This window comes from Nocardioides pacificus (assembly GCF_054775955.1).
In genome coordinates this window covers 372946-416842 of record NZ_BAAHCI010000011.1, presented here as the reverse complement: position 1 = coordinate 416842, position 43897 = coordinate 372946, and the positions used below count along the sequence as shown (strand labels likewise).

The 43897-nt window shown below is 72.3% G+C and carries 43 protein-coding genes and 1 riboswitch; of the genes, 19 read left to right on the top strand and 24 right to left on the bottom strand.

Going from position 1 to position 43897, the window contains the following annotated elements:
- Positions 1 to 48: 48 nt before the first annotated feature.
- Together ACYU7L_RS15615 and ACYU7L_RS15610 are read left to right on the top strand one after the other, a co-directional pair.
- Positions 49 to 1539: an HNH endonuclease signature motif containing protein gene (locus ACYU7L_RS15615; RefSeq protein ID WP_460798382.1), complete on the top strand. Its 1491-nt coding sequence runs from the start codon at positions 49 to 51 to the stop codon at positions 1537 to 1539.
- A 346-nt stretch (positions 1540 to 1885) separates the two neighbouring features.
- On the top strand, positions 1886 to 3481 hold the full coding sequence (locus ACYU7L_RS15610; RefSeq protein ID WP_460798379.1) for a methyl-accepting chemotaxis protein: 1596 nt from the start codon (positions 1886 to 1888) through the stop codon (positions 3479 to 3481).
- A gap of 7 nt (positions 3482 to 3488) precedes the next feature.
- Here ACYU7L_RS15610 and ACYU7L_RS15605 read toward each other — a convergent pair whose 3' ends face one another.
- The 4 genes from ACYU7L_RS15605 to ACYU7L_RS15590 form a co-directional block, all read right to left on the bottom strand.
- A complete protein-coding gene (locus ACYU7L_RS15605; protein WP_460798377.1) occupies positions 3489 to 3989 on the bottom strand; it encodes a GNAT family N-acetyltransferase in 501 nt (166 codons plus the stop codon).
- The gene (locus ACYU7L_RS15600; protein WP_460798374.1) at positions 3986 to 4999 is read right to left on the bottom strand and encodes a threonine aldolase family protein; all 1014 of its coding nucleotides are present in this window, start codon (positions 4997 to 4999) and stop codon (positions 3986 to 3988) included. Before ACYU7L_RS15600 ends, ACYU7L_RS15605 begins: the two co-directional genes overlap by 4 nt.
- A gap of 11 nt (positions 5000 to 5010) precedes the next feature.
- Positions 5011 to 6363 (bottom strand): class II 3-deoxy-7-phosphoheptulonate synthase, encoded by a 1353-nt coding sequence (locus tag ACYU7L_RS15595; protein ID WP_460798834.1) that lies wholly within the window; start codon positions 6361 to 6363, stop codon positions 5011 to 5013.
- Positions 6364 to 6435: 72 nt separating this feature from the next.
- Complete coding sequence (locus ACYU7L_RS15590) at positions 6436 to 7908, bottom strand: APC family permease (RefSeq protein ID WP_460798371.1); 1473 nt, start codon at positions 7906 to 7908, stop codon at positions 6436 to 6438.
- Positions 7909 to 8009: 101 nt separating this feature from the next.
- On the opposite strand from ACYU7L_RS15590, the gene ACYU7L_RS15585 reads away from it, so the two are divergent.
- Both ACYU7L_RS15585 and murD read left to right on the top strand, forming a co-directional pair.
- Positions 8010 to 9365 (top strand): hypothetical protein, encoded by a 1356-nt coding sequence (locus ACYU7L_RS15585; protein WP_460798369.1) that lies wholly within the window; start codon positions 8010 to 8012, stop codon positions 9363 to 9365.
- Positions 9352 to 10707, top strand: coding sequence for a UDP-N-acetylmuramoyl-L-alanine--D-glutamate ligase (gene murD, locus ACYU7L_RS15580; RefSeq protein WP_460798367.1), 1356 nt, complete (start codon positions 9352 to 9354; stop codon positions 10705 to 10707). Before ACYU7L_RS15585 ends, murD begins: the two co-directional genes overlap by 14 nt.
- Before the next feature lie 57 nt (positions 10708 to 10764).
- On the opposite strand, the gene ACYU7L_RS15575 is transcribed toward murD, so the two are convergent.
- Both ACYU7L_RS15575 and ACYU7L_RS15570 read right to left on the bottom strand, forming a co-directional pair.
- Positions 10765 to 11790 carry a 6-phosphofructokinase gene (locus ACYU7L_RS15575; RefSeq protein ID WP_460798365.1) on the bottom strand — a complete coding sequence of 342 codons (1026 nt, stop codon included), beginning with the start codon at positions 11788 to 11790 and terminating at the stop codon, positions 10765 to 10767.
- Positions 11791 to 11877: 87 nt separating this feature from the next.
- Positions 11878 to 12537 (bottom strand): hypothetical protein, encoded by a 660-nt coding sequence (locus ACYU7L_RS15570; RefSeq protein ID WP_460798363.1) that lies wholly within the window; start codon positions 12535 to 12537, stop codon positions 11878 to 11880.
- 70 nt (positions 12538 to 12607) lie between these two features.
- Here ACYU7L_RS15570 and ACYU7L_RS15565 point away from each other — a divergent pair, with 70 nt between their 5' ends.
- Positions 12608 to 13462, top strand: a complete 855-nt coding sequence (locus ACYU7L_RS15565) for a DUF1028 domain-containing protein (protein ID WP_460798361.1) — start codon at positions 12608 to 12610, stop codon at positions 13460 to 13462.
- Entirely contained in the window at positions 13459 to 14322 is an 864-nt protein-coding gene (locus tag ACYU7L_RS15560) for an FGGY family carbohydrate kinase (RefSeq protein WP_460798359.1), read from the top strand. Before ACYU7L_RS15565 ends, ACYU7L_RS15560 begins: the two co-directional genes overlap by 4 nt.
- 10 nt (positions 14323 to 14332) lie before the next feature.
- Here ACYU7L_RS15560 and ACYU7L_RS15555 read toward each other — a convergent pair whose 3' ends face one another.
- A complete protein-coding gene (locus ACYU7L_RS15555; protein ID WP_460798357.1) occupies positions 14333 to 15256 on the bottom strand; it encodes a hypothetical protein in 924 nt (307 codons plus the stop codon).
- A gap of 111 nt (positions 15257 to 15367) precedes the next feature.
- Between ACYU7L_RS15555 and ACYU7L_RS15550 the strand changes: the two genes are divergently transcribed.
- A complete protein-coding gene (locus ACYU7L_RS15550) occupies positions 15368 to 16591 on the top strand; it encodes an oxygenase MpaB family protein (protein ID WP_460798353.1) in 1224 nt (407 codons plus the stop codon).
- 56 nt (positions 16592 to 16647) lie between these two features.
- On the opposite strand, the gene ACYU7L_RS15545 is transcribed toward ACYU7L_RS15550, so the two are convergent.
- The 6 genes from ACYU7L_RS15545 to ACYU7L_RS15520 are packed head-to-tail and all read right to left on the bottom strand — an operon-like array spanning position 16648 to position 20689.
- On the bottom strand, positions 16648 to 17151 hold the full coding sequence (locus ACYU7L_RS15545; protein WP_460798350.1) for a GNAT family N-acetyltransferase: 504 nt from the start codon (positions 17149 to 17151) through the stop codon (positions 16648 to 16650).
- Positions 17148 to 17834: a response regulator gene (locus ACYU7L_RS15540; RefSeq protein WP_460798348.1), complete on the bottom strand. Its 687-nt coding sequence runs from the start codon at positions 17832 to 17834 to the stop codon at positions 17148 to 17150. Before ACYU7L_RS15540 ends, ACYU7L_RS15545 begins: the two co-directional genes overlap by 4 nt.
- Entirely contained in the window at positions 17834 to 18406 is a 573-nt protein-coding gene (locus ACYU7L_RS15535; RefSeq protein ID WP_460798346.1) for a flavin reductase family protein, read from the bottom strand. Before ACYU7L_RS15535 ends, ACYU7L_RS15540 begins: the two co-directional genes overlap by 1 nt.
- Positions 18403 to 18786 carry a DUF4190 domain-containing protein gene (locus ACYU7L_RS15530; RefSeq protein ID WP_460798344.1) on the bottom strand — a complete coding sequence of 128 codons (384 nt, stop codon included), beginning with the start codon at positions 18784 to 18786 and terminating at the stop codon, positions 18403 to 18405. Before ACYU7L_RS15530 ends, ACYU7L_RS15535 begins: the two co-directional genes overlap by 4 nt.
- Positions 18783 to 19934, bottom strand: coding sequence for a MacS family sensor histidine kinase (gene macS, locus ACYU7L_RS15525; RefSeq protein WP_460798341.1), 1152 nt, complete (start codon positions 19932 to 19934; stop codon positions 18783 to 18785). Before macS ends, ACYU7L_RS15530 begins: the two co-directional genes overlap by 4 nt.
- Before the next feature lie 26 nt (positions 19935 to 19960).
- On the bottom strand, positions 19961 to 20689 hold the full coding sequence (locus ACYU7L_RS15520) for a lysophospholipid acyltransferase family protein (RefSeq protein WP_460798339.1): 729 nt from the start codon (positions 20687 to 20689) through the stop codon (positions 19961 to 19963).
- Positions 20690 to 20785: 96 nt separating this feature from the next.
- On the opposite strand from ACYU7L_RS15520, the gene ACYU7L_RS15515 reads away from it, so the two are divergent.
- Both ACYU7L_RS15515 and ACYU7L_RS15510 read left to right on the top strand, forming a co-directional pair.
- Positions 20786 to 21553, top strand: coding sequence for an alpha/beta hydrolase (locus ACYU7L_RS15515; RefSeq protein ID WP_460798336.1), 768 nt, complete (start codon positions 20786 to 20788; stop codon positions 21551 to 21553).
- 68 nt (positions 21554 to 21621) lie between these two features.
- Positions 21622 to 22104, top strand: coding sequence for a hypothetical protein (locus ACYU7L_RS15510; protein ID WP_460798333.1), 483 nt, complete (start codon positions 21622 to 21624; stop codon positions 22102 to 22104).
- 1 nt (position 22105) lies between these two features.
- Here ACYU7L_RS15510 and ACYU7L_RS15505 read toward each other — a convergent pair whose 3' ends face one another.
- The 5 genes from ACYU7L_RS15505 to ACYU7L_RS15485 are packed head-to-tail and all read right to left on the bottom strand — an operon-like array spanning position 22106 to position 26271.
- Positions 22106 to 23116, bottom strand: coding sequence for an ROK family glucokinase (locus ACYU7L_RS15505; RefSeq protein WP_460798330.1), 1011 nt, complete (start codon positions 23114 to 23116; stop codon positions 22106 to 22108).
- On the bottom strand, positions 23113 to 24057 hold the full coding sequence (locus ACYU7L_RS15500) for an ROK family glucokinase (protein ID WP_460798327.1): 945 nt from the start codon (positions 24055 to 24057) through the stop codon (positions 23113 to 23115). The genes ACYU7L_RS15505 and ACYU7L_RS15500 overlap by 4 nt, the downstream gene beginning before the upstream one ends.
- Positions 24057 to 24641 carry a hypothetical protein gene (locus ACYU7L_RS15495; RefSeq protein ID WP_460798324.1) on the bottom strand — a complete coding sequence of 195 codons (585 nt, stop codon included), beginning with the start codon at positions 24639 to 24641 and terminating at the stop codon, positions 24057 to 24059. The genes ACYU7L_RS15500 and ACYU7L_RS15495 overlap by 1 nt, the downstream gene beginning before the upstream one ends.
- Positions 24638 to 25807, bottom strand: coding sequence for an ArsA family ATPase (locus ACYU7L_RS15490; protein ID WP_460798321.1), 1170 nt, complete (start codon positions 25805 to 25807; stop codon positions 24638 to 24640). The genes ACYU7L_RS15495 and ACYU7L_RS15490 overlap by 4 nt, the downstream gene beginning before the upstream one ends.
- Before the next feature lie 23 nt (positions 25808 to 25830).
- The gene (locus ACYU7L_RS15485; protein WP_460798319.1) at positions 25831 to 26271 is read right to left on the bottom strand and encodes an SRPBCC family protein; all 441 of its coding nucleotides are present in this window, start codon (positions 26269 to 26271) and stop codon (positions 25831 to 25833) included.
- A 192-nt stretch (positions 26272 to 26463) separates the two neighbouring features.
- Between ACYU7L_RS15485 and ACYU7L_RS15480 the strand changes: the two genes are divergently transcribed.
- The 9 genes from ACYU7L_RS15480 to ACYU7L_RS15440 all read left to right on the top strand — a co-directional run bounded on the left by ACYU7L_RS15480 (position 26464) and on the right by ACYU7L_RS15440 (position 36550).
- Positions 26464 to 28254, top strand: a complete 1791-nt coding sequence (locus ACYU7L_RS15480; RefSeq protein WP_460798316.1) for an AMP-dependent synthetase/ligase — start codon at positions 26464 to 26466, stop codon at positions 28252 to 28254.
- Between the two features lie 247 nt (positions 28255 to 28501).
- Positions 28502 to 29254 carry a Flp pilus assembly protein CpaB gene (gene cpaB / locus ACYU7L_RS15475; RefSeq protein WP_460798314.1) on the top strand — a complete coding sequence of 251 codons (753 nt, stop codon included), beginning with the start codon at positions 28502 to 28504 and terminating at the stop codon, positions 29252 to 29254.
- A 1-nt stretch (position 29255) separates the two neighbouring features.
- The gene (locus ACYU7L_RS15470; protein ID WP_460798312.1) at positions 29256 to 30461 is read left to right on the top strand and encodes an AAA family ATPase; all 1206 of its coding nucleotides are present in this window, start codon (positions 29256 to 29258) and stop codon (positions 30459 to 30461) included.
- Positions 30462 to 30463: 2 nt separating this feature from the next.
- Positions 30464 to 32050, top strand: coding sequence for a CpaF family protein (locus ACYU7L_RS15465; protein WP_460798310.1), 1587 nt, complete (start codon positions 30464 to 30466; stop codon positions 32048 to 32050).
- Positions 32050 to 33045, top strand: coding sequence for a type II secretion system F family protein (locus tag ACYU7L_RS15460; RefSeq protein WP_460798306.1), 996 nt, complete (start codon positions 32050 to 32052; stop codon positions 33043 to 33045). The genes ACYU7L_RS15465 and ACYU7L_RS15460 overlap by 1 nt, the downstream gene beginning before the upstream one ends.
- 4 nt (positions 33046 to 33049) lie before the next feature.
- Positions 33050 to 33970 (top strand): type II secretion system F family protein, encoded by a 921-nt coding sequence (locus ACYU7L_RS15455; RefSeq protein ID WP_460798304.1) that lies wholly within the window; start codon positions 33050 to 33052, stop codon positions 33968 to 33970.
- Positions 33967 to 35553, top strand: a complete 1587-nt coding sequence (locus tag ACYU7L_RS15450; protein WP_460798301.1) for a sensor histidine kinase — start codon at positions 33967 to 33969, stop codon at positions 35551 to 35553. The genes ACYU7L_RS15455 and ACYU7L_RS15450 overlap by 4 nt, the downstream gene beginning before the upstream one ends.
- Positions 35550 to 36194, top strand: a complete 645-nt coding sequence (locus ACYU7L_RS15445; RefSeq protein WP_460798298.1) for a response regulator transcription factor — start codon at positions 35550 to 35552, stop codon at positions 36192 to 36194. Before ACYU7L_RS15450 ends, ACYU7L_RS15445 begins: the two co-directional genes overlap by 4 nt.
- Before the next feature lie 140 nt (positions 36195 to 36334).
- A complete protein-coding gene (locus ACYU7L_RS15440; RefSeq protein ID WP_460798296.1) occupies positions 36335 to 36550 on the top strand; it encodes a Flp family type IVb pilin in 216 nt (71 codons plus the stop codon).
- Here the strand turns inward: ACYU7L_RS15440 and ACYU7L_RS15435 are convergent.
- The 6 genes from ACYU7L_RS15435 to ACYU7L_RS15410 form a co-directional block, all read right to left on the bottom strand.
- Positions 36547 to 37797, bottom strand: coding sequence for a M48 family metalloprotease (locus ACYU7L_RS15435; RefSeq protein WP_460798294.1), 1251 nt, complete (start codon positions 37795 to 37797; stop codon positions 36547 to 36549). The genes ACYU7L_RS15440 and ACYU7L_RS15435 overlap by 4 nt on opposite strands.
- Positions 37794 to 39011, bottom strand: a complete 1218-nt coding sequence (locus ACYU7L_RS15430) for a hypothetical protein (protein WP_460798291.1) — start codon at positions 39009 to 39011, stop codon at positions 37794 to 37796. Before ACYU7L_RS15430 ends, ACYU7L_RS15435 begins: the two co-directional genes overlap by 4 nt.
- A 61-nt stretch (positions 39012 to 39072) precedes the next feature.
- Entirely contained in the window at positions 39073 to 40122 is a 1050-nt protein-coding gene (locus ACYU7L_RS15425) for a C40 family peptidase (RefSeq protein ID WP_460798287.1), read from the bottom strand.
- Positions 40089 to 40224, bottom strand: a riboswitch (cyclic di-AMP (ydaO/yuaA leader). Its footprint overlaps the gene before it by 34 nt.
- Before the next feature lie 159 nt (positions 40225 to 40383).
- Positions 40384 to 40590: a hypothetical protein gene (locus ACYU7L_RS15420; RefSeq protein WP_460798285.1), complete on the bottom strand. Its 207-nt coding sequence runs from the start codon at positions 40588 to 40590 to the stop codon at positions 40384 to 40386.
- Positions 40591 to 40657: 67 nt separating this feature from the next.
- Positions 40658 to 41980 (bottom strand): NYN domain-containing protein, encoded by a 1323-nt coding sequence (locus ACYU7L_RS15415; RefSeq protein ID WP_460798282.1) that lies wholly within the window; start codon positions 41978 to 41980, stop codon positions 40658 to 40660.
- A gap of 11 nt (positions 41981 to 41991) precedes the next feature.
- Complete coding sequence (locus ACYU7L_RS15410) at positions 41992 to 42246, bottom strand: hypothetical protein (RefSeq protein WP_460798279.1); 255 nt, start codon at positions 42244 to 42246, stop codon at positions 41992 to 41994.
- Between the two features lie 142 nt (positions 42247 to 42388).
- Between ACYU7L_RS15410 and ACYU7L_RS15405 the strand changes: the two genes are divergently transcribed.
- Positions 42389 to 43897: DEDD exonuclease domain-containing protein (locus ACYU7L_RS15405; protein WP_460798277.1), on the top strand; the 1509-nt coding region annotated here is incomplete at its 3' end.

Sequence of the window (43897 nt, the reverse complement as noted above, 5' to 3'; positions counted from 1 at the left end):
AGGTCAAACCGGGGTGCATTGTCGGTGGCACCTGTTTGAGTGATCTGCATGGCGACGACCCCGAACGGCCCCGACGACACCGACTCCGGTGCCATCGGTGGCGCCGTCGGGATGGTCGGTCTGGCCGACCGTGCCCTGACCGGGCTGGACTCCGTGCTGTGGGCGACCCGCCCGTGCGATGACCTCCTCGAAGGCGTCGCCGCGTTGGAGGCGCTGCGCGCCCACGTGGCTGCCCTCGAGGCCGAGTTGTTGGCCGAGGTCCATGCACGCGCCGCGGCGAAGACCGAACTGGCGTGGGCCTCAACCGGGGACTGGTTCACCCACCTCGCCGGCCTCCGCCGCGCCCAAGGCAAACGGGCGGTAGACCACGCCGGCCTGTTGCGCGGTGAGCGCCGCGCCACCCTCGAAGCGCTACGTCGTGGGGACGTGTCGCCCGAGCAGGCTGCGGTGATCGTGGATGCGATCGAGCAGCTCCCCACCAACCCCCAGCTCCGCGCCGAAGCCGAGGCTCTGTTGTTGGTCGAGGCTGGGGTGCTGGATGCCTCCGAGCTCGCCAAAGCAGCCCGCCACCTGATCCACGTCATCGACCCCGACCGCACCGAACGCGACCTCGAGAAGGCCCTGGACCGCGAGGAACGCGCCGCCCACCTCGACCGGTTCCTGTCCATCATCGACGACGGCGCCGGCGGCGTCCGCCTCAAAGGACGCGGATCAGTCGAGGACGCCGCCATCCTCAAAGCAGCGCTCCTGCCACTCACCAAGCCCCAACCCGCGCTCGACACCGGCGAAGAGAACAGCTCCGGCACCGGCGATGAGGGGTGTAGCGGTGAGGTGATCGATCCCCGCGACCACGGCGCCCGACTCTGGGACGCACTCATCCAGAACGCACAACACGGCCTGGACACCGACCAGGCCCCCGAGTGCCATGGCGCAAGGCCCCGGGTCACCGTCACCATCGACTACCGGGCATTGACCGGCCACCTCGACCGGCACGCACCCGTCACCCTGGAGGGTGGGATCGACTGGCCGCTGCTCGGACTCGACCAAACCGCACACTCCACCGGGCTCGCCGCGGACCTCGCTGCCGGACTCGGGGTCACCGACGAAGGACTCACGATGTCCGCGGCCACCGCACGCAGGCTGGCCTGTGATGCCGACATCATCCCGATCGCCCTCGGGGGTCCGAGCGAACAGCTCGACGTCGGCCGGACCCACCGCCTGGTCACCCCCGCCCTGTGGCGAGCCCTCGTCGTACGCGACCACCACTGCGCGTTCCCCGCCTGCACCCGGCCCCCGGTGATGTGCCACGCCCACCACATCACCCACTGGACCGACGGCGGCCCCACATCGCTGGACAACATGGTGCTGCTGTGCGGACACCACCACCGCACCATCCACCACACACCGTGGGAAGTCAGGCTCAACCCCAGCGACGGGCTGCCCGAGTTCCAGGCGCCGCCGCGACGGCGACCCCGAGACCCCGACCGACCACCGGCCCAGCCACCTGACTGGGTTCGGCACCGACCACGCCGCGAATAGCGTCAGTGCGGGGATCTCGACGTCGGGCGCTAGCGCGCCCTGCTCGATCAACGAGTGCCGCGCGCGCCCTGCTCGATCAACGAGTGCCGCGCGCGCCCTGCTCGATCAACGAGTGCCGCGCGCGCCCTGGCCGGGCGGGTCTCGACGTCGGTTGCTGCGCAACCTGCTCGACCACCGATGGCGACGGGCGCAACCTGCTCGACCACCGAAGGCGACGGGCGTGCCCTGGGCGATCAGCAGGGGACTGGTACGGACCGGCAGGTCGTTGTCCTCAGATCACCCTCTCGCTGTCCGATAGGGGCGGCCCAGGCCCGGCATCGACGCCGGACCTCCACGAGGGAGTCCCATGGCGTACGACTCGGCGAACCCGTCGACCACCCGTCCCCAGATCGAGGCGGCCACCCTGCCGGAGATCGGCGCAGGAAGCAGTGCGTACGTCGTACCGCTGCTCACCGTCAACCTGCTCCTGCAAGCCGCTGTGGGTGTGTTCTTCGCCAGCGGAGCCGGCGCTTGGGCACTGCTCGGACTGTCCGTGGGGGCGACCGCGTTCGCGGCGTGGACGGTGCACCAGCGGATCATGGGGCCGCTGGCCAGCATCTCCACGGTCGTCGCCGGCATGGCTCGCGGCGACCTCACCCTCCCGGCCGGTCCGGAGCACCCGATCGGCACCGCCTTGGCTGCCGCCGGTGCCCGCACCCGCGAGGCCATGCGCGACGTGGTCGACTCCTCAGCCTCGCTCAACGGCACCGCCGAGGCCGTGGCGGCCGCGACCGAGAGCATGGGCACCACCTTCGCCGACACCTCGACCCGGGCCGCGGCGGTCAGCTCCGCGGCGGACGCCGTCTCCCACAGCGTCACCGTGGTCTCGACCGGCGCCGGCGAGCTCCGCGACTCGGTGACTGAGATCGCCCGCAACGTCCACGACTCCGTTGCGGTCGCCCAGGAGGCGGTCGCCATGGTCGCCGAGACCTCCGACGTCATGGGCGAGCTGGGCGCGGCCAGCGAGGAGATCGGCAACGTCGTCCGGCTGATCACCACGATCGCCGAGCAGACCAACCTGCTGGCGCTCAACGCGACCATCGAGGCAGCGCGCGCCGGGGAGTCCGGCAAGGGCTTCGCCGTCGTCGCGACCGAGGTCAAGCAGCTGGCCCAGGAGACGGCGCGCGCCACCGAGGACATCACCGAGCGCGTGCAGGTGCTGCAGACCGGCAGCCGCAGTGCCGTGGCTGCCATCGAGCGGACCCGTCAGGTGATCGAGCGCTTCGCCGACTACCAGACCACGATCTCCAGCGCTGTCGAGGAGCAGACGGCGACCACCTCGGAGATGAGCCGCAGCCTCGCGGAGGCAGCGGCCGGGTCCCTCGACATCGCGACCACCGTGGGCGCGGTCGCCACGTCCACCGCCGACGCCCTCGAGCAGCTCTCCCACGCGCGCGACGCCGCTCGCGAGCTGAGCGGGCTCTCCAGCGACCTCGGGGCCATCGCCGGCCGGTTCCGGCTGCCCGCCCGCGAGGTCGTGACCCACGAGACCGGCCCGCGCGGCGGTGTCGCCCTGGAGGTGGAGGGCGCCGTCAGCGTCACCCACGTCGCCGATCTGAACGCGGTCGTGGTGCGCTGGCTCCGCTACGACGACTCGGCAGTGAAGCCCGCGCTGGGCAAGCAGCTCGAGCTCATCCAGAAGCACTCGCTGCACACCGTCATCGTCGACTCGCAGGAGGCGGTGGGGGCCTACTCGGCGGAGATGAACCGCTGGATCGGGCAGGAGTTCGTCCCGAAGATGGAGCGCACCGCCGTGCGCGGCTTCGTCACGGTCGTCCCCCGCAGCGCTGTCGCCGACCTCGCCAACAAGGGCTGGCAGGACAACAGCGAGACCCGCGGCTTCCAGATGGTCGAGGTGGGCTCGATGGCCGAGGCCGAGACGATCGCGCGCCGGCTGGCCTGACCGTCGGCTACCGCAGGTCGAGGACCAGCTGGTCCTCGATGAGGGCGGGGTTGCTCGGGAGAGGCTTGCTGGCGCCCGACTCGGCGAATCCGGATCGCCGGTAGAGCTGGGCGGCGGGACGGTTGATCCGTGTCACCCACAGCGTCAGCCTGCTCGCGCCGTCGTCCAGGGCCCAGACTCGCACGGCGGCGAGGAGCTCCGCCGAGGCCCCCGTCCCACGATGAGCCGGGTCGAGCCATACCGCGACGAGGAGGCGCTCGTCCGGACTGTTCCCGCTCATCCCGGCAGAGAGGCCGATCGGGACCCCCTCCCAGAGAGCGAGGAACGTCGCCGTGCCTTGGCACCACGCGCGCCAGTCGGTCTCGTCGTACTGGCTCTCGTGCTCGAACGTCGACTCGAAGGCGGTCGGTGCGTCCGCCAGCGCAGCGAGGCGAAGGGCCCGGACCTGCTCCCAGTCGGCCTCCCCCGCGCGCCGGACGGCGAGTCCAGCGCGTTCGTCGAGCCTCACACCAGTCGGGCGAGCAGCGCGGCGGCGCGCTCGGCGTCGTCGCGGCTCACGCCCAGGTGCGTCACGAGGCGCACGGTCGTCGGTCCCACGGCAGCGAGGCGAACCCCCTCCGCAGCGGCCGCCGCGATCAACGCGGTGGCGTCCGCAGCGGAGGAGCGCTCCACGACCACGATGTTGGTGTCGACACTCGCCGGGTCGACATCGCAGGCCTCGGCGAGCAGCCGAGCGTGGGCGTGGTCGTCGGCCAGCCGCTCGAGGTGGTGGTCCAGAGCGTGCAGCCCGGCGGCAGCGAGGATGCCGACCTGCCGCATCCCTCCGCCCATCCGCTTGCGCCACACCCTCGACTCCGCGATCGCCTCGGCGCTCCCCACGACCAACGACCCGATCGGCGCTCCGAGCCCCTTGGACAGGCACACCGCCATCACGTCGGCCACCGCGCCGTACGACGCGAGCGGGGTGCCGGTGGCGACGTGGGCGTTCCAGATCCGGGCGCCGTCCATGTGGATGCGGGTGCCGACCTCGTCGGCCCAGGCGCGCAGGGCCTGCAGGTCGGCGATCGGCAGGACGGCACCGCCGGCGAAGTTGTGGGTGTTCTCCACGGCGACCGCTGCGGTCGGCACGAAGAACGGGCCCATGTCGGGCGCGAAGAGCTTGCGCAAGGCCAGCAGGTCGATCTGTCCCCGGTCGGCCGTCCAGGTCCGCATCGTCAGCCCCGTGTACGCCGCGTGGGCACCGAGCTCGGCCCGCGCGATGTGGGCCGAGGACTCGCAGAGCACCTCCTGGCCCACCCCCACCACGGTGCGCACGGCCAGCACGTTGGCCATCGAGCCGGTCGGTGTGAACAACGCCGCCTCGTGGCCGAAGAGCCCCGCCACTCGCTCCTCGAGCGCGCGAACGGTGGGGTCCTCGCCATACACGTCGTCGCCGACCTCGGCGCGCGCCATCGCCTGGCGCATCTCCTCGGTCGGGCGGGTGAGCGTGTCGGAGCGCAGGTCGACGACGTCAGCCACGGGTGCCGCGCTCAGACCGTGCGCGGCCCGGCGGCACGCAGCATCTCGGCGACCAGGAACGCCAGCTCGAGGGACTGCACGCGGTTGAGACGCGGGTCGCAGACCGACTCGTAGCGGTTGCCGAGGTCCATCTCGAGCAGGTCCTCGCCGCCGCCGACGCACTCGGTGACGTCGTCACCGGTCAGCTCGACGTGGATGCCGCCGGGCCAGGTGCCGAGCGAGCGGTGCACGTCGAAGAAGCCCTGGACCTCCTCGATGACGTCCTCGAAGCGACGGGTCTTGTAGCCCGAGCTCGCCTCGAAGGTGTTGCCGTGCATCGGGTCGCAGACCCAGGCGACCTGGATCCCCGCCGCGGTCACCTTCTCGATCAGCGGCGGCAGACCCTCGCGGATCTTGCCCGCGCCGAAGCGGGTGATGAACGTCAGCCGGCCCGGGATGTTGTCGGGGTTGAGCTTGGCAGCCAGCGCGATCGCGTCGTCGGCGGTCGTGGTGGGCCCGAGCTTCACGCCGATCGGGTTCTTGATCTTGCTGAGCATCTCGACGTGCGCGCCGTCGAGCTGCCGGGTGCGCTCGCCGATCCACACGAAGTGCCCCGACACGTCGTACGGCTCGTGGGTGCGCGAGTCGATGCGGGTCATCGCGTGCTCGTACTCCAGCAGCAGCGCCTCGTGGCTGGAGTGGAAGTCGACGCGGTGGAACTCGGCCGGGTCGGCGCCGATGGCCTGGATGAAGTTGAGCGCGCGCTCGATCTCGTTGGCGATCGCCTCGTAGCGCTGGCCGGCGGGCGACTCGCGGACGAAGTCGGTGTTCCAGGTGTGCACCTGACGCAGGTCGGCGTAGCCGCCGGTGACGAAGGCGCGCACGAGGTTCAGCGTGGCCGCGGAGGCGTGGTAGACGTCGACGAGGCGCTGCGGGTCGGGGATCCGCTGCTCGGGGGTGAACTCGAACCCGTTGACCGCGTCGCCGCGGTAGGCCGGGAGCGTCACGCCGTTGCGGGTCTCGTTGTCCGAGGAGCGGGGCTTGGCGTACTGCCCCGCGAGCCGGCCGACCTTCACCACGGGGACGGACGCGGCGTAGGTGAGGACGACGGCCATCTGCAGCAGCACGCGCAGCTTGTTGCGCACGTTGTCGGCGGTCACGCCGGCGAACGTCTCGGCGCAGTCCCCGCCCTGGAGCAGGAACGCCTCACCGCGGGTGACGGCGGCGATCTTCTCGGTCAGGTCGTCGCACTCCCCCGCGAACACCAGCGGAGGATAGGTGCGCAGCTTGGCGACCGCGGCGTCGACGGCGACGGGGTCGGGGTAGCTCGGCTGCTGGGCCGGGCCGAGAGCGTGCAGGTCCGCGAGGTCGGGGAAGGTCACCAGGGAAGTTTACGCGGCCTCGCAGCGCCACCCGAATCGTCCGCTCTGGCGCGGACACCCGGGCCTACGCGGCTCCTACTGCTCGAGATGGTCGATGTCGCGGAAGCCGGTCTTCTGCGCGCGCACCCCGCGGTTCATCAGCCAGGTGAGCAGCCACAGCACGACGCCGATCCCGATCAGCACGGCGGCGATCTGGTACTCGATCGCGTCCCGGTCGACCCAGGGCCCGATCAGGAAGAGGCACAGCAGGCCGGCCAGCAGCGGGGTGGGGCCGGGCGAGGTGAACGACCCGGTGGTCTCCGGGTCCTCGCGGCGCAGCACCACGCAGGACACGTTGACGACCGTGAACACCCCGAGCAGCAGCAGCGAGGTGGTGCCGGCCAGGCTGCTGACGACCGTGCTCTCGGGGTCGGCGGAGACGTACCAGATCAGGGCGAGCGCGAGCAGCGTGCTGAAGACGATGGCGACGTACGGCGCGCGCGAGCGGCGCGAGATGCGGCCCAGTGAGCGCGGCAGCACGTCCTGACGGGCCATGCCGTAGAGCAGGCGGCTCGCCATCAGCATGTTGATCAGGGCCGTGTTGGCGACGGCGAAGACCGCGAGGAACGGGAAGACCTTGTCGATCGGGAAGTCCGGGGCTCCCTTGCTCACCACTTCCAGCAGTGCCCGTCCCTCGGACTCGTTGATGGTGGCCAGCTCACCGGGGGTGAGCACCGCGACGACCGCCACCGCCACGAGCATGTAGAAGACGACCGCGATCCCGAGGCCGGTGAGCATCATCCGGGGGAAGATCCGCTCCGGCTCGCGCGTCTCCTCGACCATGTTGACCGAGTCCTCGAAGCCCACCATCGCGAAGAACGCCACGGAGGTCGCCGCCGTCACTGCGAGGAACATGCCCTTGTCCTCGGGCGACTCGAACATCGTGATCCGGCTGAGGTCGCCGTCGCCCTTCGTCATCGCCCAGATCCCGACGCCGATCACGATGGCGAGCGCCGTCATCTCCACGAGCGTGAGGACGACGTTGAACTTCACCGACTCGCCGACGCCGCGCAGGTTGATCAGGGCGAGGAGCACCATGAACGCCATCGCCACCATCGTGGCGCCGGCTCCCTCGGCGTCGAGGCCGGACTCGATGCCCACACCCTCCAGTCCGCCGATGAGGTTCTGGGCCAGCACGTTGGAGGACGTCGAGGCACTGGTGATGCCCGAGCAGATGACCGCGAAGGCGACCAGGAACGTGACGAAGTGCAGCCCGAACGCCTTGTGGGCGTACAGCGCGGCGCCTGCGGCCTGGGGATACTTCGTGACCAGCTCGAGGTAGGACAGCGCCGTCAGCGTCGCCACCACGAAGGCCACCAGGAACGGGAGCCACACGACCCCGCCCACGATGCCGGCCATCTCACCGGTGACGGCATAGACACCCGCCCCGAGGACGTCACCGACGATGAACAGCAGCAGGAGCTTGGGCCCCATCGCCCGGGTGAGCTCGTCGGACTCCTGATCCCCCGGCCCGGGGGCGTCCTCGTTCACCTTCGTCATCGGGTCCATCGCATCGCTCCCGTCGTCGGCCCTCGTCTCGGGGCTCGTCTCGGGGCCTGTCACCCCGTCACCGCAGCGTTCCCATCTTCGGCGGACCTATACTGGCCCGAGTGCAGCAACTCCTGAAGGCTCCAGCCTCCGCCCTGCGGTTCGTCCACCAGGATCTGGTGATCTCCGCGGACCTCTCCCGCGTCGAGCTCCACTACCGGATCACCGATGGCACGGACTCGGCCGACTTCGTCGAGGTCGTCACGCTGCCCGGACCGTTGGCCCCCGAGGTCGACGAGGGGCTCTTCCGTGACCTCGCCCGGCGACTGTGGCTGGTGGCGGGGCTCAGCTACTACAAGACGACCGTCCCGGCCACCGTCGAGGTGCCCTCGGGACTCACCGCGTCCGAGCGTGCGCTCCTCGCCGAGACGCTGCTCAAAGGGCTCGGCGAGTTCGCCTATCGCAACCAGCTGCCCGGCGCCCTGACGCCCCGGATCGAGGCGCCCACGCTGGACGGCCCCACGCTGGACAGCCCGGCGGTACGACGCGACGAGCCGGCCGGCGCCCTGGTCGCCGTCGGCGGCGGCAAGGACTCCATCGTCACGATCGAGTCGCTGCGCGCGCTCCCCCTCGACGTGCACCTGTTCTCCGTCAACACCTATGCCCCGATCACCCGGACCGCCGAGGCCGCCGGCCTGCCCCTGCTGACCGCCTCGCGACGGCTCGACCCGCTCCTGCACGAATGGAACGCGGCGGGCGCGCACAACGGCCACGTGCCCGTGACCGCGATGAACTCGGTGATCGGCTGCCTGACCGCGCTGCGGGCGGGCCTCGACGTCGTCGTCTTCTCCAACGAGGCGTCGTCGTCCTACGGCAACCTCACCTGGCAGGGCTTCGAGGTCAACCACCAGTGGTCCAAGGGGCTCGCCTTCGAGGGGATGCTGCGCGACACCCTGGCCGAGCTCGGCGCGCCGGTGGACTACGTGTCGTTCCTCCGGCCGCTCTCGGAGCTGGCGATCATGCGCCGCTTCGCGACGCTCACCGCCTATCACCCGGTGTTCACCAGCTGCAACCGCTCCTTCCACCTCGACGAGTCCAAGCGCCGCTCGTGGTGCGCCGACTGCGACAAGTGCCGCTTCGTCTTCCTGACGCTGGCGCCGTACCTCTCCCGCGACGCGCTGCTGGCGATCTTCGGCACCGACATGCTGGCCGACCCCGCACAGCTGCCCGGCTTCCTCGACCTGCTCGCCGTCGGTGACGGCCACAAGCCGTTCGAGTGCGTGGGCGAGCCGCTCGAGTGCCGGGCCGCGCTGACCCTGCTCCGCGAGCACCCCGAGTGGCGCGACCACCCGACCCTGGCCCTCCCCGAGCTTCGGGACGTGACGGTGAGCGAGGCGGAGATGGCCGAGGTCTTCTCCTTCTCGACCCACCACTTCCTCTCGGGAGAGCTGGAGAAGGCCGCCCGTGCGGTTCTCTGACCTGGCCGGGCGCCGGGTCGTCGTCTGGGGCTACGGCACCGAGGGCCGCGCCGTCGAGCGGCACCTGGTCTCGCTCGGGATCGACGCCGTCATCGCCCTTCCCGACAGCACCCCCACGACGTACGACGTGGAGCCGGCGCTGCCGGTGCTGTACGGCGACGAGGCGGCGCGCGCGCTGGAGGCGGCGGACGTCGTAGTGAAGTCACCGGGCATCCCGGCCGCCTCCGACCGCTACCGGCGACTGAGCGCCGCCGGCGTGGGAATCACGAGCATGCTCGACCTCTGGCTCAGCGACAACCACGAGCGCACGATCGCGGTCACCGGCACCAAGGGCAAGAGCACCACGTCGAGCCTGCTCCATCACCTGCTCGGCGGCCTGGGCGTGCCCAGCGCGCTGGTCGGCAACATCGGTGTACCGGTGCTGGACGCTCCCCCGTCACCTGTCTGGGCCGTCGTCGAGGTGTCGAGCTATCAGGCGCAGTCGCTGTCGGTCTCGCCTCGGGCCGCGCTGGTGACGTCGCTCTTCCCCGAGCACCTGCCGTGGCACGGCTCGGTCGAGCAGTACTACGCCGACAAGCTGCACCTGCTGGACTTCGGTCCCGAGGTCGTCGTGAGCAACGGCGACGACGATCGCCTGTGCGCCCTGGTGGCCGACCACGCCGGTCCCGGCAGCCGGGTCGTGCTGACCGGTCCCGGTCGCCCCCATGTCTCCCCCGACGGCTCGCTGGTGTGGCCCGGCGTGGGCCGGCTGGAGCCGGACGAGCTGCCCCTGCCGGGGCGCCACAACGCGGCCAACGCGGCGATGGCGCTGCTGCTGGTCGTCGAGCTGGGGCTGGTCCCGGCGGGCCGCGAGGGCGAGGCACTCGCTCTGCTGACGTCGTTCCAGCCCCTGGCGCACCGGCTCGAGACGGTGCCGTCCACGGACGGGCGCCTCTGGGTCGACGACGGGCTCGCCACCGCACCCGAGGCGGTCGTGGCGGCGCTCGGCTCGTGGCCGGACACGCACGTCGCGCTGGTCTTCGGCGGGCAGGACCGCGGCCTCGACTTCTCGCCGCTGCTGGACCACCTGCTCGCGCGCTCGGGGCCGCTGACGGTGCTGTGCATCGGGGCCGCCGGGGAGCGCTTCCTCGAGAGCGCCGAGGCGGTCCTGAGCGACCGGGAGGAGCGGAGAGGGCTGCCCCTGATCCTCGGCTTCTCCGGGCTCGAGGCGGCCGCGCGATGGGCCCACTCCGAGCAGAACCCGGCCGAGGTCGTGCTGCTCTCCCCCGGTGCCACGAGCTTCGACGAGTTCACCGACTACGTCGCGCGCTCGGCGCGGTTCCGGGAGATCGCGGCCGGCTGACGTCGTACCCCGGTCTGCGGGGTACGACGTCAGCGGGCGCGGTGGGTCTGCGGGGGGTCAGCCGAAGAAGACCTCGGCCGCCGCGTAGTCGTCGGGCTGGACGAGCTTGAGCTCGCCGGTGCCCTCGGCCAGCGCGACGCGGGTGATCTTCGTGCCGTGCAGCGCCATCATCTTGCCGTAGTCGCCGTCGGCCACAGCGTCGGCGGCCTCGAGGCCCAGGCGGGTGGCCAGCCAGCGGTCGAACGCGGTGGGTGTGCCACCGCGCTGGATGTGGCCGAGCACGACCGAGCGCGCCTCCTTGCCGGTGCGCTTCTCGATCTCCTGGGCCAGACGCTCGCCGATGCCGCCGAGGCGGACGTGGCCGAACGCGTCGAGCTCGCCGGTCTGCAGCGCCATCTCGCCGCCGGTGGGCGTGGCGCCCTCGGAGACCACGATGATGGGGGCGAACTCCTCCTCGAAGCGGGTCTCGACGTGGGCACACACGTCGTCGATGTCGAAGGGCTGCTCGGGGATCAGCACGATGGCCGCCCCGCCGGCGATGCCGGAGTGCAGCGCGATCCAGCCGGCGTGACGCCCCATCACCTCGACGACGAGCGCGCGCTTGTGCGACTCGGCCGTGGTGTGGAGACGGTCGATGGCCTCGGTGGCGATGTTGACGGCCGTGTCGAAGCCGAACGTGAAGTCGGTGCCGGACAGGTCGTTGTCGATGGTCTTGGGCACGCCCACGACGTTGACGCCGAGCTCGGCCAGCTTGGTGGCCACGCCCAGCGTGTCCTCACCGCCGATCGCGACGAGGGCATCGACGCCGTCGGCCGCGAGGTTGTCCTTGATCCTCTCGACGCCGCCGTCGATCTTGAAGGGGTTGGTCCGCGAGGAGCCCAGGATGGTGCCGCCTCGAGGGAGGATCCCGTGCGTGGTCTCGATCGCGAGCGGCATGGTCAGGCCCTCGAGCGGTCCCGCCCAGCCGTTGCGGTAGCCCACGAACTCGAACCCGTGGACCTTCTCGCCCTTGCGGACCACGGCCCGGATGACCGCGTTCAGACCGGGGCAGTCCCCGCCTCCGGTCAGCACACCTACGCGCATCGTCACTCCTCTTCCATCGTCGGTTCTCACGTCATCGACCACACTGCCACGTCACCGACTGGAAGCGGCAGGACCATCGAACGTGGGTCACAGGACCAGTGTCACGAGAATTGCCGAGCCGACCCCCACCAGCAGCCCCGCGAGCGCGACGCCGAACACCGGCAGCCAGCCGCCGACGACGGACCGGTCGGTGATGGTGGGGCTCGCCCCCCAGCGCGGGTCGCGCGCGATCTGCTCCAGTCGGCCCGGTGAGACGGCGGTGTCGAGGACGGCGACCTCCCGGCGCAGGGGATGCAGCCAGAGGTCCGCGAACTGCCCCCGCAGGTGCAGGCCGACCCAGGCGGGGACCAGGACCGCGACCCGACGTGGCGGCCCGTCCCCCACCGCCTCGATCACGACCATCGCCGCGGGACCGGGCTGTCGGGGGGCACCTGCGGAGTAGGCGGGGGCGCTGCTCGCGATCCGCCGCCGCACCACCCGCCCGATGGCGGGGGTCGGCACGACGGCGCCGGCGACGATCTCGTCGCTGCCGCGCACGGTCTCCTCGACCACGCGACGCTCGCGCGAGCGTCCCACCAGCGAGACCCCGACTCCCCAGGCGATGATGAGCACGAGGCCGGTGATCAGCAGCGGGAAGGCCGCCGGATCACCGATCAGGCCCGCATAGCTGCCGCCGAGGGCCACGCCCGGTCCCAGGGTCTGCAGGAACGAGGACCACCGGGTGAAGGCAGCGATGTCGTTGAGCACGCCGAGGTCCTACCCCGTCGACCCGCGGCCAACCCGGGGCGACCGGGCCCGAGCAACTAGCCTGACGCCCATGACCTTCTCGATCGTGGCCCGCTCCGCCGACGGTGAGTCCTGGGGGGTGGCCGTCGCCTCCAAGTTCCTGGCCGTCGGCAGCGCGGTCCCGGCCGCCGTCGCCGGGGTCGGCGCGATCGCGACGCAGGCCCACGCCAACGTCGCCTACAAGGGCCTCGCCCTCTCCCACCTCGACGACGGCGCCACGGCGTCGGTGGCGCTGCAGCGCCTGCTCGAGGAGGACGAGCAGCGCGAGGACCGGCAGGTGGGGATCGTCGATCTCGAGGGCCAGGCCGCGTCCCACACCGGCGCCAACTGCTACGACTGGGCCGGCGGCGTCGTCGGCGACGGCTACGCGATCCAGGGCAACATCCTCACCGGCCCCGAGGTCGTCGAGGCGATGCGGGACGCCTTCGAGGCCAGCGACGCCGACGCGCCTCTGGCCCGACGGCTGATGGCGGCGCTCGTGGCCGGTGACGAGGCCGGCGGCGACAAGCGCGGTCGGCAGGCGGCGGCGCTGCTCGTCGTACGTGAGGAGGCGGGGTACGGCGGGCTCGACGACGTCGCGGTCGACCTCCGCGTCGACGACCACCGCGCCCCCTGCACCGAGCTGCTCCGCCTGCTCGACCTCAACGACCTGTTCCTGACCGCCTCGAGCGAGGAGGAGAAGGTCGCGGTCACCCCCGAGCTGGACGCCGAGATCGACACCCTGGTGCGCGCGCTCGGCCACGAGGACCTGCACGAGTGGGTCGGCACGGAGAACTTCGAGATGCGGGTGGCGCCCACCGGGTCCTGGATCGACCGGCGGGTCCTCGCGATCCTGCGCGAGCGCGCGGCCGAGGGGTCGGCTGAGGGGTCGGGCACGCCCGGATGAGCGTGCTCGCCCTGCACGTCGGCACGGCCGGGGTCACGGCCCTCGTCGTCGCGGCGGACGGCACCGTCGCGGGCCGTGGGGTGCACGAGGTCGCCGAGCAGACGCCGGCGCCCGGCTGGGTGGAGCACCGGCCCGAGGAGATCTGGAGGGCCGTCCTCGCGGCCACCCGGGACGCCCTCACGACGTACGGCGGCGACGACCTGCGCGCGGTCGGGATCACCGCACGGCGCGACACCCTCTTGGTCTGGGACCGCGAGACCCTGTCCTCGCCACGCCCGGCCTTCGGACCTGAGGACCAGCGGGCGGACGCGGTCTGCACGCAGCTGGGCGCCGCCGGGCACGAGACCCGGATCCTCGAGCTGAGCGGCCGGCCGCTGAACGCGCGTGCCGCCGGTCCCCGTCTGGCCTGGCTGGCCGCCCACGAGCCCCACACGTGGGCCCTGGTCGAGGCGGAGCGCTACGCCGTGGGCACCGTCGACTCCTACCTCGTCGCCCGGATGACACGGGGCACCTGGCACCTCACGGACCGCTCCCAGGCGAGCGGGACCCTGCTCCTCGACCGGACGAGCGGCAACTGGTCCGACGAGCTGTGCGTCCTCTTCGGCGTACCCCCGGAGGCGCTGCCGGAGCTGGTCCCGAGCCGGGGCAGGATCGCGACCACCGAGCCGCGCGTGTTCGCCGGTCTGGCCCTGCCGATCGCGGGGCTCGCAGCTGAGCCGGAGGCGGTGCGCGCAGGTGAGCGGCTCCGCCGTCAGCACGACGGCCGGGCGGCGCCCGACTCGCCTGCCGAGGCCGACGCCGCCGCCCTGGGCGCCGCCTACCTGGCCGGGCTCGGGGTCGGCGTCTGGTCCGCCGAGTAGGAGGATCCGCTCAGCCGAGTGCGTCGCGGCCGGCCTGCGACGCGTCCCGCTCGCGGCGCGCCTGCGCGGCCACCTCCTCGGCCTCGGCACGCACGTCCTCGGCGTCGGCGAGCTCCTCCTCGACCTCCTCGGCGCGCGTCTCGAGCTCGTCGAGGCGCCGGCGCAGCTCCTCGAGCTCGGCGCTGATCTGCAGGCCCCGAGCCTCGAGCTCCTCCACCTCCGAGGCCGCCGAGGCCAGCGCGCTCTCGGCCTCCGCCAGCGATTCCTCCGCGGCGGCGAGCCGCTCGTCTGCCGCCCGGCGCGCCTTCAGCTCCGCATCCGGGTCCGGTACGACGCGCAGCTCGGGCCGCGGGGCCGCAGGTGCCTGGTCGTCGGCTCCCTCGCGGCGGGTGGCCTCCAAGCCCAGCGCGTCCGGGAGTGCGACGGCGTCCGCCAGCTCGACCTCCCCGACGCCGGTGGCGGCGAGCGCGCTCACGAGCAGGCCGCTGCGCACGGCGCGGGCGCAGCCCTCGTCGATCATGGCAGCGGTCAGCGTGGCCTCGACCTGCTCGGCCACGGCCTCGGTGACCTTGTGCCCCTCCTCGCGCGCCAGCCGCCGGGCCCGGGTCGTGACGGCGGCCGTCAGCATCCGTCGCTGCTTGGTGAGCTCGCGCAGCTGGGCGGCGTCGAGGTCGGCCTGGGCCTGGCGCAACGCCTCGCCGACGGCGACGACCTGGGCGACCTCGTCGGCCTCGCGACGCACCAGCAGGTTGACCACCCAAGCGGCGGTCGAGGGCTTGCGCAGCCCCTTCACCCGAGCGGCGAGCTCCTTGTCCTCCGCTTTGAGCTCCTTCGCACGGGCGTCGCGCGCAGGCGTGAACTCGGGGAGCGGGAGGGCATAGAGCGCGTCCGCCACCACCAGCAGAGCATCGGTGTCGGGCGCATCGGCGGTCACGTCGGTGAGCATAGGCGCGGCCGTCCACGGGGACGGCGGTGCGCTGAGACATAGCGTGGGGCATGACGTGGGGCACGTGACGTGCAGCACGCGGGACACTACCCTGACAGTATGACTGTCATCGTTGATCGTCCCGAGGTGCCGACCAGCGTGCGCAACCGCGCCGAGGCGGAGCGTCGCCACGGCGACCGTGCCGCGGCGTACTTCGCCGGGATGTGGGACGGCGACCCGCTGGCGGACGCGTTCGTCGCCGACTTCGCCCGGCTCGGCCATGGCCGGGCGATGCGGATGCTCCGCACGGCCTGTCGCGAGGGCATCGGGGCGGTCGCCGACGCCCCCGACTCGCTGCGAGCGTTGTTCGCCCAGCTCGACGACGTGCCGGAGTGGGTCGACCTCGACCGCATCGAGGCCGGCAACGCCCAGACGGCGCGCTACACCCGCCAGGCGGGCATCGTGCTCGGCGCCGCGTCCCTCGTGTCCGGCTACGCCAACTCCGCCGCGTCGCGCCCGCTGGAGATGACCGGTCGCTACATCGAGAGCGCGGGCGTGCGGACGATTGAGGTCGGCTCCTGGCTCGTCGAGACCAACCGCAAGGGCGGCCTGCGCCGCCACGGGGCCGGCTTCGAGCTCACCGTGCGTGTCCGGATCATCCACGCCCTGGTCCGCCACCACCTGCGCAGCGCGCCGGAGTGGGACGAGGCCGCCTGGGGCGTGCCGATCTGCCAGGCCTACCTCGCCTACACCCTCATCGAGTTCTGCCTGATCCCGGTGCGCGGCATGCGCGCGATCGGCGCGCCCTACCTGCCCCACGAGGTCGCGTCCTACTACGAGGGCTGGCGCTACGTCGGCCACCTGATGGGCATCGACGAGGCCCTGCTGCCTAAGGACCAGGCCGACCAGGAGGCGCTCGAGGAGCTCTACCTGCTCACCCGGCCGAAGGTCGACGACTACTGCCGGCGCCTGGTCGGCAGCATCAACACCGAGTTCCTGATCCCCGAGATCGAGGAGCTGCTCCCGGCCCGCCCGGCCGTCCTGCGGCGAGTGGCCCCTCCCGTGGTGCACGCGCTCGAACGCGTCTTCATCGGCGACCCGATCGCCGACGAGCTGGCCATCCCCGACACCCGCCTCAAGCACGTCGTGCGGGTCGCGGGCCCGGTGCTCGCGGCCGTCAACGGCGCGCTGGACCGCAGCGCCCGCCTGCGTGAGATACGGACCCGGCGGGGCCTGGCCTTCCGGGAGAAGCAGGAGGCGCGCCTGCGGGGCCGCTACGGCGTCACCCACGACCTCGTCGATGCCTCCCCCGGTGGTGGGAAGCCGCACCCGGCCCGGGGCTGACTCCCCCACCGATTCCCCCGCCGACTCCCCCGCTGGCTCCCCCACTGATTGGGGCCTCACAGCTCGACGGCGTACTCCATCTCGACCGGGTACGGCGGCCACGGCGCCGGCCGCCGCTCGCCGGTCGGCGCCCAGCCGAGGTGCTCATAGAGGCCCCGCGCCCGCTGGTTCTCGACCAGGCACCACAGGAGGGCCCGGCCCGCTCCGCCGACGGCGATGGCGCGCATCGCCCGCTCCACGCCCGCCCGGCCCAGCCCGAGACCCCAGGAGTCCGGGTGCACGGCCAGGATCCGCAGCGACGACGCGTCGTACGCCGTCGCCGCGACCAGGCGCGCCTCCCGGCCCAGCACCTCGACGACCGCTCCGGGCTCCTCCAGGATCAGCGTCCAGCGGGCCAGCACGTCGTCGAGCGGGTAGGGGTGCTCCTCAGGTGGGAAGACGTGCCCCAACGAGGCGAGGTTGGCGCTGCGCTCGAGCTCGGTCAACGCCCACGCGTCGTCCGAGGCGGCCAGGCGCCATGGCGGCATCCCGGGCGTCCCGGCGTCTCGGGGAGCGCTCATTCCTCGTCGCCGTCGAGCCCCTGCTCGATCGCCCAGCGGGTGAGCTCGACACGGTTGTGCATCTGCAGCTTGCGCAGCGTGTTCTGGACGTGGTTCTGGACCGTGCGGTGCGAGAGCACCAGCCGATCGGCGATCTGCTTGTAGCTCATCCCCTTCGCGACCATCTTGAGCACCTCGGTCTCGCGCTCGGTCAGCTGAGGGGCGTTCGGGTCGGGGTCGGCCGGGCCGTCGGCGAGTCGGCGGAACTCTCCCAGCACCAGCCCCGCCAGGCCGGGCGTGAACACCGTGTCGCCCGCGGCCACGCGTCGTACGGCGTCGAGCAGCTCCTCGCGGGAGGCGGACTTCACGAGGTAGCCCGTGGCGCCTGCCTTCACCGCGGCCAGGACGTCGGCCTGCTCGCCGGAGGCCGAGAGGATCAGCACCCGCGCGGACGGGTCGTGGCGCAGGATCTCGCCGGTGACCTCGACGCCGTTCGGGCCCGGGATCTGCAGGTCCAGGACGACGACGCCGGGCCGGGCTGCCGGGAAGCGCGCGATCGCCTCGTGGCCGTTGGCGGCCACTGCGACGACGTCCAGGCCTGCGGCCAGCAGGTCGCGCTCCACCGCGTCGCGCCACATCGGGTGGTCGTCGACCACCATCACCCGGATCGCCGATCCGTCCGCACGAGCGTCGGTCACGTCCATCAGTCCCTCTTCTCGGCTGCTGGCTTCTCGGCTGCAGGCTTCTCGGCTGCTGGGTCGGCGGGCGGGCGCTGGTAGCGCCCCCGCCGGTGCACGAGCGGGTCGGGGTCGTCGCCGATCGTCACCTGCTCGATCGCACACGTCACCAGCGTCGACCAGCCGACCTCGGTCGTGTCCACCAGCCGCACGCCGGCCCAGGTGGTGGCGGAGCTGAGCAGCGGCCCCCACTCGGTCGGTGTGAAGTCGGCCTGGACGAACATCCCACCAGGAGCGGGCGCGGTGCCCGCGAAGATCTCGGCCAGGTCGCGATGGGGCCAGCGGAGCAGGGCGACGACCGCACGGCCGGTCGACTCCAGCACGTCGAGCAGGTCCGAGTCGGGGTCGACCAGCGCCAGCACGGCGCCCGGCTCGCCGCCGGCCACCATCAGCGACGAGACGGTGAGCCCGGCCCGGCCCGCGTCGGCGTCGCCGGCCGTCCAGAGGGTGACGACGCCACCGAGACGCCCGCGCAGGCGCCTGCTGGGCTCTCGCTGCGACTCGGGTCCGAGGAAGGGGTGCTCGCTGTGGATGGTCACGCGCCGGCCGACCCCATCGTCGCGAGGACGCTCAGGAACGAGATGCCGACGAACCCGAAGACGAGCACGACGAACAGCAGCGCCAGCACGAAGATCACCGTGCCGATGATGCCCATCACGTAGCCGGCGGACGCCAGCCCCTCACCACCCAGCCGTCCCCCCGAGGCCCGGATCTCCCGCTGGGCGCTGCGCCCGAGGATGATCGCCGGGATCGAGCCCAGCGGGCCGATCGCGACGATGCCGAGGATGCCCAGCACCATCGCCGCCACGGCGGTGCTGGAGGCGGGGGCGGGCGGTGCCGGGTAGGGCGGGGCCGGGTAGGGCGAGGCCGGGTACGGCGGTCCCGGAGGGGCCTGCCAGTAGGGGTCTGATGAGCTCATACGTCCTCCTCGGTGGCGTCGGGGCGGGGCAGCGTGAGCTCCCACTCGGTCCCGAAGGCGCCCGTGGCGAGCTCGGCGGTGCCGCCGAGGTCGGTGATCCTGCCCAGGATCGACCCGCTGACACCCAGGCGCCCCTCGTCGGCCGCTTGCTCGAGCCGTCCCGGAGGGATGCCCGGGCCCTCGTCGCGCACCGTCACCACCACGCGGTCTCCGAGATCCTCGAGCAGGACCCACGCCGGCGCGTCGTCGCCGACGTGGCGGGCCACGTTGTCCAGGCAGGCCGCGACGACGGCAACGAGGTCGTCGGCCGCCTGCCGGGGCAGGGCCACTGGTGTGCCCGGTCCGGAGACGACCGTGCGGGGCGGGTGCCGGGTCCCGAGCTGCTCCAGCGCCGCCACGAGGTCCGTGCGGTCGTCGGGCCGGCTCGTGTCCGGGACGGAGTCCTGCTGGCGGATCATCACCCGCAGCGCCTGCTCCTGCTCGCCCGCGAGCCGACCCAGCTCGGCGCCCGTCCCCCCGAGCTCGGTGCCGCGGCGCTGGACCAGGGCCAGCACCTGCAGCACGCCGTCGTGGACGGCGCGGGCCAGCCGGGCGCGCTCCGCCGCAGCCGCGGCGGCACGCTCGGCCCGATCGCGCTCCACAGCCATCTCCTGCAGCGAGCCGCAGAGGTAGCCCACGATCGGGCCGCCGATGAGCAGCAGGAACACATGTCCGTAGTTGGTCTGGGTGATCTCCGAGCGGGCCGCCAGGTCGACGACCGACAGTCCCACCCCCGCCGCCAGACCTCCGCGCCAACGCCAGTGGACGGCCCAGGCGAAGAGCGCGCCCGCCACCCAGAAGCCCGGCACCGTGGCCCGGAAGCCGTCACCCTTGAGCAGCGGAGAGGCGGCGAGCGCCGCCATCGCGAGCGACAGGTCGACCAGCAGCAGCCAGGGGACGCGGCGCCGCGGCGCGTCGTACGCCCAGATCGCGACGGCCGTCCACACCACCATCGCCGCGACCACCAACGCTCCGGCCACGGGATGCTGGAAGTTTTCGAAGCGCCACAGGTTCAGCCCGACGGCGTTGGCGAGCACGACCACCCGGAGGACGGCAAGGGCCCGGAACATCCGGTCCTCGACCGCCAGGGCCGCGGACTCTCGCCACACGACGGCTCCCTGTGAGCGCTCCCGGATCAGGACGCCTTCTTCTCCGCCGCCGCGTCGGCCTCGCCGCGACGGGCCTGGTCCTTGGCGAGCTCCTTGGCCTTGGTGGCATACATGTCGACGTACTCCTGGCCGGAGAGCCGCATGATCTCGTACATGATCTCGTCGGTGATCGAGCGCAGCACGTAGCGGTCGTTCTCGAGGCCCTCGTAGCGCGAGAAGTCCAGCGGCTTGCCGAAGCGCACGGTGGGCCGGATGATCGCGCCGAACTTCTTGCCCGGAGGGGCGATCACGTCGGTGCCGACCACGGCCACGGGGATGACGGGGACGCCGGTCTCGAGGGCCAGCCGGGCCACCCCGACCTTGCCGCGGTAGAGCCGCCCGTCGTGGGAGCGGGTGCCCTCGGGATAGATGCCGAACAGGTCGCCGTCGGCGAGGACCCGCTTCGCGGCGAGGATGGCACCCTCCGCGGCGCCACCGCCGGACCGGTCGATCGGCACCTGCCCCGAGCCGCCGAAGAACGCCTTCTGCAGGCGCCCCTTGATGCCGGGCGCGGTGAAGTACTCGGCCTTGGCCACGAACGTGACGCGCCGGGTGAGCGTGAGCGGCATGAACAGCCAGTCGGAGTACGACAGGTGGTTGCTGGCCATGATCGCCGCCCCGGCGGGGGGGACGTTCTCCGCGCCCTCGGTCACCGGCCGGAAGATCACCCGCATCAGGGGCCCGAGTGCCACCCACTTCAAGAACCAGTACAGCACCGTCGAACCTCCTCGCCACGAGCGACGAGCGGCCTCAGCGACCACCGTCGTGGGCACTTTAGACCCTCTCCGGCCCGGTGGGGCACAATGCCGCGCATGGCGATCGATCCCCTGGCGCTGCCGTACTCCGCGCCCGCCCGTCCCGAGCTCACCGGAGGCCGCCGCATCGGTGTCCTGCTCAGCCACGGGTTCACCGGCTCACCAGCCTCGATGCGCCCCTGGGGCGAGGCCCTGGCCGCCCGCGGCTATGCCGTCGAGGTGCCCCGTCTGCCCGGGCACGGCACCAGCTGGCAGGAGATGAACCGCACCACCTGGAACGACTGGTACGGCGAGATCTCGCGGGTCTTCGACGCTCTGCTCGCCGCGAACGACGCGGTGGTGGTCGGCGGGCTGTCGATGGGCGGCGCCCTGGTGCTGCGTCTGAGCGCCGACCGCAGCGCCGACGTCGCCGGGGTGATGCTCGTCAACGCCGCCGTCACGAGCACCAACAAGCAGCTGGCCGCTGTGCCGGTCCTCAAGCACGTCCTCGCCTCCATGCCCGGCATCGGCAACGACATCAAGAAGCCGGGCGGCGACGAGCACGGCTACGCCCGGACTCCGCTCAAGGCCCTGCACACGATGATCCGGGCCTGGAAGCCGCTGCAGTCGGACCTGGCGAAGGTGACCGCGCCGATCCTGCTCTTCCGCTCCGTCGAGGACCACGTCGTGGACCCGTCCTCGGCCGGCATGATCGCGGCGAAGGTGTCTTCGCGGGACGTCACCGAGCGGCTGCTGCATGACAGCTTCCACGTCGCCACGCTGGACAACGACGCGCCGGTGATCTTCGAGGAGTCGGCCGCCTTCATCGCACGTGTCACCGGCTGACGACTCCCCCGCCGGCTCCCCCGCCAGCTGGGGCCGGGGGCTGGGGTCGTGGGCGTAAAGTCGACGATGTGAACCGGCAGAGCGAGGATGACGCCTGGCGCGCGATCGTGGAGAACTACGGCGATCGCGCAGAGGTCGACACCTCCCCCACCGCGGAGCCCGATCCCGACGCCGAGGCCGACACCGGCCCCGAGGCGGAGGAAACCCAGGACCTGGTCACGGCCGGCCCGGGAGACTTCCCCGCGGAGAGCGCCGAGACCGACGAGGGTCGCAGTCGCCGCGACATGCTGGAGAGCGGGTACGCCGACGACGACTCCTTCGTGCCGCCCCCGCCGCCACCTCTCCCGCACGTGCCGCTCCCCCGACTCGTGTCGTGGGTGGGCCTGCTGGGGAGCCCTGCCCTGCTCCTCGTCTGTCTGATCGCCGGCATCTCCCTGCCCCAGTGGCTGGCCTACCTGCTGGTCGTGGGGTTCGTCGGCGGGTTCGCCTATCTCGTCGTGCACATGCCCCGGCAGCGCCAGGATCCCTGGGACGACGGCGCGGTCCTCTGAGTCAGCCCCGGGCCGCAGAGCCGGAGGCGCCCGAGCCCGGGACATCGGGGCTCGCGGCACGGCGGGCGAGGTCGGCGGCGCCGACGAGGCCCGCCTCCGGGCCGAGCCGGGCCGCCTTCACGGTCGGTACGACGCGGTGCCGCTGAGCGACCAGCGACCGGTTGAGGGCCGTGCGCGCGGGAGCCAGCAGCAGATCTCCGGCCGCCGAGACACCGCCGCCGACGACCACGCCGTCGGGATCGATGGCGGCGACCAGGTTGGCGAGCCCCACGCCCAGCCACGTCCCGACCGAGGCGAAGGCCTGCATCGCCATGGCGTCGCCCTGCTCCGCCGCGAGGGTCACCATCGGCCCGGTCAGGCGGGCTGGGTCTCCCTCGCAGCGGGCACTCAGAGCGGTCGGCTCCGTCGCCATCCGAGAGCGCACGAAGCGGACCAGGGCGTTGCCGCTGGCGTACTGCTCCCAGCAGCCACGCCCGCCGCACTCGCACAGCATCCCGTCGGGCACCAGCTGCATGTGGCCGAACTCGCCGGCCATGCCGTTGCGTCCACGGTGCACCCTCCCCCCGAGGACCAGCGCCCCGCCGATTCCGGTGCCGAGCGTCACCAGGACGGTGTCACCGCCCCCGCGGGCGGCGCCGTACGTCCACTCGGCCCAGGCTGCGGCGTTGGCATCGTTGTCCAGCACCACGGGGACCCCCCAGCGCTGCTCCATGCGGGAGCGCACGTCCTCCCCCTGCCAGGGCAGGTGAGGGGCGAAGGCCACCCGCTCGCCGTCGCGGTCGACGAAGCCGGCCGCGGCGATGCCGACGCCCGCCAGAGGGGCGCCGGCCGCCGCCTCGAGCACCGTCTCCACCAGGCTGTCCTCGACGAGCCGGACGTCCACGCGCCGGCCCGGCGTCGACCGCTGGGCCGTGCGCAGCACCTGCCCTGACTCGTCGACGACGCCGGCCAGCACCTTGGTGCCACCGACGTCGACGCCGACCCAGACGGGTGTGGTGGGGGCCGGCCTCACGCGCGACGCGACAGGTCGGCGGCGCCGATCATGCCCGCCGCGTTGCCCAGCGAGGCGCGGCGGATCTGAAGCTCGGGGCGATAGCCGCGACCGGTCAGGTGGGCGGCGAAGGCCTCGCGGGCCGGGCCGAGGAGCAGCTCGCCTGCCTCGGAGACACCGCCGCCGATGACGACCACGGACGGATCGAGCACCGCGGCGAGGGTGGCGATGCCCTCGCCCAGCCAGCGGCCGACCTCGTGCAGCTGCTCGATCGCGAACGGATCTCCCTCGCGAGCCGCCACGGTCACCAGCGGGCCGGAGATCGCCTCGATGCGCCCGTCGGCGCGCTCGAGCAACGGCGCGGCAGCCGGGTCCCCGCGCTCGGCGGCCTCCCGGGCGTTGCGGACCAGCGCGCTACCGCTCGCGTACTGCTCCCAGCACCCGAGGTTGCCGCACCCGCAGGGGCGACCGCCCGGGACCAGGCGAACATGTCCGATCTCGGCTGCCACACCGAACGCGCCACGGACCAGATTGCCGTCGATGACGATGCCACCGCCCACCCCGGTGCCGACGGTCACGAGCATCAGGTCATCGACGTCCGCGGCCGCGCCGAAGGCGAACTCGCCCCATGCCGCCGCATTGGCGTCGTTCTCGACCACGACGGGCAGGTTCAGCCGCTTCTCGAGGTCGACCCGGAGGTTCTCGTCGCGCCAGGCGAGGTTGGGCGCGAACAGCACGGTCGAACGGGCCCGATCGATGAAGCCCGCGGCCCCCACCCCCACCGTCTCGACGGCGTGCTCGCGGCGGAGGTCCCCGACGAGCTCCTCGATGGCCTGCTCGATCGCCTGGGTGTCGGTCGCCGGCGAGACCACGCGGGCCTCGGCCAGCACCGTGCCCTGCTCGTCGACCACTCCACCTGCGATCTTGGTCCCGCCGACGTCGATCCCGCATGCCAGTGCCATCAGTCGCCCGGCCCTTCGTGCTCAGGAGCCCCACCGTCGGGCTCGTCGTTCGTGGCCCCGCGGTCCGCGGGCTGCCCATCCCCTGCCACGTCATCCCCTGCCACGTCGTCCTCGGGCCAGGCGTCCTCGGACCACTCGTCCTCGGGCCAGTCGCTCTCGAGGTCGATGTGCTCGAGGTCGGGATCACGGCGCCCCCCACGCTCGTCGGCGAGGGCGCCCGCCAGGATCCCGGCCGCAGCCTGGGCGAGCGCGGAGGCAGCCACCCCCAGGTGCTGGCGGACCTCCGGGTTGAGCGAGCGCACCGTGTGGATGGTCCGGCAGACCGGGCACCAGGCGCACTCGGGGGCTCCGGTCGCGACGTGGTCGTCGATCTGGCGTGCGGCCGCGGCAGCATGACCCGCCAGATCGCCCACCCCGTGTCCCAGCCCGTGTCCCAGCCCGCTGCCGACCTCGGCGCCGTGCTCCCGGGCCCAGCCGGCGAGCGCACCCATCAGCTTGGCCGCCTCCTCGGCGACCCCACCGATCTGCTCACCCGTCGGGGTGCCCGAGGCGTCCCCCGGCCCGTCTCCGTTGCTCCGGCTCACCGGTCGGTCTCCTCGAAGCGCACCTGCAGCTCGCCGGAGACCACTCGGGCGCCGGCCACCCGCAGCCGCGAGAGACTCGCCGGCAACGAGAGCAGCCGGCGGTAGGACCCCACGGTCACCACCAGCTCGTCGCCGTTGCGAGCGAGGTCGACCTCGGGCCGGGTGACGAAGGGAAGCCGCAGGTGGAGCACCGCTCCGCTCCGGCCACGGGTGATCCGGAACGGTCCCTCACCGGTGGGGGCGGCGAACGGGTCGTCGGTGGCGTAGACCTCGCGGGCCAGGCGGGTCAGCGCGTCGACGCCGACCGGCTCCTCGCCGCGATAGACCGAGCGCCACACCGGCAGCCCGGCGAAGGACTCCTCCACCTGACCCAGCACGGTGTCCTGGGCCTGGACCCAGCCCGCCCGCCAGTCGTCGGCGCCCTCGGAGGGGAAGATCCGGTTGGCGACGACCCCGTCGACGCGGTAGCCGAACAGCGAGAGCGAGGTGAAGGAGCGGCGTGCCTCCGCGAGCACCACGCTCTCCGGGGTGAGCACCAGCCGGACGCTCGCGTCGGGGCCCGACAGCAGCTGATGGACCTCCAGCAGTTCATCGTGGAGGCGCTCGACGGCGTCGAAGACCGTGTCCCCGGGCATCGGGACCCCGGCTGCGCGGTTGAGGACGGGGCGCAGCGCCTTCACGATCCGGCGCTCCATCGGCAGGATCCGCTCCATGTACCACCCGAGCGCCTCGGGCAGGGCCAGCAGCCGCAGCGTCTCCGCGGTCGGCGCGCAGTCGATGACGATCACGTCCCACTGCCCGGAGCGGGCGTGCAGACGGAGCTCGAGCAGCGCCAGCACCTCCTCGGCACCCGGGATGACCGTGAGCTCCTCGGCGGCGACCCGGTCCACCCCGGCCACGTCGAGCACGGTGAGCATGTAGGTCTGGATCTCGGCCCACGACTGCTCGAAGCGCAGCTGGGCGTCGATCTGCTGGACGAAGAGGTTCTCAGCCACCTCGGTGGGCTCGGCACCGATGGGCGTGCCGAACGCGTCGGCGAGCGAGTGGGCCGCGTCTGTGGAGAGCACCAGCGTCCGCCTGCCCTCGGCGGCGGCGAGCGCCGCCGTACCGGAGGCAACCGTCGACTTGCCGACCCCGCCCTTGCCCGTGAAGAGAAGTATGCGCACCCGCGGCACCCGACCCCGGGGGGTCAGCTTCCCTGCTCGACGCGCTTCTTGAGCCCCTTGAGCGCGGTGTCGATGAGGATCTTCTCGCCCTTGCGCTTGAGCATGCCGATCAGCGGGATCGTCACGTCCAGCGAGAGCCGGTAGGTGACCTCGGTCAAGCCGTTGCCGGTGTCACGCAGGATGTAGGCACCGTCGAGGGCCTTGAGCATCTTGCCCTCGACCAGGGTCCAGGTGACCTGACGGTCCCCCTCCCAGACGTAGGAGAGCGTGTACTCGTCCTTGATCGGCGACACGTCCAGGGCGAAGAACACCTGCTCGGCGCGCTCACCCGGCTCGGCCTTGACGACCTCCGCGGTGTGCACGCCCTTCGCCCAGGCCGGGTAGGACTCGAAGTCGGCGATCACCGCCATCACCTCGGCGGGAGCGGCCTCGACGAGGAGTGAGGACGTGGTCTGCTCGGCCATCGTGCGACTCCTGCTGGTCAGCGGCGGCCCGGTCAGCCACCGGAGGTGATCAAGACCTGCGAGCGTACCGGATACCAGCGGTATGGCAGGCAGCGGTAGCCTGCGCGCAGAGACCCGTCGGGCCGACGCGTATGACACTGCCGTCCGCCACTGCGCCCGCGGGCAATACCGGTGACTTCCAGGAGGCAATTCGTGCGTGAGTTCTCCACGCCCCTGAACATCGAGGTCCCCCGCACGGGGAACCTCACCGACGACGTCGTGACGAACGCTCGCGAGGCCGCGGACTCGGTGGTGTTCAGCCGCAACACCGGCCAGGGGTGGGAGGACGTCACCGCCGCTGCGTTCCTCGCCGAGGTCACGGCGGTGGCCAAGGGCCTGATCGCCGCCGGCATCGAGATCGGCGACCGGGTCGCCCTCCTCTCCAAGACCCGCTACGAGTGGACCCTCCTCGACTACGCCATCTGGTTCGCCGGCGCGGTCTCCGTGCCGATCTACGAGACGTCGTCCGCGGAGCAGATCTCCTGGATCCTCACCGACTCGGGCGCGCGGGGCATCGTCGCGGAGAGCGCCGACCACGTGGCCCGGATCTCGCAGGTGCGCGGCGGGCTCGAGGAGCTCAACCACCTGTGGTGCTTCGACGACAACGCGGTCGAGGTGCTCACCAGCCTCGGCGCCGACATCGAGGACGCAGAGGTCGAGAGGCGGCGCAGCCACGCGACCCCCCTCGATCTGGCCACGCTGATCTACACCTCGGGCACGACCGGCCGCCCCAAGGGCTGCATGCTCACCCACGGCAACTTCATGTTCGAGCTGGGCGTCGCGGTGGACGTGCTCGACGAGGTCTTCGAGGAGGGCGCCTCCACGCTGCTCTTCCTGCCCCTCGCCCACGTGTTCGCCCGGATCATCCAGATCGGCTGCGTCAAGGCACGCGTGAAGATGGGCCACAGCGCGGACATCAAGAACCTCGTCGACGACCTCGGTGTCTTCCGGCCGACGTTCATCCTCGCCGTGCCACGCGTCTTCGAGAAGGTCTTCAACTCGGCCTCCCAGAAGGCTGCGGCCGACGGCAAGGGCCGGATCTTCGACATCGCCGCCGCCACCGCCATCGCCTACTCGCGCGCCCTGGACCGCAAGCGCGGGCCCTCCCCTCTGCTGCGCCTGCGGCACGCGCTGTTCAGCAAGCTGGTCTACGCCAAGCTGCGCACCGCGCTCGGCGGCCGCTGCACGTACGCCGTCTCCGGCGGCGCCCCGCTCGGCGAGCGGCTGGGCCACTTCTACCGCGGCATCGGCCTCATCATCTGCGAGGGCTACGGACTCACGGAGACCACGGCCGCGCTGGCGGTCAACCTGCCCGGCCAGCAGAAGATCGGCACGGTCGGACGCCCCTTCCCGGGCACGGCGGTGCGGGTCGCCGAGGACGGCGAGCTCCTGTTCAAGGGCGGGCAGGTGATGGCCGGCTACTGGCGCAACGAGGAGGCGACCGCCGAGGCCCTGGGCCGCGACGGCTGGTTCCACACCGGCGACGTCGGCGAGGTCGACGACGAGGGCTTCATCCGCATCACCGGACGCAAGAAGGAGATCCTGGTGACCGCCGGGGGGAAGAACGTCGCACCCGCCGTGCTCGAGGACCGGATGCGCTCGCACCACCTCATCGACCAGGTCATGGTCGTGGGTGACGGGCAGCCCTTCATCGGCGCACTGATCACGATCGACGCGGACGTGTTCCCCATGTGGGCCGAGCACCACGGCAAGAGCGGGAGCATCGCGGACAACGTCGACGACCCCGACCTGCGGGCCGCGATCCAGAGCTCCGTCGACGACGCCAACAAGGCGGTCTCCAAGGCCGAGGCCATCCGCAAGTTCCGCATCGTCGCCGACGACTGGACCGAGGAGGGCGGGCAGCTGACCGCCAGCATGAAGCTCAAGCGCAACGTCGTGATGCGCGAGTTCCGCGACGAGGTGGCGGCCCTCTACCTCCCCTGACGCCACCCGTCACAAGATTCGTGTGACCCGGCAGAAACTGACGCGACGCGAGCAGCTTCTGCCGGGTCACCGTGCATTTCTGCCGGGTCGCCGTGATTTTCTGCCGGGTCGGGGTGCGGTCTAGTCCATTCGGACACAATCTTGTGACCTAAGGCCCTGTCCTGCCCGAGTCAGCCCCTGTATTGGTCAAATTTTGTAGTGTCCTGAGCCACACGACCGGGGGCTCAGGAAAGGCGCCGCGAAGAACATGGATCGACGCAAGCTGCTGCTGCTCGTCGCAGCGATGGTCGCTCTGGCCGGCACCACGCTGGTCGTCCTCTATGCCAAGGGAGCCGACGCGCGGGCCGCCGAGCGCTTCGACACCCTGGAGGTGCTGCGGGCCGTCGCCCCGATCGCTGTCGGCGAGAGCATCGAGGTGGCTGCCGAGAGCGGCAAGGTCGAGCTCCAGCCCGTGCCCGAGGGGCAGGTCCTCGACGGAGCCCAGGTCGACACCGATGCGCTGAGCGGCAAGGTGGCGCTCACGACCATCTATCCAGGCGAGCAGATCGTCGCCGCCCGCTTCGGAGGCGCCGCCGAGGCCGCGACCCCCGACCTGCCGATCCCCGACGGCATGCTGGCCGTCTCCGTCGACCTCACCGACCCGGCCCGGGTGGCGGGCTTCGTCGCCCCTGGCTCCGAGGTCGCGATCTTCCTCAACGGCACCGACCCCCGCACGCAGGCGCCGTACACGCGCCTGCTGCTCGAGCGGGTGCAGGTGCTCGGGGTGGGCTCGACGACCCCGGTCTCGACCACGACCACCAGCACCGACGGGCAGCAGACCACCGAGCAGCTGCCCCGGACCCTGCTGACGCTGGCCGTCGACAAGGCCCAGGTCCAGCGCGTGCTCTATGCCTCCGGCAACGGCGAGCTCGCTCTCGGGCTGCTGACCACCGAGAGCGACCTGCCCCGCGACCAGGGCGTCACGGCCGACAACCTGTTCACCGGCAAGTCGTCGCGCTGAGATGCCCGTCGTCCTCGAACGCGACCCGTCGGTCGTCGCATCGCTCCTCGCCGCCCTGCCCCCTGGCGGGCACGTGGTCGACAGCGAGACGCGGCTGAGCAGCTGGCTCGAGCACCGGGTCGAGGAGTACGTCGTCGTGCTCGGCCCCTCCCTGGACCTCGACGCGGCGCTGGGCGTCTGCGAGAGCCTGCGCTTCACCCGACCCACGACCAGCATCGTGCTGGTGCGCGACGAGGTGGACGCAGCCACGCTGACCAGCGCGATGCAGGCGGGCGCGCGCGATGTCGTCCCCGCCGCCGACGTGACCGCCCTCGGCGCGGCCGTCGAGCGCGCCTACCAGCTGTGGGTGGCGCTGCGGGGCCCCTCCGGAGCGTCCCACCGGGGTCGGGTGATCTCGGTCTTCTCCCCCAAGGGAGGGGTGGGCAAGACCACGATGGCCGTCAACCTGGCCCTGGCGCTGGGCGACGGCGGGGCGCGGCAGGTCTGCCTGGTGGATCTCGACCTGGCCTTCGGTGACGTCGCGATCACCCTGCAGCTGTTCCCGTCGCACTCCATCGAGCACGCGATCGGCGGCGAGGACGCGCTGGACTTCTCGCTCGTCGAGTCCCTGCTCACCCGCCACGAGGAGTCGCTGATGGTCCTGGCGGCCCCCAGCCTCCCGGATGCGCGCGAGCGGGTCACGCCCATGCTGGTCCTGCGTCTCCTCCGGACCCTGCGGGAGAAGTTCGACTTCGTCGTCGTCGACACGGCCCCCTCCTTCGACGAGCAGACGCTGACGGCCCTCGACGAGACCGACGAGTGCGTCATCGTGGCGACCCTCGACGTCCCCACGCTGAAGAACGTCAAGGTGGCACTGGAGACGCTCGACATGCTCGATGTCGCGCCCGGGCACCGCCACCTGCTGCTCAACCGGGCCGACGACGCGGTGGGCATCGGCGCCGAGAAGGTCGAGTCGATCCTCGCGATGCCCGTGGTCACCCAGGTCGCGACCTCCCTGGAGATCGCCGCCGCCACCAACACGGGACGGCCCATCGTGCTCTCCCATCCCGACCACCCGTCCAGCGTGGCGGTGCGAGCGCTCGCGTCGCGGCTGCGCGGCGAGCCCGACGCACCGACCGCCGCCCCCTCCACAGCCCCGTCCATGGTCGGCGGCACCGCGCCCGCCTCGCAGGGTCGTGGCGCGCGGCGCTTCAGGATCCGGAGGTAGCGATGAGCACCCTGGCCGAACGACTCGCCGCCGCAGCCGAGCGGCGCCTCGCCGAGGGCGAGCACAGCTCCCCACCCGATGCGGAGAGCGCGCCTGCGCTCACGGACGGGGCCGCCTCGTCCCAGTCCGGCGCATCCGCGTCCGGCGCGCCGGGCTCCGGCGCGTCAGAGCCCGACGGCCCCCAGACCGGCGGCCCCCAGACCGGCGGCCCCGAGACCGGAGCCGTCGCGGCCGGCCGCTCCGTGCGGGCTGCGCTCTTCGGTCCGCCCGAGCCCTCGACGCTGACCGGCCGACGGGCCCGGACGAGCCCCCACCACGACCGGATCGAGGAGATCCGCGGCAACGTGCACGCGGAGCTGCTGCTGCAGCTGGGGCCTCAGCTCTACGACGTGCGGGTGGACCCGGCCGAGCTGGAGACCCGGGTCCGCTCGGTCCTCCAGGCCGTCCTCGCGTCGCAGGATCGGCCGCTGAGCGGCGCTGACCGCCAGCGCGTCACCCAGGACATCACCGACGACATCCTCGGGTTCGGCCCGATCGAACCCTTCCTGCGCGACCCCGAGGTCTCGGAGGTGATGGTCAACGGGTCGCAGAGCATCTGGCTGGAGAAGTCCGGCAGACTCGTCCCCACCGAGGCCCGCTTCGTCGACGAGGCGCATCTGCGTCGCACGATCGACAAGATCGTGTCCCGCATCGGGCGCCGCGTCGACGAGGCCAGCCCCATGGTCGACGCCCGCCTGCCCGACGGGAGCCGGGTCAACGCGGTGATCCCGCCGCTGGCGCTGGACGGATCGTCCCTGACCATCCGCAAGTTCGCCGCCGACCCGTTCACCGCCGAGGACCTGGTCCGGTTCGGCACGCTCGACGAGCGGACGCTCGAGTTCCTGTCCGCCTGCGTCCGGGGTCGGCTCAACCTCGTGGTCTCGGGCAGCACCGGCTCGGGCAAGACCACCACGCTCAACGTGCTGTCGTCGTTCATCCCCGACGACGAGCGGATCGTCACCATCGAGGACGCCGCCGAGCTCCAGCTGCACCAGGCCCACGTCGTACGCCTCGAGTCGCGGCCCGCCAACGTCGAGGGCCGCGGGGCGGTCGAGATCCGCGACCTCGTCCGCAACAGTCTGCGGATGCGCCCCGACCGCATCATCGTCGGCGAGGTCCGCGACGCCTCCGCGCTCGACATGCTGCAGGCGATGAACACCGGCCACGACGGCTCCATCTGCACCGTCCACTCCAACAGCCCGCGCGACACGCTCGCCCGCATCGAGACCATGGTGCTGATGGCCGGCATGGACCTCCCGGTGCGCGCCATCCGCGAGCAGGTCGCCTCGGCGGTGGACCTGATCGTGCACCAGACCCGCTTCAAGGACGGCTCGCGCCACATCACCCACATCACCGAGGTGGAGCGGATGGAGGGCGACGTCATCACCCTGCAGGACCTGTTCGTCTTCGACCACTCCGCCGGCTTCGACGCCGAGGGGAGGACCAAGGGGCGGCTGCGCGCCACGGGTCTGCGCCCGCAGCTCCTGGACAGGCTGGGCCAGGCCAACGTCACGGTCGACCCGCTGCTGTTCGCCACGAGGGCACGCTGATGCCGGGGCTGGGCACCGCCGGGGTGCCGGAGTGGCTGCTGTACGTCGGTGTGGCCGCGCTCGGCGGCGGGCTGCTGGTCGTGCTGTTCCTGCTCGTGCTGATGCTGGCGCCGGCCGCCACGGTGGCCGACCGGGTGACCGCCTACACCGACGCCACCACGCGCATCCGGGACTCGCACGCCGGCCGGGAGCCGGCCCTCGCCCAGGCCACGGACGCGACCGCGCAGGTGCTGCGTCGCAGCCGGTCCCTCGAGGCGCTCATCACCAGCCGGCTCGAGCGTGCGGGCAGCGAGCTGAAGCCGGCGGAGTGGGTGCTCGTGCACGGCGCCTCACTGGTGGGCGCCGCCGTGGTCGGGCTGCTGCTCGGCGCCGGCAGCCCCCTGGTCGTGGTGGTGGCGGTTCTGCTCGGAGCGACCGCGCCGTGGCTGTGGCTGGGGGTCCGCGCCACCCAGCGGCTGCGGGCCTTCAACGCCGCCCTCCCCGACACCCTGCAGCTCATCTCCGGGTCCCTGTCCGCGGGCCTGTCGCTGGCGCAGTCGCTCGACACGGTCGTGCGTGAGGGCAGCGAACCGGTCGCCGGCGAGTTTCGGCGCGTGCTGGTCGAGACCCGCCTCGGCGTCCCCCTCGAGGACGCCCTGGAGGGCGTCACGGATCGCTTCGAGAGCTTGGACTTCGCGTGGGTGGTGATGGCCATCCGCATCCAGCGTCAGGTCGGCGGCAATCTGGCCGAGCTGCTCGACACCGTGGCGGCGACGATGCGCGAGCGTGAGTACCTGCGACGTCAGGTGTCCACACTGTCGGCCGAGGGGCGCATCTCGGCCTGGATCCTCGGCGGGCTTCCCCCGGTGTTCCTGCTCTACCTGGCCGTGACCAACGCCGACTACGTCCGCCCCCTGTGGACGACGGGGATGGGCGTCGTGATGTTGCTGGGGGCCGCGCTGTGGCTCGCCATCGGAGCGTTCGTGATGAGCCGCATGGTGAAGGTGGAGGTGTGACCGGATGACGCTCCTGCTGCTCGGGCTGGTCCTCCTCGCGATCGCCCTCACCCTGGCGTGGACGGTCGTCGGCTCCCCCACCGAGTCGGGTGGGGTCACCCGGTCGCTGGCCGTCCTGCGCGCGATGACCACCGCACCCGACGAGCTCACCGCCGACCTCGACCGGTCCTTCTCCGTGCGCGTCCTCCAGCCGCTGCAGGGACGGGCCGTCTCCCTGGGCCGTCGGCTCAGCGGCGCCGACACCGGAGAGCGATGGCGTCACAAGCTCGACCTCGCCGGCAACCCCGCGGGCTGGAGCATCGACCGCATCCTGGCGAGCAAGGTCCTCGGGGCCGTCGCCGGCCTCGTCGTGTCGTTCCTCGCCGCCGTGCTCCTGGGATTGTCGGCGCCCCTCGGCCTGCTCACCGTGCTGGGCGGGACGGCTCTCGGCTTCTTCGCGGTCAACCTGTGGCTCTACCAGCTGGCCTACGACCGGGCCGAGCGGATGCAGCGCGAGCTGCCCGACGCCGTCGATCTGCTGACGATCTGCGTGGAGTCGGGGCTCGGGTTCGACGCTGCCCTGCAACAGGTGGCCCGCCACACCGAGGGCCCGCTCGCGGAGGAGCTGGCCCGCGTGCTGCAGGAGATGCAGCTTGGGCAAGGACGCGCCACAGCCCTGCGCGGCCTCGCGGAGCGCTCCACCGTCGCCGACCTGCGCTCCCTGGTCAGCGCTCTGGTCCAGGCCGAGTCCTTCGGGATCCCGATCGGTCAGGTTCTGCGGGTGCAGACGGGCGAGATGCGGCTCAAGCGACGCCAGCGCGCCGAGGAGAAGGCCCAGAAGGTCCCGGTGAAGATGACCTTCCCGCTGGTCCTCTTCATCCTCCCCACCCTCTTCGTGGCCGTGCTCGGGCCGGCGATCATCTCGTTGGCGGGGCAGTTCGGGTGACTCGCCCCGCCAATCCCAGACCCGCCATTCCCGGACCAGCCAGCCTCGCCGCCGCTGCCCGCGCCTTCTCCCTGCTGCTCCTGGCCACCCCCACCGTGGGCATGTGGGACACCGCCGGCATGGTCGCCCTGATCGGGCTGGGCGCCATCTGGCTGGCCGCCTCCGGACTCGGGGCGACCCGACTGCGCCGGATGCCGGCGCTGGTCGTGGAGGGCTGTCTCGTCGCTGCGGTGTGCGGACTGTTCGCGGACAGCTCCCCGCAGCTGCTCGCAGCCCTGGCCACCACGCCGTTCATCGCCGGCCTCATCCGTGGGGGCCGGGGCCTGGCAGAGGTGCTCCTCGCCGAGGTCGTCCTCGTCGTCTGCACTGTGTGGCAGTCGATGGGCCAGTCCGCGGGGCTCCCCACCGCCGGCCAGGTCGGGCAGCTCACCACCTGGCTCGGGGTCAGTCTCGGGGTGGGGCTGGTCGCCGTCTTCATCCGGTCGACCCGCGCCCGAGGCTCGGACGCACTCGACGGCTACCGCAACGCCCGGGCGCTGGTCCTCGAGCTGCTGGAGCTCTCCGGAGACCTGGGCCCGGGTCTCGACCCGCTGTCCTTCGGCAACCAGATCCTCTCCGCGATCCACGACGAGCTGCCGGTCACGTCCCTGACGCTGCAGGTCCCCCGCGAGGACGGTCTTACACCGCTCACGCTCCCCCACCCGTGCTCGCCCGCGGCCGCCGAGTCACCTGCCGCGGTCGCGCTCGCCACAGCCGCCCTCGTCGAGCAGGTGCCGCGGACGTGCGGCCGCGACTTCGCGCTCCCCCTCGTGGTCGACGATCGGGCCGTGGCGGTGGTGACCGGCTCGCTCGCCGCCCGGTCCGACCCCGAACGGCTCGGCGTCGAGCGCGCCCTGCGCAGCCTCTCCCACAGCCTGACACCGCTCGTGCTCCAGCTGGACACCGCGCTCCTCTTCGTCGCCATCCGTGGGGCCGGCAGTGCCGGGGAGCGCCGCCGTCTCGCCCGGGAGATGCACGACGGGGTCGCCCAGGACGTCGCGTCGATGGGCTACCTCGTCGACGGGCTCCTCGAGCGGCCTCACTCGACCGAGCAGGCCGACCAGCTCCGGCTGCTGCGGCGCACGATCTCCGCGGTGGTGGAGGAGGTACGTCGGACCGTGCTGGCTCTGCGCACCGAGACCGCCGAGCGCGAGAGCCTCGGCGAGGCGATCGCCGCCCTCGCCCGCCACCTCGGCGACGTGTCCTCGATCCCGGTGCGCGTCAGCGTCGACGAGGGCGTGACCCGGCTGCGCCCCGAGGTGGAGACGGAGCTGCTGCGCATCACGCAGGAGGCGATGACCAACGCCGTACGCCATGCCGGTGCCAGCACCGTCGAGGTGGCCTGTCACGTGGACCCGCCCCGCGCCGCGATCGTGGTCACCGACGACGGCAACGGGATGGGTCCGCCGCGTCCGGACTCCCACGGGCTGCGGATCATGCACGAGCGCGCCCGGCTGATCGGAGCGCGCCTCGACATCCGCGACCGCGAGACGGGTGGCGTCGTGCTCACCGTCGAGGTCCCCCACCAGGTGGCGGTCTCATGAAGGTGCTGCTCGTCGACGACCACGAGCTGATCCGGCACGGCCTGACGATGGCGTTCGCGCGCGAGCCCGACATGAGCGTCGTGGCGCAGGCGGCGAGCGTGGCCGACAGCCTGGTCGCCTTCCGCGAGCACGCCCCGGACGTGGTCGTGACCGATCTCCAGCTCCCGGACGGGACCGGCCTCGACATCGTCCGCGCCATCCGCCAGGAGAGCCCCTCGACGGGCCTGGTGATCTTGACCATGCACGCGGGGGACGACCAGGTCTTCGCGGCGATGCAGGCGGGAGCGTCCGGCTTCGTCGGCAAGGACGCGCCGTCCGGCGATGTCGTCGCCGCGGCACGGCACGCGGCTGCGGCGCCCCAGTCGTTCGTGAGCAGCGGCCTCGCTGCCGCCATGGTGCGGCGGATCTCCGGGGAGTCGACCCGGCTCTCCTCCCGGGAGCACGACGTCCTCGTGCTGCTGGCCGACGGGCTGGGGGCCGCCGCGATCGGCCGACGGCTCCACATGAGCGAGTCGACGGCCAAGTCGCACATCGCCCGGATCTATCAGAAGCTCGGCGCCACGAACCGTGCGCAGGCGCTGGTCACCGCGATGCGGGTGGGGTTGCTCTCGACGGTCGCTTCTACTCCGTCTAGGCACTGATGTCCATAGCCCACCCGGGCCATCCGACACTGACCAAAGTCCTGATTCGGCCGGGACCATCGGCACGCCAGACTCCTTCCGTCGCGCGACTCGGGGATCGCGACGTCCGACATGTGGGGACTCAAGGGGAGGCAGATCCGATGGTTGAGCTGTTGAAGATTCTGGTGGACGCGCGCAAGGCGCGGATGGACGAGCGCGGGGCGTCGGCGGTGGAGTACGGACTGCTGGTGGCGGCGATCGCCGCGGCCGTGGTAATCGCGGTGTTCTTCATGGGCAATGCGATCAAAGACCTGTTCTCGGACACGTGCGCTGAGGTTGCCTCAGGGGCAAACTGCACCACCCCTCCGACGCCCTAGCGCTCGGCCAGCGCCATCCGCTCCAGCACCAGCGGATGGCTGCCGAACCAGAAGTGCGACCACCGCGGCGGCGTGGGGTCGGCCAACGACCTCAGCGAGAGCTGGCGCTGCATCGCGACGAAGCTGTCGGGGTCGCCGGTGGCCTCCAGCGCCACGACGTCGGCGCGGGTCTCGATCTGGCGGCTGATGCCGTTCTCCACCGGGCTGGCCAGCAGCGTGCCGACGGCGACCAGCGCCAGCACGAGCGGAACGACGGCAGGGTCGGCGAGCCGACTGCGGGGCGGGGCCTCAGGCTCCGCCCCGTCGCGGGCGCCGGGGGCGCGTCCCAGCAGTGCTCCGAGCAGCCCGACGGCGAACAGCACACCGACGACGCCCAGCCCCGTGCCGACCAGGACGTCGTGCTGCTCGGCGTGGGCCAGCTCGTGAGCGACGACCGAGAGCACCTCGGTCTGCGGGACGTCCTCGACGAGGTTGTCGTAGAGGACGACGCGTCGGGTGCTGCCCAGCCCGGAGATATAGGCGTTCAGCGTCGTCGTCCGACGTGAGGCGTCGGCGACGAGCACGTCGTCGACGTCGACGCCCTCACGCTCGGCCACCTCGAGGACAGCGGCGCGCAGCTGGCCCTCAGGCAGGGAGTCGAAGTCGTGGAAGAGCGGCTCCACCAGGACCGGGTAGACGAAGGAGCCGACCAGCACCAGGGCACCGAGCACCGTCCCCGCGACGGCCGGCCAGGCCCGCCGCCATCGACGGGCGCTCCCGACCAGCACCAGCAGCACGACCGAGCTGACGACGACGCTCACCAGCAGGTTGCGGACCTCATCGGCGAGGTAGGTGCCCCACGTCTGCGCGGACAGCCCGTAGTCGCGCCGCAGGTCGAGCAGGGCGAGCCCGAGGGGCAGGGTCAGCAGCCGACCGACCAGCAGCACCGCCGTGACCCCCAGCACCACCCGCAGCCACCACGGGCCAGGGATGCGCCGCATCAGCGCCTGCCCCGCGCGGGAGAAGCCCAGCACGACCGAGATCATGAGCGACAGCGCCAGCGAGGACCAACTCCACACCCGGGCCCAGCGCGAGTACTCCTCCGCGCGGGCGATCTGGTCGGAGGTGAAGACCTCCTCGGGACGCAGCGCCGCGACGGAACCGCCCGGCACGGGCTGCCACGGGACCAGCCACACGGCGAGCAGCACGAAGACGGCCCCGCCAACCAGCAGCGTGCCCACGCCCACGCCGCGCTCGCTGCGCATCATCGGGCGAGCTCCTCGAGCCGTGCCTGCCAGCGAGCGGTGAGATCGGCCAGGCTCATCGCCGTCTCCTCCTCCAGGACCCGCACCAGCGGCTCACCCGCGGAGACCCGCTCGTAGAGCCGGAGCAGAGCAGCCTCTCCGGCGGCGTCGGCGACGACCCCGCAGGCGAGCCAGGCGCTCTCGTAGGCCGCCCCGAGGTGCGTGGCGGCGGTGTCGAACTCCTCGACCCCGGGCAGCGCGGACGGCGTCCCGTCGCGGCGTACCTGCTCGACGATCTGGGCCGCCGTCGTCGACAGCGGCAGGTCCACGTCACGCAGCGCGACGTGGTCGGCGAAGCCCTCGAGCAGCCACAGCGGCAGGGACCCGCTCGTCGCCGCACCGGTGGCGACGTGGGCGGCCTCGTGGCTCATCACCACCTGGGCACCGCTCCCCCGCAGACGTGCGTAGACCTCGGGGTTGACGAAGACGTGCGTCGGCGCTGCCGGGCTGAGCGAGCCGTCCACTGTGGTCGTGACCGCGGCGACCGCGTCGTAGGCCCCCTCGGGGGCGCCGACCGCCCGATGCAGCGCGGCCGCGGAGGCGGGCACCTCGACCACCAGCCGGGGGCGCCAGTCGGTGAGCACCCGCCGGACCACGGGCACGGCGCGCGAGGCTCGCCGTGCGTAGGCGTCGGCCACCGTCGCCTCGCCCGCGACCAGCACCAGCGTGGTCGGCGTACGACGCACCTCCAGGTCCGCGGTCAGCCACAGCGGGGCGCGCCCCTCGTCGCCGCCGACGCCGGTGATGTAGGCACCCTCCCCGCCCGACTCTCCGCCCGCGTCTCCTGCGGCCCGGAAGCTGACGACGATCTCGGTGCGGGCGGGGGTCGTGTCGAAGCCCGCGAAGCGCCAGGTCGCCGACACGGCCGCCGACCAGGCGCCGTCGGCGGACGCTGCCCCGGTCTCGTCGACGTAGCGCAGCGCGAGGTCGGCCACGTCGAGCTCCGTCGCGTTCGTGGCCACCGCCGCCAGCAGGTCGGCGGCGGCCGTGTCGCCGGGAGGAGCCAGCGCTGCCGCGGCCTCATCGTCGCCGTCGCTCACCGCCTGCACCAGGTCAGCGAGGGCCGCAGCGGCGGCGCCGGCGCTGACCACGGGCGCCCGCGCCTCGCGCGGATCGGCGACATAGGGGTCGTCGCCCAGCATGACAACCAGCAGGACCACCAGCGCGATCACCAGCACGACGGACAGCGAAAGGCCGGCCGCCCACCGCAGTGGACGACCGGCCTTCGAGGAGCGGGACTCAGCCAGGGCGGACCGCGCCGGAGTAGGGCATCGAGAAGACACCCGAGACCGCCACACCCGTGCTGGGGTTCGCGGCGTGCACGATCTGGCCGTTGCCGATGTACAGGCCGACGTGGCTGATGGGGCTGTAGTAGAACACCAGGTCGCCGGGCTGCAACGCGTCCGAGGAGACCCGCGTGCCCGAGGCGGACTGCGCGCTCGACGAGTGCGGGAGGCCGACACCGGCCTGGGCCCAGGCCATCATCGTCAGGCCGGAGCAGTCGAAGGCGCTCGGACCGGCGGCGCCGTAGACGTAGGAGTCGCCCACCTGGGCCATGGCGTACTGGATCGCGGCACCCGCGCGTCCGGAGGCCGGAACGTCGACGGGGAGACGGGTCTCGCTGCGCGAGGAGGCGGTCATCCGCTCACGCTCGTCGGCCTCGAGCTCGTCGAGGAGCTCCTCGGCCGCCTCGAGCTTGGTGTCGATCGTCGTCTTCTCCTTGCCGAGGCGCTTCTTGGCCGCGGCGATGTCGGCGGCGCGCTCCTCGGTCGCCTCGCGGCGGATGTCGAGGGCCTCGAGCTCGGTGGAGTAGTCGTCGAAGAGGCTCGTCTGCATGTCGTTGAACGTCGACATCGTCGAGAGCTGGGCGAGGAACGACTTGGGGTCGTCGGAGACGACGACCTCGCCCACGGTGGAGATGGCCTCGCCCTGGTACTGCCGGACGACGGAGTCCTCGACCTGGCTGCGCACGCCCTCGAGGGTCGTGGACTGGCGCTTCTCGTCGGCCTCGAGCGAGTCGAGGTCCTTGGTCAGCTCCGCGAGCTCGATCTTGGCGTCGTTGTAGCGCTCCGAGGCCTGCTCGGCCTCGTGGTAGAGCTTGTCGACGCGCTCCTTGACGGTCGCGAGGTCGGGCTCCGCGTAGGACGGGCTGGCAGGGACCAGCCCGACGGCGATGAGGGCGGTGATGCCCGTGAGGGCACTGATGAGTCGCTTCCGGCCGTGCAGCACGAGCGGGCGGTCTCCCTTGCGTGTCGTACGCCTACCGGGTGAGCTGACGGGTTCGGGCACGACTGCCCTACCGCCGCTCCACGTGCACGTGCGCACGCCTTGCGACGGATTCACCCCAGGGGGAAGTGGTTCCCCGGCTCCGGGGCCCGTCAGCACTGGGCTGGGAGCTCCGGACTCGGCGCGGTGCCCGCGCAGATCGGTCTGATCTGCTTCCACGGACACCAAGTGCTCACGTTAGTGCGCGGCCGCAGTGGCGGCAAACCTTCCTGCACAACTCACACGTGTTTCTTGCCACGGCGCGCTGGCTGTCTCGACCGGTGGTCAGGCGGACTCGATCTGGGGCCCGGCCGAGGGGCGCACCATCCGCAGCGGGGGCACCAGTCCCCCCTGCGCCAGGATGCCCAGGGCACGCTGCTCGTCGTCGTCGAACTCCAGCTCCGGCGGCGGCCCCAGCAGCACCGTCACCACGCAGTCGTGGCAGTGCAGTCCGCGCACCTGGCAGTCATCGCAGTCGATTCGTGTCGTCATGTGCGGCACGCTCGCAGGCGCCACCGACATTCCGGTCCGACGGCGCCTCGCGTCGGCGTGTCGCGGCCTAGAGCTGGCGGGTCAGCAGCTCCACGAGGACCTCGGAGGAGACCGCGCGGGCACCGCCGCGTGTCGCGTCGCGGGCCACCTCGCGGTCGCTCGACACGACCACCACCACCCGTCCGCCGGGCTCGACCGCCACGAGATCGCGGATGACGTCGTCGGCGATCACCCCGACCGGACTGAAGAGCACCTTCACCCCGCGTGGAGCGGTCGCGGGGGGCCGACTGGTCGACGAGGCCGCGTCGAAGACCACGGTCGTCTCGGCGCCGCCGCGCGCGACGACAGGGGCGAGCGCCTTGAGCAGGCGGGCCCGCTGCGCATCCAGCGACGAGCCGGGCCAGGCGGTCTTGCTGACGTTGTAGCCGTCCACGATGAGGCGCGCGCGCGGCATCGCGAGCAGCTGCTCGAGCACCGCCGGTGTCGGCGCGGGTGCCACCGGCAGGGCCGCCGGGGAGCGGTCCCCGTCCGCCTCGAGCTCCGCCTCGAGGCGCTCGGCCGGCGACCCGGAGACGGTCGGGAGCCCGAGCTCACGGCGCAGCCCGTGCGCCGACTCGAGCAGGGTGTCGAGCAGCACCCGGGCTCGCAGGGTCGCCCCCTCCTGCTCGTCGCGACTGGCGCGCCGGGCCGCGGCCAGCGCTCCCTCGAGCTCCTCGATGCGTCGACGCAGCCGTCGGTTCTCCGCATCGGCCGCCGAGACGACCGAGTCCACCCGGGCGGAGGCACCCGCGACCTCCGTGCTGGCCGCGGCCGCCTTCTCGCGCGCCGTACGCTCCGCCGCCCGGGACTCACCGAGCTTGCGTCGCAGCGCCGCGTTCTCCGCCTTGAGCTCCTCGACCACCTGCCGGTGAGCGGCGCGGAGCTCCCTGGCGGTCGCCTCGGCGCCCTCGAGCTTGCGCCGCAGCAGCTCCAGGTCGACCGACTCACGATCCTCGGCCGCCGCCTCGGCGCGCCGGCCCAGGCGCTCCACGAGCACGCCGACCCGGTCCTGCCAGCCCTCCGGGCGCAGCAGCCAGGTGAGGGCGCCGACCTCGACCTCGTCGGGCCCGTCCCCCTCCAACACCTCCGTCGCGTGCGGAGAGGAGGCGGCGACCTGGGTGGCCACCAGCGCCCGGAACCCGTCGTCGGAGGTCAGCGCCCTCTCGATCGCAGCTCCCCCCAGCCGGGCCCGGCGCTGGGGCGTGAACGCGGCGACCTTGCGCAGCGCGGGCGGGAGCGGGGTGACGTCGGGCAGCACCTGTGCCGCGAGCGCGAGCACGCGAGCCCGCAGGACGACCGGGAGGTGCCGGGGGTCCGGCGAGGGGGGTGTGGGGGCGACGACCGCGCTCATGGCAGCCCCCCTCAGTCCGTCACGGCGTCGTCGGCGACGGTCTCGTGGCGACCGACGACCTCGATCTGGTCGCCGCGACCGCACCAGCGGCAGGTGACGACCTCGAGGCGCTCCTCGCGCAGCACCGTGTCCTCGACCCGGTAGTCCCCGGCCAGGTCGAAGTGCCAGAACTCGGTGGTACGACGCGTCCGGGCGACGTCGAAGCGGGTCAGGTTGCCGCAGCCGCCGCAGCGCCAGCGGCGGGCGGCGTCGGGGCTGGTGGGCACGGCGGCTCCTCCTCGGCTGCTGGGGCGGGCCTGGCCCTGGACCACGGGTTCTCGGGCCGGCTCGTCACGATGAACAGATCACAACCACCCTATGCGCGCGTCCTCAGCCGCATTGTCGGTGGCCGCATCTAGCGTCACGAGCATGAGCAGTGCCGTTCAGAGTGCGACCACCCGCTGGGAGTCGCAACGCAGTTTCGACGAGCTGGGCCGTCCCCTGCGCGACCTCACCTTCTGCGTCGTCGACCTGGAGACCACCGGAGGATCGGCCGCGGGAGGGTCGATGATCACCGAGATCGGGGCCGTCAAGGTCCGCGGTGGGGAGGTCCTCGGCGAGTTCCAGACCCTGGTCAACCCGCACACCGCCATCCCGCCGTTCATCGCGGTGCTGACCGGCATCAGCAACTCGATGGTCGCGGACGCGCCGCCGATCGAGTCCGCGCTGCCCGCGTTCTTGGAGTTCGCCGCCGGCTGCGTGCTGGTGGCCCACAACGCGCCGTTCGACGTGGGGTTCCTCAAGCACTTCGCGGCCGAGCAGGGGCGCCCCTGGCCGACGTTCGAGGTGCTCGACACGGCCCGGCTGGCCCGCCGGGTGATCACCCGCGACGACGCGCCCAACTGCAAGCTCTCCTCGCTGGCGGTGCTCTTCGGCGCCTCGACGACCCCCAACCACCGCGCGCTCTCGGACGCCCGGGCCACCGTCGACGTGCTGCACGGCCTGATGGAGCGCCTCGGCAGTCTCGGGGTGCACACCCTCGAGGAGCTGCAGACGTTCTCCTCGCGGGTCAGCACCTCGCAGCGCAAGAAGCGCCACCTGGCCGAGGCCCTCCCCCACGCCCCCGGCGTCTACCTCTTCCGCGACGAGCAGGAGCGGGTCCTCTACGTCGGCACCTCACGCGACCTGCGCACCCGGGTGCGGTCCTACTTCACCGCCTCGGAGACGCGCTCGCGGATGGGCGAGATGGTCAACCTCGCCGCCACGGTGACCGGCATCGAGTGCGCCACGCCGTTGGAGGCCGAGGTCCGTGAGCTGAGGCTGATCGCCGAGCACAAGCCCCGCTACAACCGCCGCTCGCGCTTCCCGGAGAAGGTCCACTTCCTCAAGCTCACCCGCGAGACCTGGCCCCGGCTGTCGCTGGTGCGCCGGGTGCTCGACGACGACGCCGACTACCTGGGGCCGTTCTCCTCCCGCAAGACGGCCGAGAAGTGTCTGGCTGCCCTGCACGACACGTTCCCCGTGCGCCAGTGCGGCGGCCGCCTGCCGCGGCTGCCGTCGCGCTCGGCCTGCGTGCTGGCCGAGATGGACAAGTGTCTGGCTCCGTGTGACGGCAGCGTCGACGAGGACGGCTACGGCGCGGTCGTGCGCCGGCTGCGCGACACCCTGCTGCGCAGGCCCGACGAGGTGGTCGAGGCGATCAACGAGCGGATGACCGCCCTCGCCCTCGACGAGCGGTTCGAGGAGGCCGGCAGCCATCGCGACCGGCTCGCCGCCTTCATCCGCGCGGCTTCGCGGACCCAGCGACTCACCGCGCTCACCCGCTGCCCCGAGGTGGTGGCGGCCCGCCGCGAGGACGACGGGCGGTGGGCGGTGCACGTCGTACGCCACGGCCGGCTGGCCGCCGCGGGCGTGATCCCACCGGGCGCCGATGCGCAC

Bases quoted from the DNA above. Each gene is read 5' to 3' on its own strand.
- ACYU7L_RS15615 (WP_460798382.1), top strand. From the start codon at position 49: ATGGCGACGACCCCGAACGGCCCCGACGACACCGACTCCGGTGCCATC.
- ACYU7L_RS15610 (WP_460798379.1), top strand. From the start codon at position 1,886: ATGGCGTACGACTCGGCGAACCCGTCGACCACCCGTCCCCAGATCGAG.
- ACYU7L_RS15590 (WP_460798371.1), bottom strand. From the start codon at position 7,908: ATGGACCCGATGACGAAGGTGAACGAGGACGCCCCCGGGCCGGGGGAT.
- ACYU7L_RS15575 (WP_460798365.1), bottom strand. From the start codon at position 11,790: ATGCGCGTAGGTGTGCTGACCGGAGGCGGGGACTGCCCCGGTCTGAAC.
- ACYU7L_RS15565 (WP_460798361.1), top strand. From the start codon at position 12,608: ATGACCTTCTCGATCGTGGCCCGCTCCGCCGACGGTGAGTCCTGGGGG.
- ACYU7L_RS15560 (WP_460798359.1), top strand. From the start codon at position 13,459: ATGAGCGTGCTCGCCCTGCACGTCGGCACGGCCGGGGTCACGGCCCTC.
- ACYU7L_RS15550 (WP_460798353.1), top strand. From the start codon at position 15,368: ATGACTGTCATCGTTGATCGTCCCGAGGTGCCGACCAGCGTGCGCAAC.
- ACYU7L_RS15545 (WP_460798350.1), bottom strand. From the start codon at position 17,151: ATGAGCGCTCCCCGAGACGCCGGGACGCCCGGGATGCCGCCATGGCGC.
- ACYU7L_RS15540 (WP_460798348.1), bottom strand. From the start codon at position 17,834: ATGGACGTGACCGACGCTCGTGCGGACGGATCGGCGATCCGGGTGATG.
- ACYU7L_RS15530 (WP_460798344.1), bottom strand. From the start codon at position 18,786: ATGAGCTCATCAGACCCCTACTGGCAGGCCCCTCCGGGACCGCCGTAC.
- ACYU7L_RS15515 (WP_460798336.1), top strand. From the start codon at position 20,786: ATGGCGATCGATCCCCTGGCGCTGCCGTACTCCGCGCCCGCCCGTCCC.
- ACYU7L_RS15500 (WP_460798327.1), bottom strand. From the start codon at position 24,057: ATGGCACTGGCATGCGGGATCGACGTCGGCGGGACCAAGATCGCAGGT.
- ACYU7L_RS15485 (WP_460798319.1), bottom strand. From the start codon at position 26,271: ATGGCCGAGCAGACCACGTCCTCACTCCTCGTCGAGGCCGCTCCCGCC.
- cpaB (WP_460798314.1), top strand. From the start codon at position 28,502: ATGGATCGACGCAAGCTGCTGCTGCTCGTCGCAGCGATGGTCGCTCTG.
- ACYU7L_RS15470 (WP_460798312.1), top strand. From the start codon at position 29,256: ATGCCCGTCGTCCTCGAACGCGACCCGTCGGTCGTCGCATCGCTCCTC.
- ACYU7L_RS15465 (WP_460798310.1), top strand. From the start codon at position 30,464: ATGAGCACCCTGGCCGAACGACTCGCCGCCGCAGCCGAGCGGCGCCTC.
- ACYU7L_RS15460 (WP_460798306.1), top strand. From the start codon at position 32,050: ATGCCGGGGCTGGGCACCGCCGGGGTGCCGGAGTGGCTGCTGTACGTC.
- ACYU7L_RS15455 (WP_460798304.1), top strand. From the start codon at position 33,050: ATGACGCTCCTGCTGCTCGGGCTGGTCCTCCTCGCGATCGCCCTCACC.
- ACYU7L_RS15445 (WP_460798298.1), top strand. From the start codon at position 35,550: ATGAAGGTGCTGCTCGTCGACGACCACGAGCTGATCCGGCACGGCCTG.
- ACYU7L_RS15440 (WP_460798296.1), top strand. From the start codon at position 36,335: ATGGTTGAGCTGTTGAAGATTCTGGTGGACGCGCGCAAGGCGCGGATG.
- ACYU7L_RS15435 (WP_460798294.1), bottom strand. From the start codon at position 37,797: ATGATGCGCAGCGAGCGCGGCGTGGGCGTGGGCACGCTGCTGGTTGGC.
- ACYU7L_RS15420 (WP_460798285.1), bottom strand. From the start codon at position 40,590: ATGACGACACGAATCGACTGCGATGACTGCCAGGTGCGCGGACTGCAC.
- ACYU7L_RS15415 (WP_460798282.1), bottom strand. From the start codon at position 41,980: ATGAGCGCGGTCGTCGCCCCCACACCCCCCTCGCCGGACCCCCGGCAC.